Annotated in this window: 48 protein-coding genes, 3 rRNA genes and 1 pseudogene (2 of these 52 cut by a window edge); 12 read left to right on the top strand and 40 right to left on the bottom strand. The window is 63.3% G+C overall.

Annotated elements, in window-relative coordinates:
- Positions 1 to 149: the 3' end of a hypothetical protein gene (locus IWX88_RS09575; protein WP_196829730.1), read on the top strand. Its footprint begins 541 nt before the window's first position; the window shows 149 of its 690 coding nt (coding positions 542–690); its start codon lies off the left edge, out of view; its stop codon occupies positions 147 to 149.
- Here IWX88_RS09575 and IWX88_RS09580 read toward each other — a convergent pair.
- On the bottom strand, positions 68 to 2,032 hold the full coding sequence (locus tag IWX88_RS09580; protein WP_196829732.1) for a thioredoxin domain-containing protein: 1,965 nt from the start codon (positions 2,030 to 2,032) through the stop codon (positions 68 to 70). The genes IWX88_RS09575 and IWX88_RS09580 overlap by 82 nt on opposite strands.
- 22 nt (positions 2,033 to 2,054) lie before the next feature.
- Between IWX88_RS09580 and IWX88_RS09585 the strand changes: the two genes are divergently transcribed.
- Positions 2,055 to 2,810: an MBL fold metallo-hydrolase gene (locus IWX88_RS09585; RefSeq protein ID WP_196829734.1), complete on the top strand. Its 756-nt coding sequence runs from the start codon at positions 2,055 to 2,057 to the stop codon at positions 2,808 to 2,810.
- Here IWX88_RS09585 and recN read toward each other — a convergent pair.
- From recN to tyrS, 10 genes are all read right to left on the bottom strand, one after another.
- Positions 2,807 to 4,513, bottom strand: a complete 1,707-nt coding sequence (recN, locus tag IWX88_RS09590; protein ID WP_196829736.1) for a DNA repair protein RecN — start codon at positions 4,511 to 4,513, stop codon at positions 2,807 to 2,809. The genes IWX88_RS09585 and recN overlap by 4 nt on opposite strands.
- Complete coding sequence (locus IWX88_RS09595; protein ID WP_196830123.1) at positions 4,510 to 5,418, bottom strand: NAD kinase; 909 nt, start codon at positions 5,416 to 5,418, stop codon at positions 4,510 to 4,512. Before IWX88_RS09595 ends, recN begins: the two co-directional genes overlap by 4 nt.
- A gap of 26 nt (positions 5,419 to 5,444) precedes the next feature.
- Complete coding sequence (locus tag IWX88_RS09600; RefSeq protein WP_196829738.1) at positions 5,445 to 6,254, bottom strand: TlyA family RNA methyltransferase; 810 nt, start codon at positions 6,252 to 6,254, stop codon at positions 5,445 to 5,447.
- Positions 6,247 to 6,519: a hypothetical protein gene (locus IWX88_RS09605; protein WP_196830177.1), complete on the bottom strand. Its 273-nt coding sequence runs from the start codon at positions 6,517 to 6,519 to the stop codon at positions 6,247 to 6,249. The genes IWX88_RS09600 and IWX88_RS09605 overlap by 8 nt, the downstream gene beginning before the upstream one ends.
- A gap of 15 nt (positions 6,520 to 6,534) precedes the next feature.
- Complete coding sequence (locus IWX88_RS09610; protein WP_370568289.1) at positions 6,535 to 7,542, bottom strand: HAD-IIA family hydrolase; 1,008 nt, start codon at positions 7,540 to 7,542, stop codon at positions 6,535 to 6,537.
- A gap of 4 nt (positions 7,543 to 7,546) precedes the next feature.
- On the bottom strand, positions 7,547 to 8,305 hold the full coding sequence (locus tag IWX88_RS09615; protein WP_370568290.1) for a hypothetical protein: 759 nt from the start codon (positions 8,303 to 8,305) through the stop codon (positions 7,547 to 7,549).
- A gap of 463 nt (positions 8,306 to 8,768) precedes the next feature.
- Positions 8,769 to 8,885: ribosomal RNA gene (gene rrf / locus IWX88_RS09620) — 5S ribosomal RNA — on the bottom strand.
- Between the two features lie 173 nt (positions 8,886 to 9,058).
- Positions 9,059 to 12,179 (bottom strand): 23S ribosomal RNA (locus IWX88_RS09625).
- A gap of 581 nt (positions 12,180 to 12,760) precedes the next feature.
- Positions 12,761 to 14,279: ribosomal RNA gene (locus IWX88_RS09630) — 16S ribosomal RNA — on the bottom strand.
- Together the 16S, 23S and 5S rRNA genes form the textbook arrangement of a ribosomal RNA operon.
- 739 nt (positions 14,280 to 15,018) lie before the next feature.
- Positions 15,019 to 16,341: a tyrosine--tRNA ligase gene (tyrS, locus tag IWX88_RS09635; protein ID WP_370568291.1), complete on the bottom strand. Its 1,323-nt coding sequence runs from the start codon at positions 16,339 to 16,341 to the stop codon at positions 15,019 to 15,021.
- Positions 16,342 to 16,477: 136 nt separating this feature from the next.
- Here tyrS and IWX88_RS09640 point away from each other — a divergent pair, with 136 nt between their 5' ends.
- Together IWX88_RS09640 and IWX88_RS09645 are read left to right on the top strand one after the other, a co-directional pair.
- On the top strand, positions 16,478 to 17,122 hold the full coding sequence (locus IWX88_RS09640; protein ID WP_196829745.1) for a DNA-binding protein: 645 nt from the start codon (positions 16,478 to 16,480) through the stop codon (positions 17,120 to 17,122).
- Positions 17,119 to 17,688 carry a hypothetical protein gene (locus IWX88_RS09645; protein WP_231369136.1) on the top strand — a complete coding sequence of 190 codons (570 nt, stop codon included), beginning with the start codon at positions 17,119 to 17,121 and terminating at the stop codon, positions 17,686 to 17,688. The genes IWX88_RS09640 and IWX88_RS09645 overlap by 4 nt, the downstream gene beginning before the upstream one ends.
- Positions 17,689 to 17,837: 149 nt before the next feature.
- On the opposite strand, the gene IWX88_RS09650 is transcribed toward IWX88_RS09645, so the two are convergent.
- The 19 genes and pseudogenes from IWX88_RS09650 to infC form a co-directional block, all read right to left on the bottom strand.
- Complete coding sequence (locus tag IWX88_RS09650) at positions 17,838 to 18,455, bottom strand: DNA-3-methyladenine glycosylase (RefSeq protein WP_196830127.1); 618 nt, start codon at positions 18,453 to 18,455, stop codon at positions 17,838 to 17,840.
- A gap of 11 nt (positions 18,456 to 18,466) precedes the next feature.
- Positions 18,467 to 18,613 carry a hypothetical protein gene (locus IWX88_RS09655; protein WP_196830179.1) on the bottom strand — a complete coding sequence of 49 codons (147 nt, stop codon included), beginning with the start codon at positions 18,611 to 18,613 and terminating at the stop codon, positions 18,467 to 18,469.
- Positions 18,610 to 20,052 (bottom strand): argininosuccinate lyase, encoded by a 1,443-nt coding sequence (argH, locus tag IWX88_RS09660; protein WP_196829747.1) that lies wholly within the window; start codon positions 20,050 to 20,052, stop codon positions 18,610 to 18,612. The genes IWX88_RS09655 and argH overlap by 4 nt, the downstream gene beginning before the upstream one ends.
- A gap of 2 nt (positions 20,053 to 20,054) precedes the next feature.
- On the bottom strand, positions 20,055 to 21,254 hold the full coding sequence (locus IWX88_RS09665; protein ID WP_196829749.1) for an argininosuccinate synthase: 1,200 nt from the start codon (positions 21,252 to 21,254) through the stop codon (positions 20,055 to 20,057).
- Between the two features lie 111 nt (positions 21,255 to 21,365).
- Entirely contained in the window at positions 21,366 to 22,286 is a 921-nt protein-coding gene (gene argF / locus IWX88_RS09670; RefSeq protein ID WP_196829751.1) for an ornithine carbamoyltransferase, read from the bottom strand.
- Positions 22,283 to 23,482 (bottom strand): acetylornithine transaminase, encoded by a 1,200-nt coding sequence (locus IWX88_RS09675; protein WP_196829753.1) that lies wholly within the window; start codon positions 23,480 to 23,482, stop codon positions 22,283 to 22,285. The genes argF and IWX88_RS09675 overlap by 4 nt, the downstream gene beginning before the upstream one ends.
- On the bottom strand, positions 23,482 to 24,381 hold the full coding sequence (argB, locus tag IWX88_RS09680; RefSeq protein ID WP_196829755.1) for an acetylglutamate kinase: 900 nt from the start codon (positions 24,379 to 24,381) through the stop codon (positions 23,482 to 23,484). Before argB ends, IWX88_RS09675 begins: the two co-directional genes overlap by 1 nt.
- Complete coding sequence (argJ, locus tag IWX88_RS09685) at positions 24,378 to 25,529, bottom strand: bifunctional glutamate N-acetyltransferase/amino-acid acetyltransferase ArgJ (RefSeq protein WP_196829757.1); 1,152 nt, start codon at positions 25,527 to 25,529, stop codon at positions 24,378 to 24,380. The genes argB and argJ overlap by 4 nt, the downstream gene beginning before the upstream one ends.
- Positions 25,526 to 26,569, bottom strand: coding sequence for an N-acetyl-gamma-glutamyl-phosphate reductase (gene argC / locus IWX88_RS09690; RefSeq protein ID WP_196829759.1), 1,044 nt, complete (start codon positions 26,567 to 26,569; stop codon positions 25,526 to 25,528). The genes argJ and argC overlap by 4 nt, the downstream gene beginning before the upstream one ends.
- Positions 26,570 to 26,800: 231 nt before the next feature.
- A complete protein-coding gene (gene pheT, locus IWX88_RS09695; RefSeq protein WP_196829761.1) occupies positions 26,801 to 29,332 on the bottom strand; it encodes a phenylalanine--tRNA ligase subunit beta in 2,532 nt (843 codons plus the stop codon).
- Positions 29,332 to 30,327, bottom strand: coding sequence for a phenylalanine--tRNA ligase subunit alpha (gene pheS, locus IWX88_RS09700; protein WP_196830129.1), 996 nt, complete (start codon positions 30,325 to 30,327; stop codon positions 29,332 to 29,334). The genes pheT and pheS overlap by 1 nt, the downstream gene beginning before the upstream one ends.
- A 118-nt stretch (positions 30,328 to 30,445) precedes the next feature.
- The gene (locus IWX88_RS09705) at positions 30,446 to 31,264 is read right to left on the bottom strand and encodes an ABC transporter permease subunit (RefSeq protein ID WP_196829763.1); all 819 of its coding nucleotides are present in this window, start codon (positions 31,262 to 31,264) and stop codon (positions 30,446 to 30,448) included.
- Entirely contained in the window at positions 31,261 to 31,908 is a 648-nt protein-coding gene (locus tag IWX88_RS09710) for an amino acid ABC transporter permease (protein ID WP_196829765.1), read from the bottom strand. The genes IWX88_RS09705 and IWX88_RS09710 overlap by 4 nt, the downstream gene beginning before the upstream one ends.
- Positions 31,909 to 31,988: 80 nt before the next feature.
- Complete coding sequence (locus IWX88_RS09715; protein ID WP_196829767.1) at positions 31,989 to 32,849, bottom strand: glutamate ABC transporter substrate-binding protein; 861 nt, start codon at positions 32,847 to 32,849, stop codon at positions 31,989 to 31,991.
- 58 nt (positions 32,850 to 32,907) lie between these two features.
- Positions 32,908 to 33,696, bottom strand: a complete 789-nt coding sequence (locus tag IWX88_RS09720) for an amino acid ABC transporter ATP-binding protein (protein WP_196829770.1) — start codon at positions 33,694 to 33,696, stop codon at positions 32,908 to 32,910.
- Positions 33,697 to 33,883: 187 nt separating this feature from the next.
- Complete coding sequence (locus tag IWX88_RS09725) at positions 33,884 to 34,690, bottom strand: RNA methyltransferase (RefSeq protein ID WP_196829772.1); 807 nt, start codon at positions 34,688 to 34,690, stop codon at positions 33,884 to 33,886.
- A gap of 166 nt (positions 34,691 to 34,856) precedes the next feature.
- Positions 34,857 to 35,243 carry a 50S ribosomal protein L20 gene (rplT, locus tag IWX88_RS09730; protein WP_185201498.1) on the bottom strand — a complete coding sequence of 129 codons (387 nt, stop codon included), beginning with the start codon at positions 35,241 to 35,243 and terminating at the stop codon, positions 34,857 to 34,859.
- A gap of 31 nt (positions 35,244 to 35,274) precedes the next feature.
- Positions 35,275 to 35,469: a 50S ribosomal protein L35 gene (gene rpmI, locus IWX88_RS09735; protein ID WP_196829774.1), complete on the bottom strand. Its 195-nt coding sequence runs from the start codon at positions 35,467 to 35,469 to the stop codon at positions 35,275 to 35,277.
- Positions 35,470 to 35,916: 447 nt separating this feature from the next.
- A pseudogene (gene infC, locus IWX88_RS13915) lies at positions 35,917 to 36,486 on the bottom strand (translation initiation factor IF-3); the annotation flags it as partial.
- A gap of 303 nt (positions 36,487 to 36,789) precedes the next feature.
- On the opposite strand from infC, the gene IWX88_RS09745 reads away from it, so the two are divergent.
- Positions 36,790 to 37,152 (top strand): DUF1844 domain-containing protein, encoded by a 363-nt coding sequence (locus IWX88_RS09745; protein ID WP_196829776.1) that lies wholly within the window; start codon positions 36,790 to 36,792, stop codon positions 37,150 to 37,152.
- 40 nt (positions 37,153 to 37,192) lie between these two features.
- On the opposite strand, the gene IWX88_RS09750 is transcribed toward IWX88_RS09745, so the two are convergent.
- From IWX88_RS09750 to IWX88_RS09775, 6 genes are all read right to left on the bottom strand, one after another.
- Positions 37,193 to 37,435, bottom strand: coding sequence for a hypothetical protein (locus tag IWX88_RS09750; RefSeq protein ID WP_196829778.1), 243 nt, complete (start codon positions 37,433 to 37,435; stop codon positions 37,193 to 37,195).
- A 10-nt stretch (positions 37,436 to 37,445) separates the two neighbouring features.
- Positions 37,446 to 38,273, bottom strand: a complete 828-nt coding sequence (locus IWX88_RS09755) for an aldo/keto reductase (protein ID WP_196829780.1) — start codon at positions 38,271 to 38,273, stop codon at positions 37,446 to 37,448.
- A gap of 76 nt (positions 38,274 to 38,349) precedes the next feature.
- Positions 38,350 to 39,483: a bifunctional 2-methylcitrate synthase/citrate synthase gene (locus IWX88_RS09760; RefSeq protein WP_196829782.1), complete on the bottom strand. Its 1,134-nt coding sequence runs from the start codon at positions 39,481 to 39,483 to the stop codon at positions 38,350 to 38,352.
- Positions 39,484 to 39,507: 24 nt separating this feature from the next.
- Entirely contained in the window at positions 39,508 to 40,404 is an 897-nt protein-coding gene (gene prpB, locus IWX88_RS09765; protein ID WP_196829784.1) for a methylisocitrate lyase, read from the bottom strand.
- Positions 40,404 to 41,906 carry an MmgE/PrpD family protein gene (locus tag IWX88_RS09770; RefSeq protein ID WP_196829786.1) on the bottom strand — a complete coding sequence of 501 codons (1,503 nt, stop codon included), beginning with the start codon at positions 41,904 to 41,906 and terminating at the stop codon, positions 40,404 to 40,406. Before IWX88_RS09770 ends, prpB begins: the two co-directional genes overlap by 1 nt.
- Positions 41,907 to 42,611 (bottom strand): GntR family transcriptional regulator, encoded by a 705-nt coding sequence (locus tag IWX88_RS09775; RefSeq protein ID WP_196829788.1) that lies wholly within the window; start codon positions 42,609 to 42,611, stop codon positions 41,907 to 41,909. It lies immediately after the preceding gene.
- Positions 42,612 to 42,751: 140 nt separating this feature from the next.
- Here IWX88_RS09775 and IWX88_RS09780 point away from each other — a divergent pair, with 140 nt between their 5' ends.
- Positions 42,752 to 44,674, top strand: a complete 1,923-nt coding sequence (locus IWX88_RS09780) for a propionyl-CoA synthetase (RefSeq protein WP_370568292.1) — start codon at positions 42,752 to 42,754, stop codon at positions 44,672 to 44,674.
- A gap of 154 nt (positions 44,675 to 44,828) precedes the next feature.
- On the opposite strand, the gene IWX88_RS09785 is transcribed toward IWX88_RS09780, so the two are convergent.
- Both IWX88_RS09785 and IWX88_RS09790 read right to left on the bottom strand, forming a co-directional pair.
- Entirely contained in the window at positions 44,829 to 45,884 is a 1,056-nt protein-coding gene (locus tag IWX88_RS09785; RefSeq protein WP_196829790.1) for a 2,3-butanediol dehydrogenase, read from the bottom strand.
- A gap of 166 nt (positions 45,885 to 46,050) precedes the next feature.
- Positions 46,051 to 46,533, bottom strand: coding sequence for an Lrp/AsnC family transcriptional regulator (locus IWX88_RS09790; RefSeq protein ID WP_196829792.1), 483 nt, complete (start codon positions 46,531 to 46,533; stop codon positions 46,051 to 46,053).
- A gap of 227 nt (positions 46,534 to 46,760) precedes the next feature.
- Here IWX88_RS09790 and pdhA point away from each other — a divergent pair, with 227 nt between their 5' ends.
- From pdhA to IWX88_RS09815, 5 genes are read left to right on the top strand one after another with little or no spacing between them, the layout of a single operon-like run.
- The gene (gene pdhA, locus IWX88_RS09795; protein ID WP_196829794.1) at positions 46,761 to 47,921 is read left to right on the top strand and encodes a pyruvate dehydrogenase (acetyl-transferring) E1 component subunit alpha; all 1,161 of its coding nucleotides are present in this window, start codon (positions 46,761 to 46,763) and stop codon (positions 47,919 to 47,921) included.
- Positions 47,918 to 48,898 carry an alpha-ketoacid dehydrogenase subunit beta gene (locus tag IWX88_RS09800; protein WP_196829796.1) on the top strand — a complete coding sequence of 327 codons (981 nt, stop codon included), beginning with the start codon at positions 47,918 to 47,920 and terminating at the stop codon, positions 48,896 to 48,898. The genes pdhA and IWX88_RS09800 overlap by 4 nt, the downstream gene beginning before the upstream one ends.
- Complete coding sequence (locus IWX88_RS09805) at positions 48,898 to 50,310, top strand: dihydrolipoamide acetyltransferase family protein (protein WP_196829798.1); 1,413 nt, start codon at positions 48,898 to 48,900, stop codon at positions 50,308 to 50,310. Before IWX88_RS09800 ends, IWX88_RS09805 begins: the two co-directional genes overlap by 1 nt.
- A gap of 7 nt (positions 50,311 to 50,317) precedes the next feature.
- Positions 50,318 to 51,061 (top strand): SDR family NAD(P)-dependent oxidoreductase, encoded by a 744-nt coding sequence (locus IWX88_RS09810; protein ID WP_196829800.1) that lies wholly within the window; start codon positions 50,318 to 50,320, stop codon positions 51,059 to 51,061.
- The gene (locus IWX88_RS09815) at positions 51,058 to 52,323 is read left to right on the top strand and encodes an acyl-CoA dehydrogenase family protein (protein WP_196829802.1); all 1,266 of its coding nucleotides are present in this window, start codon (positions 51,058 to 51,060) and stop codon (positions 52,321 to 52,323) included. Before IWX88_RS09810 ends, IWX88_RS09815 begins: the two co-directional genes overlap by 4 nt.
- Before the next feature lie 322 nt (positions 52,324 to 52,645).
- On the opposite strand, the gene IWX88_RS14265 is transcribed toward IWX88_RS09815, so the two are convergent.
- Entirely contained in the window at positions 52,646 to 53,089 is a 444-nt protein-coding gene (locus tag IWX88_RS14265; RefSeq protein WP_196829804.1) for a metalloregulator ArsR/SmtB family transcription factor, read from the bottom strand.
- A 110-nt stretch (positions 53,090 to 53,199) separates the two neighbouring features.
- Between IWX88_RS14265 and hrpA the strand changes: the two genes are divergently transcribed.
- On the top strand, positions 53,200 to 57,060 hold the full coding sequence (gene hrpA / locus IWX88_RS09825) for an ATP-dependent RNA helicase HrpA (protein ID WP_196829806.1): 3,861 nt from the start codon (positions 53,200 to 53,202) through the stop codon (positions 57,058 to 57,060).
- A gap of 57 nt (positions 57,061 to 57,117) precedes the next feature.
- Here hrpA and IWX88_RS09830 read toward each other — a convergent pair whose 3' ends face one another.
- A protein-coding gene (locus tag IWX88_RS09830; RefSeq protein WP_370568293.1) for an ABC transporter ATP-binding protein crosses the window boundary here: on the bottom strand, positions 57,118 to 57,671 show its 3' portion. The gene runs 523 nt beyond the window's last position; only the last 554 of its 1,077 coding nucleotides appear in the window; the start codon falls outside the window, past its right edge; the stop codon is at positions 57,118 to 57,120.

Raw genomic sequence — 57,671 nt, forward strand, 5'->3', positions numbered from 1 at the left:
ACTTCGTTGTCGAACAATCGGGATCGGCCCGCGCCATCCTCGTTGCGCCGGTCAACGGCGCCGCGGTTCAGACCGACCAACCGATGACCTCAGCCAGAGCGCGTGGCTCGTCGATGGGCAGTCGGCAGACGAAATCCCGGCAGAAGTAGGCTGCTTCGCGATCTCGGCCAACAAACAGCTCGAACCCTCCCTCGGCGAAAGCCGCGGCCTGGGCGCGGGTCACAACGGCGACGACCAGTCCGCTGCGGTACGAGGTCCTGGCAATGGTGGCCAGCTGGGAATGGGGGTCGTCACTCACCACAACCAGTTGCTCGACCGGCCGGGAGGCAGCGGATGCCACCGCGAGTGTCGCCCCGAATGATATCGGTCGCGGCGCGGCGAGAGGCAACAGTCGCCGGATCACCCCGTCTGCAGCCTCCCTGTAGCGCACATCCCCCGTGAGCAGATGGAGCGAAACGCAGGCCCGCGCCATGGCACTCAACCCCGAGGGGTACGCCCCCTCAGATGGGTCGTGCTCGATGGCGCTCCCGTGGGCGACGAGCACCGGATCCGCCCCTCCCGGTACACCGAAAATACCGGCTCCGGCCGCATCACGGGTCTGATCCACCAGCGATCGGGCGACCGCGGCATACTGGGCGTCACCGCTGGCTGCCGCGAGCTCCAGCAGGCCGGTCGCGAGCATGCCGTAGTCCTCGAGGGTGGCACACGCCGTCGACATCCGGCCGCCGATGGATGCCCGCACGAGCGTTCCGTCGCTGCGCAGATGGCTGCCGATCACCGCGTCAGCCGCGCGCCGGGCGGCCGTGATCCACGGTGCGCGGTCGAGGGCGAATCCCGCGGTCGCGAGAGCCCCGATGGCAAGGCCGTTCCACCCGGTGAGGATTTTGGCATCGATCGCAGGAGGCGTCTGCGGCTGGCGCTCGGCGGCACTGAGTGCAAAGTACGCGCCCTCCAACCGCACCCCATCGACGGTGCTTTCGCTGTCTTGTGCGGAGGCGAAACCGCCATCCGGCTGCTGCATCACCTCGATGAGGAACCCGGCAATGCCCTCCGCGATTTCGATGGCACTATTCCGCGCCTCGGCATCGAGCTGGGCGAGCCGGGTGAACGCGGTGAGCAGCTGGGCATTGTCGTACAGCATTCGCTCGAAGTGCGGATCATGCCAGTCCCGTTTCGTCGCATAGCGAAAGAACCCGCCCTCCACGCGGTCTCGCAGCGCAGCGATGGGCTGGCTCTCTGTCACACCCTGGCCCTCTGCGACGCCCTGCCCCGAGACCGCCGCAAGGCAGCGTGAGGCAAGCCCCAAGGCAGACGAGCGCAGGTCCGACGAGTCTCTCGACGACACATCACTCGCGGCCGCGTATTCGAGCAGAAAGAGCAGCACCGGAGCGACCGGGAATTTCGGGGCACCGCCGAATCCGCCGAATCCGGCATCCTCGTAAGCGAGTAGTTCTTCGACCGCGGCGGCGAGTAGGTCCCCGACAGGCCTCTCCCCCGTGGCTTTCTCGGCTGGAGCTACGGCCAGTCGATCGGCCGACTGTCGCAGCGCGTCGGCGACCGCGGCCGCACTCGTCTCGACCTGCGGGCGGCGAGTGGTCCAGGCATCCGCAACCGCGTCGAGCACCTGCGCGAACGACGGCAGCTCCCCCACTGCGACCGGCGGCCAGTAGGTGCCTGCGTAAAATGCCTTCCCCTCCGGAGTGACGAAGACATTCAGCGGCCACCCCAGGTTGCCGGTGAAGGCTCCCGCGGCGGCGAGATAGCTGGCGTCAACATCGGGATGCTCCTCCCGGTCTACTTTGATCGCCACGAAATCCGCACCGAGGCGAGCGGCGATCACGGGATCGCTGAAGCTTTCCCGAGACATCACATGACACCAGTGACAGGTCGAATAGCCGATCGAGACCAGAACCGGCACATCGCGTCGACGCGCCTCGGCGAAGGCCTCATCACCCCATTCGAACCAGTCAACGGGATTCGACGCGTGCGAGCGCAAGTAGGGGCTCACAGCATCCGTTAGTCGATCAGCCATGCCTCCAGCGTAGGCTCGCTGTGTGTCAACGACAGCCATCACTTTTATCGGCGGCCCCACCGCCCTGCTCGAATACGCGGGTCTGCGGATCGTCACCGATCCCACCTTCGACGGCCCCCAGGTCTACGAAAGTGCTGCCGAAACCACTCTGGTGAAGACCGCCGGACCGGCCATCGCCCGGCAGGATCTCGGGCCGGTCGACCTGGTACTGCTGTCGCACCACGGCCACAAGGACAACGTCGACTGGGAGGGTCTCGAACTCATCGCGCAGGGTGTGCCGACGCTGAGCACCCGGCAGGCCGCCAATGACCTCTTCGGAGGAAGCGTCATCGGACTCGACAACTGGGAGAGCTACGACTTGGGAGCGGTCACCATCACCGCGATGCCCGCGCTGCACGGTCCACCCGGCTCGGAACCCCACGTCGGTCCCGTCATCGGGTTCATGCTCGAAGCCGCCGATGAACCGACGATCTACGTGAGTGGCGACAATGCGTCTCTTCCTCTGGTGCGGCAGATCGCCGGCCGCTTCGCCCCCGTCGACATCGCCCTTCTCTTCGCCGGGGCGGCCCGGATCGAGGCAATCGATGCCGACCTCACCCTGAATTCGACCGATGCTGCGACCGCGGCCGTGGCACTCGGCGCGCGGCTCGTGGTCGGCCTCCACACCGAGGACTGGGCGCACTTCAGCCACACACGCGCGCAACTGGAGGCGGCCTTCGATAGCACCGGCGTCCTCGTCAGCACTCCTCGTGGCGTTCGCGTCGACCTGGGCAGCTAGCGCGATTCGCTGTCGAGTGCCCGCGCGGTTTCGATGAGTTCACGGGCGTGTTGCAGCCCGCTCTCCGACCCGCTCAGGCCCGAGAGCAGCCGGGCCATCTCCTCGATCCGTTCTTCGCCCTGCAGCTGTTGCACGCTCGAGGCGGTCACCGCGCCGGCGCTGTCTTTCACCACGCGAAGGTGATTGGTGGAAAACGCTGCCACCTGGGCGAGATGGGTCACCACGATCACCTGTGCGGTGCGCGCGAGCCGGGCGAGCCGACGGCCAATCTCGATCGCCGATGCCCCGCCAACACCGGCATCCACCTCGTCGAAAATGAAAGTGGGCACCGGGTCATTCCCGGCGATAACTACCTCGATCGCCAGCATCACCCGTGAAAGTTCGCCGCCGGATGCCCCGCGACCGAGCGGGCGGGGCTCTGCGCCGGGATGCGGGGCGAGCTGGATCGCCACGGCATCCCGTCCGCTCAGGCCGTAGTCCTGCCGATCGGTGACCTCGACCGTCAACCGTGCGTTCGGCATCGCGAGGGCCACAAGCTCCTCGCTCACCCTCTCGCCGAGTTGAGCAGCGAAGTCGCGGCGCACCCGGCCGAGCTCGTCGGCGAGCTCGATAACCCTCGCACGATCGGTATCGACTTCGGCGCGCAGGCTGTCGATCCGATCGGAGTCTTGGTCGAGCTCGAGCAGCCTCGTGCTTCCACTGTCGAGGTAGCGAATCGCCTCGTCGAGGGTCGGCCCAAACTTGCGACTGATCTCCCCGAGCTCCGACCGCCGATCCTGCACGGCCTCCAGCTCCCGCGCGCTGTCGGAATCAAGACCACCGAGGTAGCTCGAGAGCTGCGCCGACACATCGGCGACGAGATAACTCGCACTGGCCAGAGCCTCGACAATCGGGGCGAGAGTCGAATCGTGGCTCGCGACGCGTTCGAGTTGGCGGCGGGCGGAATCCAATAGCCCGAGAGCATCCCGCGGCTCTATCAGATCATCGGATGACACCAGCTCATGAGCCTCGGAGGCCGCGAGCCGCAAATCCTCGAGATTGGTCAACCGGTCTGCTCGCTCGGCCAGCTCCGCATCCTCGCCGGTCTGCGGCGACACGGATTCGATCTCCGCCATCGCCTGGCGCAACTCGACAGCTTCGCTCTGCCGAGCCTCTTGCTCGGCCACGATCACGTCGAGCTCACCCTGGTTTGCCTGCCAACGTCGGTAGGTTGTCTGATAGTCATCGAGCACGCTCGATAGGGCTGCCCCGGCGAAGCGGTCGAGCGCCTCACGCTGGGCTGTCGCCGATCGCAGGCGAACCTGGTCGGACTGTCCGTGCACGACCACCAGTTGCTCCCCGAGCTCCGCGAGCACGCTGACCGGCGCCGTGCGTCCTCCGACAGTCGCACGACTGCGTCCCTCTTGCGACACTGACCGCGCGAGAATGAGCTCGCCATCGTCCAGGTCGCCGCCGGCATCCCGCACACGCTCCGCAACCGCGCCATCCGAGGCGACGAGCCAACGTCCCTCCACCACGGCAGCTCCACTCCCCCGGCGAAGCACGGAACTGTCCGACCGCTCCCCGAGAAGCAGGCCGAGCGCGGTGACCACCATGGTCTTGCCAGCTCCGGTTTCCCCGGTGATGGCCGTGAATCCCGGCCCGAGCGGAAGTCTCGCTTCACCGATGACGCCGAGATCGCGAATGAAGATCTCTTCGATCACGCGCTGCCGCCTTCGCCGTCGGCTGGACCCCGCCATCCGCTCGTCGGCAGGTTGAATTTGTTGACCAACCGGTCAGTAAACGGGCCGCGGTGCAAACGCGCAAGGCGTACAGGCACCGGTGAACGGCGCACGATTACCCGCGCCCCCGGTGGGAGGGCGTGGGTGCGGCGGCCGTCACACCAGAGCACTCCGGTGCCCTGTGTGCGCGCAAGCACCTCGACGGCAAACACGGAGTCCCGACCAACGACGAGCGGGCGGGCGAAGAGCGCGTGCGGGCTCAGGGGCACAAGCAGCATTGCTTCAAGCTCCGGCCAGACGACCGGTCCGCCGGCTGAGAACGAATACGCTGTCGACCCGGTGGGTGTCGACATCACCACTCCATCGCAGCCGAAGGACGAGAGTGGGCGTCCATCCACCTCGATCACCACTTCGAGCATCCTCTCTCGGCTGGCTTTTTCGACGGTCGCCTCGTTGAGCGCCCAGGTCTCGTAGATCACCTCGGCATCGACCTTCACTCGCACGGCAAGAGTCATTCTCTCCTCGACCTCGTAGTCGCGGGCAAGAGCGCGACGTACGGTATCGGTGAGATTGTCACGCTCGCTCTCGGCGAGAAAGCCGACGTGTCCAAGGTTCACGCCAAGCAGAGGGGCAGTACAGCCGCGGGTGATTTCCGCCGAACGCAGGATGGTGCCATCCCCGCCCAGAACAATGGCCAGTTCGACATCCGCAACCGTCACACCGTCGCCGAGCACCGCGATCGCACTGAGCTCTGGCGCATGGACAAGCACGTCGTCGTGCTCATCCGCTTTCATCACGGGCGTCACCCCGGCGGCGAGAAGCTGCCGGCAGACCGTCACAGCCGCGTCGAGGGAGTCTTGTCGCCCGGTGTGGGCGACCACGAGCATCAGGCGTTTGGACACCGATTCTCCTTTCAGGTTGCCGAGAGTCGGGAGAGAGTGTTAACCCGCTCTCTCCATTCTGTCGGATTGCTGCCCGAGAGCGTGCTGAACCAGACCAGATACTCGTGGTTCCCGGCGGCACCGAGGATTGGTGAGGAAATGAGGCCCGCCGTCGGTAGACCGAGATCCCAGGCAGCCCAGAGAACATCGCTGATCGCATCGGCCCGCAGGCCTGGGTCATGCACGATGCCCTCCTTCACGCCGGTACGTCCGACCTCGAATTGGGGCTTGATCAGCAGGATGAAGTCCACCGCGATCCCGACGGTGGCCACGAGGGCGGGCAGAACAGTGGTCAGGGATATAAAGGAGAGATCGGCGACGACGACGCTTACCCGCACCGCGTGCCCGGCAGCGGCATCCAACGCCGGCACGGTGAGTGCACGGGCGTTAAATCCCTCGATCACGGTGACGAGAGGATTGTTACCGATGAACGGATCGAGTTGGCCGTGTCCGACGTCGAGGGCGACGACCGAGGCCGCACCGCGTTCGAGCAGCACCTGGGTGAATCCACCGGTGGACGCGCCGATATCCAGGGCGCTGCGGCCGGTCACCGGAACCTGGAAAGCATCGAGGGCGGCGAGAAGTTTGTGAGCGGCACGACTCACATAGTGGTCGATCGCGGTGAGCGCGAGCACCTGGTCAGGTCCGACTCGCATGGACGGTTTGATCACGCTGCGGCCATCGACGGTGACCGATCCATCCGTGATCAATCGCGCGGCGTGGGTGCGGGAACGCGCGATGCCGCGCTCCGCAAGGGCGGCGTCCAGACGCGCGTCAGTCATGCGTGCGCGACGGTTCGCCGCCACCGTTTCGATTCCCCTCCCGAACCGATCCATCGAGGGTTGCCTGCAACCGATCGTGAATCTGCACGAATGCTGAAGCTCGTGCCTCGAGCGGCTGGTCCTCGATCACCCGCAACCGGGGCAGCAGGGCGCTCAGATCATCAGCCGCGACGAATGTCGCACCGGCAGCAGGTGCGGTGGCGGATTCGGTGGAGTTCGCGGTGGTAGCAGCGGCCGATGGCCCGTCGAACGACTCAGGAGGCATAGGCCAACGCTACTCTCACGAGTACAGCTCGGGTGCGACGTCGAGACCGTAGATGGGTAAGCCGCAGCCCCAGATCAGGGATGTTGCGGCGCGCAGCAGATCAATCGGCCGGTCGCCGGCACGATCAACGGTCACGACCGTCTTGGCCAGACGCACCGATGCGTTGCCAACGGTGACCACGGTATCCCCGCTGTTGGCGTCGACAGTGTGTACGGCGGAGGGATACGGTTCAGCTAATTCGCGGAGGTCGCCCAGAATAAAGGTGGGTCGCGACATGGCATTGGCGGCGAGCACCTGCTTGCGTCCGTCGATACCGGTGAGCACGAGCACCGACTGCATACCGGCGCGATTCGCACCGAGGATGTCGGTGTCAAGTCGGTCACCGATAAACAGTGGCGTGTCTCCACCAAACCGGCGAACGGCCTCCTCGAAGATGGCAACCTCCGGCTTGCCGGCAACGACAGGTAGGCGCCCGACCGCGTTATGCACCGCTCCGACGAGCGTGCCATTGCCGGGAGCGATACCTCGCGCTACCGGGATCGTCCAGTCCGTGTTCGTGGCCACCCACGGTCGTGCCGGGTCGTCGTTGAGAGCGAATGAGGCCTCGGCCAGATCGTTCCAGCCCACATCGGGGGCGAATCCCTGGATCACGGCAGCGGGCTGATCCAGAGCAGACCGAGTCACCACGAAGCCTGCGCCTTCGACCACCGTCGTGAGTCCTTCGCCCCCCACCACAAGCACCGTTGCTCCGGCAGGAATCAGATCGGCAAGCAAGCGAATGGCGGCCTGCGGGGAGGTGACCACATCGTCTTCAGCCGTCGCCAACCCCAGGCTCGTCAGGTGTTCTGCAACGGATGCCGCGGTGCGGGATGCATTATTCGTCAGGTACCCGATACGCCGGGTTTGCCCCGCAGCGGTGAGGCTCATCACCGCATGTTCGATCGCTGCGTCACCGGTGTAGACGACCCCGTCGAGATCAGCGAGCACAAGGTCGACACCATCGAGCGGCGTCCGCTCGCTCACTGGTTCATTCGGCCGGTCTTCCGCCTGTGCCATCAACGGATTGTTCGCTGGATGATCCTGCTTCGTCTTCTTCCTCTTCGAAAACAACACCGTCTTGGTCCTCTTCCACGATTTCAATCACGTCATCTTCTGGTTCACGGTCTCCGGCCGCAATAGCGTCCGAGGCGCGGTCGGACCGTTGCCACCACTGCTCCGCCTCCACCTCGCGACCCAGGTCCTCGAGCACGGATGCATAGGCATCGAAGAGTGCCGGGCTCCACGAAAACGCCGTGTGCGGGTCGAGCTGCGGAATTTGCAGCTCATCGAGCGCAGCATCCGTCTGCCCAAGGTCAAGACGGGCACCGGACATGGCAATTGAGAGCAACACCTGCACCTCGACCGCAAGCGAGCTCCGTACAACTGAACGACCGAGCTCAAGCGCACGGTCGGGCCGCCCGAGACCGCGCTCGCTATCCACCATGAGCGGAAGCTGATCGTCACGGCCCGATATCCGGCGGTAGGTGCGCAGCTCGCGCAGCGCAAGGGCGAAATCTCCAATCGAGTACGCCGTGATTGCCAGGGTCTCGCGTACCACCGCAATGCGCCCGGCGCGCCGCGCTGCGGACACCGCGTGCGCATGAGCGAGTGCAGGATCGGATTCAATCAACCGAGCCACCATCACAAGGTGCTGCGCCACACCGTCAGCATTCTCCTTACTCAGCGTCTTCAGCTGTGCACGGGCGATCCGATCAAGATCCTTCGGCTGAACATCATCCGGCACCACCGGGTCATCGTGACGCGAGCGAATCGACTTAGTGCCGAAGGGGTCGCGATCCTCAATCTCCTGAGCGGATCTACCCTGGTAGCCGGCACCTGCTCGATGCTCACGGGGATTTCTGGACAGGTCTGCGTCCGGACGCCCGCGCTGAGACCGGTCGCCAGTCGCGCCAACGGGTCGTGGAGCCCGCCCGGAGGCAGGTGCTCCTCGTTGCGGCCGACCGTCGTCTGAACGAGCATTGGCCGGCTTTGCACCTGGTCGCTTTGAGCGATCTTCGAAGTTGGACACAATTTACCTCTGGATCTGGTCACTGATGAAATTATGGGCACGCATACGCAGGGATGATTATTCGCGGACGTGCGGTTGGTTGTTTGCGTGCTGCACCACGCGTTGTCTCCCGCGGATGTTAAAGCAAAATGGCCACCCAACCGCGTCTATTAAACGCGATGGGTGGCCATCTTACAAAGAAGTCCGGCGGTGTCCTACTCTCCCACAAGGTCCCCCTTGCAGTACCATCGGCGCAGAGAGTCTTAGCTTCCGGGTTCGGAATGTGACCGGGCGTTTCCCTCTCGCTATGGCCGCCGAAACACTATGGATATAGGTTTCGAATTAGCCAACAGCACAGCAGATCTGGTCTCCCGAAAGAAACCATCACAACTGGTGTTGTGCTGATTCCCGACCGTACATCGGGAACCACTCAGTGGACGCAGAGCATCTCATTCCCACCGGTGCCCGAAGGCCCATGATGGGAAGAAAAGTGTTATCAAGTTATCGGCTTATTAGTACGGGTCAGCTCCATGGGTCTTTAGTCCCCACTTCCACATCCCGCCTATCAACGCAGTAGTCTAGCTGCGAGCCTCTCCCCCTAAGGGATGGAAATCTCATCTTGAAGCTGGCTTCCCGCTTAGATGCTTTCAGCGGTTATCCATTCCGAACGTAGCTAATCAGCGGTGCTCCTGGCGGAACAACTGACACACCAGAGGTTCGTCCATCCCGGTCCTCTCGTACTAGGGATAGATCTTCTCAAATTTCCTGCGCGCGCAGAGGATAGGGACCGAACTGTCTCACGACGTTCTAAACCCAGCTCGCGTACCGCTTTAATGGGCGAACAGCCCAACCCTTGGGACCTACTCCAGCCCCAGGATGCGACGAGCCGACATCGAGGTGCCAAACCATGCCGTCGATATGGACTCTTGGGCAAGATCAGCCTGTTATCCCCGAGGTACCTTTTATCCGTTGAGCGACAGCGCTTCCACAAGCCACTGCCGGATCACTAGTCCCGACTTTCGTCCCTGCTCGACTTGTCAGTCTTACAGTCAAGCTCCCTTGTGCACTTACACTCGACATCTGATTGCCAACCAGATTGAGGGAACCTTTGGGCGCCTCCGTTACTTTTTAGGAGGCAACCGCCCCAGTTAAACTACCCACCAGGCACTGTCCCAGAACCGGATTACGGTTCGTAGTTAGATATCCAAAGTGACCAGAGTGGTATTTCAACAATGACTCCACCTGAACTAGCGTCCAAGCTTCAAAGTCTCCCACCTATCCTACACAAGCCACTCCGAACACCAATACCAAGCTGTAGTAAAGGTCACGGGGTCTTTCCGTCCTTCTGCGCGTAACGAGCATCTTTACTCGTAGTGCAATTTCGCCGAGTTCGCGGTTGAGACAGCTGGGAAGTCGTTACGCCATTCGTGCAGGTCGGAACTTACCCGACAAGGAATTTCGCTACCTTAGGATGGTTATAGTTACCACCGCCGTTTACTGGGGCTTAAATTCTCAGCTTCGCCTTGCGGCTAACCGTTCCTCTTAACCTTCCAGCACCGGGCAGGCGTCAGTCCGTATACATCGTCTTGCGACTTGGCACGGACCTGTGTTTTTAGTAAACAGTCGCTTCCCACTGGTCTCTGCGGCCGTATGGTGCTCCAGGAGCAAGTCCTTTCACACCGCGGGCCCCCCTTCTCCCGAAGTTACGGGGGCATTTTGCCGAGTTCCTTAACCACGATTCTCTCGATCTCCTTGGTATTCTCTACCTGAACACCTGAGTCGGTTTGGGGTACGGGTGACTTGAACCTCGCGTCGATGCTTTTCTTGGCAGCATAGGATCACTGATTTCGTCCGTAAGGACTACCCATCGGGTCTCAGGCTATGTGAACGACGGATTTGCCTATCGTTCGCCCTACATCCTTAGACCGGGTCAACCATCGCCCGGCTCAGCTACCTTCCTGCGTCACACCTGTTAATACGCTAAACGCACCAGCATAGGGTCGCACGCTAGGCCCCACGCTTCACCCCGAAGGGATCCATCTAGGGGATTCAGATGCTTAGCATTACTGGATTATCTTGGGCGGTTCTTCGTCAGTACGGGAATATCAACCCGTTGTCCATCGACTACGCCTGTCGGCCTCGCCTTAGGTCCCGACTTACCCAGGGCGGATTAGCCTGGCCCTGGAACCCTTGTTCTTTCGGAGGACGGGTTTCTCACCCGTCTTTCGCTACTCATGCCTGCATTCTCACTCGTGTGGCGTCCACGGCTGGTTTACACCGCCGCTTCACTCGCCACACGACGCTCTCCTACCACTCCGTACGCCTGGACCCACAAGTGGGCCGGGCTACTATACGAAATCTACAACTTCGGTGGTGTGCTTGAGCCCCGTTACATTGTCGGCGCGGAATCACTTGACCAGTGAGCTATTACGCACTCTTTCAAGGGTGGCTGCTTCTAAGCCAACCTCCTGGTTGTCTATGCAACTCCACATCCTTTCCCACTTAGCACACGCTTTGGGACCTTAGTTGGTAGTCTGGGTTGTTTCCCTCTCGACGATGAAGCTTATCCCCCACCGTCTCACTGCTGCGCTCTCACTTACCGGCATTCGGAGTTTGGCTAACGTCAGTAACCTTTTGGGGCCCATCAGCTATCCAGTAGCTCTACCTCCGGCAAGAAACACGCAACGCTGCACCTAAATGCATTTCGGAGAGAACCAGCTATCACGAAGTTTGATTGGCCTTTCACCCCTATCCACAGCTCATCCCCTCCATTTTCAACTGAAGTGGGTTCGGTCCTCCACGACGTCTTACCGTCGCTTCAACCTGGCCATGGATAGATCACTTCGCTTCGGGTCTAGACCCAGCGACTATTTCGCCCTATTCAGACTCGCTTTCGCTACGGCTACCCCACTCGGGTTAACCTCGCCACTGAGCACTAACTCGCAGGCTCATTCTTCAAAAGGCACGCTGTCACCCCTACTAAGGAGGCTCCAACGGTTTGTATGCAAACGGTTTCAGGTACTATTTCACTCCCCTCCCGGGGTACTTTTCACCTTTCCCTCACGGTACTTGTCCGCTATCGGTCTTCTGGGAGTATTTAGGCTTATCAGGTGGTCCTGACAGATTCACACGGGATTTCTCGGGCCCCGTGATACTTGGGATACTTCTTCAGCCATTGCGACATTTCGACTACAGGGCTGGCACCATCTATGGCTGGGCTTTCAATCCCATTCGTCTATATCGCGTTGTAACTGTTGCAGTACGGCAGTAACTGCTAAAAAGTCCCGCAACCCCGACCATGCAACGCCTGCCGGCTATCACACATGATCGGTTTGGCCTCTTCCGGTTTCGCTCGCCACTACTTACGGAATCGCTTTTGCTTTCTCTTCCTGTGGGTACTGAGATGTTTCACTTCCCCACGTTCCCTCTATCCGCCCTATATATTCAGGCGGAAGTCACCAGGTCGTATTACTACGCCTGGCGGGGTTTCCCCATTCGGAAATCCTCGGATCAAAGCTCTATTATCAGCTCCCCGAGGCTTATCGCAGATTTATACGTCCTTCTTCGGCTCCAGAAGCCAAGGCATTCACCGTTTGCACTTAGAAACTTGATGACAAAATTACACAAAGAACAGCAACGCATTGAATGAACAATACTCTTTGCTAGATCTTTATTGAAGAGATCAACCCATCATCACGAGAGGCGACCAAGGTCACCAAACATATTGACAGGCAGTCTCTAAGATGCTCGCGTCCACTGTGTAGTTCTCAAAATACGGGCAGTACTGCGTCTTACCTGTGCTTGCCGCTTCATAACCACGTCTATTCAACGCGGCGATGGGCCGGTAGTTCGCCAGGGATCGAAGTCCGCGGGCCGTGATAACTGACATCCGAAGATGCAGTTACCAGTGGGTCCGTGAGGTCGGTATCCGAACATCCCCGAAAGGAGAGCCGGCCCGGTCCCTCAGGACCCAACAGCGTGCAAAAGACCAGACTCAAGATTTGAAACGTTCCGTGCCTGCTGCAAGCAACAGGCTGTACTGGTTTGACAAATTTCTTATCTGGTCACAATGTCAATGTTCCACCCATGAGCGCCACCAGGTACCTGTCGACCCGAATGGGCCGTTGGTGATCTGTAATGGCTTGGCATCTCTGATCTCCCTGTATACAGAGGAGAGATGCACGTGCTCCTTAGAAAGGAGGTGATCCAGCCGCACCTTCCGGTACGGCTACCTTGTTACGACTTAGTCCTAATTACCGATCCCACCTTCGACAGCTCCTTCCTTGCGGTTAGGCCACTGGCTTCGGGTGTTACCGACTTTCATGACTTGACGGGCGGTGTGTACAAGGCCCGGGAACGTATTCACCGCAGCGTTGCTGATCTGCGATTACTAGCGACTCCGACTTCATGGGGTCGAGTTGCAGACCCCAATCCGAACTGAGACCGGCTTTTTGGGATTCGCTCCACCTTGCGGTATTGCAGCCCTTTGTACCGGCCATTGTAGCATGCGTGAAGCCCAAGACATAAGGGGCATGATGATTTGACGTCATCCCCACCTTCCTCCGAGTTGACCCCGGCAGTCTCCTATGAGTTCCCACCATTACGTGCTGGCAACATAGAACGAGGGTTGCGCTCGTTGCGGGACTTAACCCAACATCTCACGACACGAGCTGACGACAACCATGCACCACCTGTATACCGACCTTGCGGGGCGACTGTTTCCAGCCGTTTCCGGTATATGTCAAGCCTTGGTAAGGTTCTTCGCGTTGCATCGAATTAATCCGCATGCTCCGCCGCTTGTGCGGGCCCCCGTCAATTCCTTTGAGTTTTAGCCTTGCGGCCGTACTCCCCAGGCGGGGAACTTAATGCGTTAGCTGCGACACAGAATCCGTGGAATGGACCCTACATCTAGTTCCCAACGTTTACGGCATGGACTACCAGGGTATCTAATCCTGTTCGCTCCCCATGCTTTCGCTCCTCAGCGTCAGTTACGGCCCAGAGATCTGCCTTCGCCATTGGTGTTCCTCCTGATATCTGCGCATTCCACCGCTACACCAGGAATTCCAATCTCCCCTACCGCACTCTAGTCTGCCCGTACCCACTGCAGGCTGGGGGTTGAGCCCCCAGATTTCACAGCAGACGCGACAAACCGCCTACGAGCTCTTTACGCCCAATAATTCCGGATAACGCTTGCACCCTACGTATTACCGCGGCTGCTGGCACGTAGTTAGCCGGTGCTTTTTCTGCAGGTACCGTCACTTTCGCTTCTTCCCTACTAAAAGAGGTTTACAACCCGAAGGCCGTCGTCCCTCACGCGGCGTTGCTGCATCAGGCTTGCGCCCATTGTGCAATATTCCCCACTGCTGCCTCCCGTAGGAGTCTGGGCCGTGTCTCAGTCCCAGTGTGGCCGGTCACCCTCTCAGGCCGGCTACCCGTCGTCGCCTTGGTGGGCCATTACCTCACCAACTAGCTGATAGGCCGCGAGTCCATCCTTGACCGAAATTCTTTCCAACTCCTAGCCATGCGGCTGAAGCTCGTATCCGGTATTAGACACCGTTTCCAGTGCTTATCCCAGAGTCAAGGGCAGGTTACTCACGTGTTACTCACCCGTTCGCCACTAATCCAGGGAGCAAGCTCCCTCTCATCGTTCGACTTGCATGTGTTAAGCACGCCGCCAGCGTTCATCCTGAGCCAGGATCAAACTCTCCGTAAATGTTTGATTGCACGACATCTCAAGGATGCCGGCACATCTAGTGTGTCAAGCCACCGGAATAGGCGGACAAGACACAAGTTTGAAACTGACAAGAACAAACCAAACCGAATAAATTCGGACTGACTTGCTTGTTTTGTTTATATCTTTTTCCAAAGGAATCTCCTCTGCGGCTCCTGCCTAGAAAAGGCAGCACCTACAGACGAGGTTTTTGGCATTTGACATTGTGCACGCTGTTGAGTTCTCAAGGATCGGATGCTCCTGGTTTTCACGCTGCCGCTTCTACCCAGGGCCATACCAGTGCGGTGGACCATACCTAAGATATGGAAACAGACCGCGATAAAACTTGTGTCAGTCACCTTCGCTCTCGCGCCGGGCAACCAGTAAAACTTACCATCTTCGCGATTTTTGTCAAATCAACATTCACAGCGGTGAAGGCCTGTGAGACTGATCCGACATCATCTCGAGGTGGGTCTCCCATTCTAGGATTTGAAGGTGGATTCCTGCAAGAGGATCTTCACTGTGTGACCTAGATTTGGTCCCGCTTGAGGCCCTAAGCGCTTGGCGCTTTTGGAACCTTTGGGGTGACAAGTAAGAAGATTACGTGTCCTGTAGGGGACGGTCAAATTACGCCTGCAACCCGGGCGTGTCGCCCATGTCCACCAGGTTTTGCAGGCGTGAATGCCATGCACATCCACGCGCCAAGCAGTGCACTGCAGCAGCAATGCACTGCAGCGGTGATTCAGCGAAGCGGCGTCATGGGCGTCTCGACGAAGATACCGGCGAGAGTTTTCTTGCCCCGACGAAGAACTGCCATACCGCCCGCAAGCGTGTTGCCCTCGAGGGTGAGCACCGCATCCCCGACCTTGGTGTTGTTGAGATAGACCCCACCCTGTTCAACAGCCCGCCGCGATTCACTGAGACTGGCGGCCAGACCAGTGTCGACAAGCAGTTGCATAACCGAGGTGTCAGCGGTCGTTGTGGTGTTCGGGAGCTCGCGAAGCGCGGCCTCGAGCGTGTGCGGATCTAGATCGTGCAGCTCACCCTGGCCGAAGAGCGCCGCGGATGCCGCGATGGCCGCACTAGTCGCATCCATCCCGTGCACCAAGCTGGTCACTTCGAGGGCAAGGGCCCGCTGTGCGTGCCTGCGGAACGGTTCGCTCTCGACCACCCCCCCGAGTCTGTCGATTTCGACGCGGCTGAGGAAAGTGAAAATCTTCAACCGCTCGATCACGTCAGCATCGTCAGTGTTGAGCCAGAACTGGTAAAACGCATAGGGACTCGTCAGTGCGGGATCAAGCCACACCGCATTGCCCTCGCTCTTGCCGAACTTCGTACCGTCGGTATTGGTGATAAGAGGTGTGCCGATAGCGTGCACCGAGACCCCCTCGGCTTTACGGATGAGGTCAGTACCACTGACGAGATTGCCCCACTGGTCGCTCCCCCCGGTCTGGAGCACGCAGCCGAAGCTGCGGTAAAGCTCCAGGAAGTCCATCCCCTGCAGCACCTGATAGCTGAACTCGGCATAGCTGATTCCCGCGTCGCTGTTGAGTCGCGCGGTAACGGCATCCTTCTTGAGCATTGTGCCGACCCGGAAGTATTTGCCGACATCCCTCAGGAAGTCGATCGCGCTGAGGGGAGCAGTCCAGTCAAGATTATTGACCAGGCGAGCGGCATTGCTCCCCTCGAAACTCAAGAACTTCGATACCTGCGCCTGAAGGTAGCCGACGAACTCAGCCACCGTCTCCTTCGAATTGAGAGTGCGCTCTGCAGTCGGCTTCGGATCGCCGATGAGGCCAGTGGATCCACCGACCAGTGCAAGGGGCCGATGTCCGGCGAGTTGGAATCGCCGCATCAGGAGCAACTGCACCAGGTTTCCGAGGTGAAGGCTGGCGGCTGTCGGGTCGAATCCGCAGTAGTAGGTGACCGGCGCGCCTGCCAAGAGCGACCGCAACTCGGCGCGATCAGTAGAAACATGGACAAGCCCACGCCAGAGGACCTCATCCCAGACCGTCTCGAACGACTCATCATTGCGCTGGGTGGACAGGGCTTCAGATACTGGCACGACCCAAGAATACCAATGGAGCATTTGATCAGTATGTCGCCGCCGACTAAAATCAGGCCTCTGGGGTTGATTTTGCAAAATCAATTACCTAGGGTTGATTTGTTCGGATCAATCCCCCAAGGGGTCGGAGGCATCGGTGTTCGCGATCACCGCGGATCAGGTCGACAGTCGACACCGGCCGGATATCGCCGCGGAGACGATGCTTGCGCTCGAGACACTGCTCAGCACTGGACTGGTGTTGCCGGTTGATCGCACGGCGGGCGACGAGATTCAGCTGCTTCTCTCAACATCCGACACCGCCCTGAGTGCAATTCTCGCACTCACCAGGCACGGCCGGTGGAGCGTGGGATGCGGAATCGGCGGGGTGACTCTGCCCTTGGCGCGCAGCGCACGAGAAACCGGCGGTGCTGCATTCGTCGCCGCGCGCGAGGCAGTGAACGAGGCGAAGAAACGGGATAGCCGATTCGCGCTGCGCAGCCCGGCGAAGACCGAGGCTGCGGATGCCGAGGCATTTGTGGACCTCCTGTTGCAACTGCGGGCACGACGCAGCGCTGAAGGCTGGGAGATGTGCGACCTGCTTATCGCCGGTACAAGCCAGGCCGAGGCGGCGAAGCTGCTCGGGATCACACCCCAGGCTGCGAGCAAACGTGCACGGGCTGCGGCGCTCCGCATCGAATTCGCCGCGAGGTCGCCCCTCGAACGTAGGCTTTCTGCCGTAGATGCGTCCGCTGGCGAGGTGGCTGGGGATGAAAGGCGTGCCAACGAGAGGCAGATACCGTGATCGTGCAGGTCGTGCTCTGGGTCGTGGCGATCGTCGTGATCGCCTCAGCCGTGGCGATCTGCATCACTGCAATCCGATTTGACAGGCCATCCCTCGCGCTGCTTTCTACGCCACCCGTAATCGTGGGACTTGTCGGGGTTGCCTTGGGGTCGGGTGTTCCCGCTCCCAGCACTGTGGTCGCCGTGATCGCCGGCATCCTCCTCGCGCTGCTCGGCATCATCGGCGGGAGCCCGATTACCAGCGCGGTGCTCAGCTTCTCCTGTCGCGGGAACGTGCCGTCAGTGGATGGTGCGCACGGCGGAATCGTCGTAACCGAGGGGACCGCACCGGGGATCCGTCGCGCTGAGGTGCTGCGCGGTGGCACGATCATCGGCTTTCTCGAGCGGCTCGCGCTGATCGCGGCGATTGTGCTCGGCCGCCTCGAGATCGTGGTGGTGTTGATCGCTGTGAAGGGACTCGGCCGGTTCTCCGAGCTGGACAGCCCCGAGATCCGCGAGCGATTCATCATCGGTACCCTGGTCAGCCTGATCTGGGCGGGCGCGTGCGCGTTGCTCATCGTGCTCTAACGCATGACTCGGCCCTAAAGGGTCACCTTCGCATGTTCCGAGGCTTCTCGAGCGTGTGAAATTGACACCTCGCCTCAGGGTTCGGGGAGAAGATGCAGGGTTCGGGGAGAAGATGCAGCTTTCGGGGAGCAGTTGGAGCATGGAATGACTCACGCCGGGTGAGCCGGACCGCGCTTGGGCAGGTGGGCCCGGTATGGCGAGACGCTGCGCTCGCCTGGAAGCCAGAAACGCCACGGATAGTCGTGGGAACCTCCCGCACCGGACACTCCCGTTCGCGGCCCGGTCTCGAAAGGTAGTGGATGAGGCGCCAGGGTCAACTCGAACGGCGACGCAGCCAGATCCGCTCCCCCGTCGTCGAGCGTGATGCCGAGCGCTACGACGAGGCGGGCTGGCCCGCGGGCCAGATCGGCATGCGTCTTCGAGGTCTGCCGCCGATCGCGGGCGAGCTCGATGCCGTCGATCACCTCGGCTCCGCGCAACAGCACCGCAGATGCTGTTCCCGCGGGGGAGCAGGTCACGTTGGCGCAGACATGCATGCCATAGGTGAAGTAGGTATACAGACGAGCGGGCTCGCCGTACATCACCGCGTTGCGCTTGCCCGGTCCGCGATAGGCGTGGGAGCCGGGATCCGCCTCCCCCAGATAAGCCTCAACCTCGGTGACCCGCACGGCGACCGAGCCAGCAGCAGTGCCGTGGCGTAACACCGCCCCGAGCAGCAGTGGCGCGACTTCGACCGCCGACGCATCGAAGAACCGCCGGTCGAATATGCGGGGGTTGGTCAGAAGAGTCTCGCACCGCTGGTGACAAACAGGACCGCGGCGATGACTGCGAGCACCGTCGCCACTGAAAAAATGCTCCACATCACAATCTTCTGGATGCGACTCTGTTCCGGCCTCGGCGAACGGTTGTCTTTGCTGAGGGTCATTGCCAGACCTCCCTGAGGGATCGAACGCGACGGGTGAGCGCCGCGAGTTGTTCGGCCACCCGCTGAGGTGCGGTGCCGCCAGCCCCGGTTCGGCTGCCGATCGACCCGCTGACGGTGAGCACACTGCGCACACCGGGGGTGAGGTGCGGTGAGATCGACAGGTAATCGGCATCCGTCGGCTGGTCGAGTTCGAGCCCGCGCTGCTCACAGAAACTCACCAGGGAGCCACTGATTTCGTGTGCCTCACGAAACGGAACACGCTGGGTGACGAGCCACTCGGCCACGTCCGTCGCGAGAGAAAAGCCCTGCGGAGCGAGTTCTGCCATCCGGTCGGTGTCGAAATTGAGAGTTGCAACCATGCCGGTGAAAGCGGGGAGCAGCACTTCGAGGGTCTCCACCGAGTCGAAGACCGGCTCTTTATCTTCCTGGAGGTCGCGGTTGTAGGCGAGCGGAAGACCCTTGAGCGTGGCCAGCAATCCGGCGAGATTGCCGATCAGCCGGCCCGATTTGCCGCGGGCGAGCTCAGCGATGTCGGGATTCTTCTTCTGCGGCATGATCGATGACCCGGTCGAATACGAGTCGTGAAGGCTGACGAAGCCGAACTCGCGGGTGTTCCAGAGGATGATCTCCTCGGCGAAACGGGAGAGGTTGATGCCGACAAGCGAGAGGACGAAGGTGAACTCGGCCACGATATCGCGGCTTGCAGTCGCATCGATCGAATTCTCCATCGGGCCGACAAGACCGAGCTCGGTTGCGACCAGTTGGCCATCGAGGCCGAGGGAACTACCGGCGAGCGCGCCGGATCCATAGGGCGAGAAGGAGGCCCGCGCTGCCCAGTCCCGCAGGCGTTCGAGGTCACGCACGAGCGGCCACGCGTGAGCGAGAAGGTGATGGGCGAGCAGCACCGGCTGCGCATGCTGCAGGTGCGTGCGGCCCGGCATCGCGGCATCCGGATGCGCCTCGGCCTGGGATGCGATCGCGTCGATCAGGTGGGTGAGAAGCTCAGCGATCGACTGCGCGTGATCGAGCAGGTACAGGCGCACCAGGGTGGCGATCTGATCATTGCGGCTGCGTCCGGCGCGCAGCTTGCCGCCGAGTTCGGGACCGGCGATGTCGATCAGGCCGCGTTCGAGCGCTCCGTGCACGTCTTCGTCGGACTCGCGCGCGGCGAACGAACCATCGGACCAGGCCTGGCGCAAGGTTTCGAGAGCGAGATCCATCGCCACGTGCTCATCGACCGTGAGGTATCCGGCCGCCGCGAGCGCCTTGGCATGGGCCCGCGAACCGCGGATATCGTAGCCGCCGAGTTGCCAGTCGAACTGTGTCGACTTGCTCAGCCGGGCGAGCTCAGGCGATGGTCCGGAGGCGAAACGAGCGCCCCACAGTGCGCCCTCGGTGGTGACACCAAGATCATGGTCGCGGTCCGTCTCGCCGGTCACGACTACTTGCCCGACAACTCGCGTCGCGCAGAGATCTTGCTCGGCAACGACCAGATCTCGATGAAGCCCTTGGAGAGCGACTGGTCAAAGGTGTCCCCGGTGTCATAGGTGGCGAGGTTGAAGTCGTACAGACTCTGCTCGCTTCGCTGGCCGGTGACGGTGGCGCGACCGCCGTGCAGCTTCAGGCGGATGTCACCGCTCACGTAGCGCTGCGTGTCGTCGATGAACACGTCGAGCGACCGCTTGAGGCTGGAGAACCAGAGGCCGTCGTACACGAGGTTGGACCATTCCGCCTCGACACCGCGCTTGTACCGATTGAGATCCCGCTCGAGAGTCAGGCTTTCCAGTGCCTCATGCGCCTCGATCAGCGCCATCGCCGCCGGAGCCTCATAGACCTCACGGCTCTTGATGCCGACAAGGCGATCTTCGACAACATCTATGCGACCGACACCGTGCTTACCGGCGAGCACGTTGAGCTTCTCGATTATCTGCAAGGCGCTGTACGACACCCCATCGAGGGCAACGGGGATACCGGAGGCAAAGGTGATGATGACCTCGTCGGCATCCTTCGCCACCGTGGGGTCCATTGTGTACTCGTAGAGTTCCTCGATCGGCGCATTCCACGGATCCTCGAGGAACCCGGTCTCGACCGCGCGCCCCCAGACGTTCTTGTCGATCGAATACGGGCTCGCCGCGCTCTGCCGGATCGGCAGGTCGTGCTCGTTGGCGTAGATGATGGCCTTATCGCGGGTCAGAGCGAGGTCGCGAACCGGGGCGATGCTCGTGAGTTCGGGGGCGAGCGCGGCGACGGCCGCCTCAAAACGTACCTGGTCATTGCCTTTGCCGGTACAGCCGTGCGCGACGCTGTCGGCGCCGAGCTGTTTCGCAACGATTGCCAGGTGCTTAGCGATGACCGGACGGCTGAGCGCAGAAACGAGGGGATACCGCTTCTGGTAGAGCGCGTTCGCCTTGAGAGCTGGCATCAGGAAGTCCTCGGCGAACTCGTCTTTCGCATCAACGACAATCGCCTCGACAGCACCGCAGTCCAGTGCGCGCTGGCGGATGTCCTCCATGTCTTCGCCGCCCTGGCCGACGTCGACCGCGAGAGCCACGACCTCCTTGCCGGTGGCATCCTTCAGCCAGCCGATCCCCACCGAGGTGTCGAGACCGCCGGAGTAGGCGAGGACAACGCGTTCTGCCATGTGTGGTGCTCCTTGTTTTCAGTGCTTAAGTTTATGGGACTGCGTGGGTCTCGATGCGTTCGCCAGCGCGGACTACTCGACCACCGGCGACGCACGAGCTGACCGGTCGAGCTACTGCTGCAGCAACCAGGTCAGCAGGGCTTTTTGGGCATGCAGCCGATTCTCCGCCTGATCCCAGACCACGCTCTGCGGTCCATCGATAACCTCAGCCGTCACCTCGTAGCCGCGGTCAGCGGGAAGACAGTGCAGGAAAAGGGCATCACTCTTCGCGTGGCGCATGAGCTCGGTGTCGACCCGGTAGGCGCCAAGAGTGGTGATGCGCTCTGCCTTTTCCCCCTCCTTGCCCATCGAAACCCAGGTATCGGTGACCACCACATCCGCACCGGCAACGGCTTCGACCGGATCCGTGAAACGGGTGACCGATCCTCCCGTGTTCGCCGCCACGATTTCGGCAGCAGCGACCGCGGGACCGCTGGGGGCGTACTCCACCGGCGAAGCAACGCGCACATGCATGCCCGCCGTCGCGCCGGCCAGAAGGTAGGACTGGGCCATGTTGCAGGCCCCGTCCCCGAGGAAGGTGACGGTGAGACCCGCGAGATTTCCGCGGTGCTCGCGGATGGTGAGAAGATCCGCGAGCAACTGGCAGGGATGGAAATCATCGGACAGCCCGTTGATCACCGGGACCGTTGTGCCGAACGCCATCTCCTCGAGCCCCGACTGGGCGAAGGTGCGCCAGACGATTGCTGCAACCTGGCGCTCGAGCACGCGCGCGGTGTCGGCGGCGGTCTCCTTGCCACCGAGCTGACTATTGGCCGTCGAAATGATGAGTGGGATGCCGCCGAGCTCGGCGATGCCGACCGCGAACGAGACGCGGGTGCGGGTCGAGGACTTATCGAAGATCACCGCGACAGTCTGCGGGCCGGTTAGTGGGCGGGTACCGAAGCGGTCCTTCTTCAGCTCGACCGCAAGATCGAGAATCGTGGTCTGCTCGGACTGGCTGAGATCGTCGTCGCGCAGGAAGTGTCGGGTCATTTCGCATCCGATGTGATTGTCTGAAGGGCACGGGTGAACTTATCGCGAAACTCCTCGAACTCGGCGTCACCGATGATGAGCGGCGGTGCGATGCGGATGCTCGAGTCATTCGGTGCGTTGATGATGAGGCCGTGCGCGAACGCTGCAGCGGAGAGGGCTCCTGCGACAGGCTGGGTCAGGCCAAGCCCGAGGAGCGCACCCTGCCCGCGCACCTCGGAGATGAGAGGTGAGTCGATTGCTTCGACGATGGCGTGCAACTTTGCCCCGATGCGCCAGGCGTTCTCGATCAGTCCGGCCCGCTCAATTTCACCGAGCACGGCATTGCCAGCCGCTGTCGCGAGCGGATTTCCACCAAACGTGCTGCCATGCTGGCCCGGCTGGAACAGGTCGGATGCCGCACCGAAGGTGATGAGCGCCCCGATCGGCACGCCGCCGGCGATACCCTTTGCGAGCGTAAGGGCATCCGGAAGGACACCGGTCTGCTGGAACGCGAACCAGGTGCCGGTGCGGCCAACACCGGTCTGGATTTCGTCGAGGATCAGCAGCGCACCGTTCTCGGTAGCAAGCTCTCTCGCTCGCTGGAGGAAACCCTCCGGCAGATCGAGAACTCCGGCCTCTCCCTTGATCGGCTCGATGAAGATCGCCGCAACGGTGTCATCCATTGCCGCTTCGAGAGCCGCGATGGTCGTGTCGATGTGCTCGATACCGGGCAGCAACGGCTCGAAGTCCCGGCGCAGCGCGATCTTGCCGGTGAGCGAGAGCGAGCCCATCGTGCGCCCGTGGAAGGAGTTAATGAGCGAGAGGATGCGCGTGCGACGACCGTCGCCGCGGTTGAGCCTGGCCAGCTTGATGGCTGCCTCGATCGCCTCGGCGCCCGAGTTGGCGAAGAACACCCGACCGGCATCGCCCGCGCCAGTAATGCGACGCAGACGTTCGGCGAGTTCGAGCTGTGGCGGGGAGGCGAAGTAGTTGGAGACATGCGCGAGGGTCGCGACTTGGCGAGACACCGCCTCAACGAGTACCGGATGCGCGTGGCCGAGCGCGTTGACCGCGATCCCGGCGAGGAAGTCGAGGTAACGATTGCCGTCGACATCCCACACATGGGCACCCTCCCCGCGTTCGAGCATCACCAGTGGTGAGCCGAGCGAGCCCATCATCGCTTTGCTGTAGCGTTCGCGCCAATTTTCGGTGTCCATCACAGGTCCTTTCCGCAAATTACTTCAGTACCAATTCCCTCGGCGGTGAACGCCTCGAGCAAAATCGAATGCAGCACGCGACCATCGATGATCGCGGCCTTGGGGACTCCGCCGTCGACCGCATCAAGACACGCGGTCATCTTGGGGATCATTCCGGATTCCAGGGATGGCAGCAGCGCTCGCAACTCGTCTGCCTCGATGGTGGAGATGAGGGTGTCGCGGTTCGGCCAATCTCGATAGAGGCCGGCAACATCCGTCAAGATCACGAGCTTTTCGGCTTCGAGGGCGATCGCGAGGGATGCCGCAGCCGAGTCGGCGTTGACATTCAGGCACTCGCCGTGCGTTTGCGAATCCGGAGCGATAGACGAGATCACCGGGATCTGGCCCGCGTCGAGTATGGCGAGCACGATCGCCGGATCAACGGCCGTCACGTCACCAACGAAACCGAGGTCCACCTCCTCGCCATCGACCACGGTGCCTCGGCGGGTGCCAGTGAACAGTCCGTCGGTCTCCCCCGACAGCGCCTGCGCGTCGATACCGTGAGCATTGATAAGGGCCGCTATCTCCGGACCGACCCTCACGGTGAGCACCTCGCGCACTACCGAGAGCGCCTCCGCGGAGGTGACCCGGAGCCCACCGCGGAACTCACTCGGGATACCGCGAGCAGCAAGCTCAGCCGAGATCTGGGGTCCGCCGCCGTGCACGACAACCGGGCGTACGCCGACCTGCCGCAGGAAGACCATGTCTTCGGCGAAGGCGTGTTTGAGTTCGTCATTCACCATTGCGTTGCCGCCGAACTTGACGACGATGGTCTTGCCATGGAACCGCTGAAGCCACGGCAGTGATTCGATGAGGGCGGAAGCCTTCGCCGAGGCGTCCCTCGAATGCGCGCCGATCAACTCGAGTACGCGCTGTTCTCGTGCACATAATCGTGGGTGAGGTCGTTGGTCCAAATCGTGGCAGTGGATGACCCGACGTGCAGGTCGATCAGCAGGTGCATGGCGCGCCCGGTGAGGTCGACGCTGTCGCGGGGCTGGTCGGACTCTCCCCGATGGGCGACCCGCACGCCGTTCATCGATACATCGATGTCGTAGGGATCGAAGGCGGCCTGCGTTGTGCCAACTGCCGCGAGCACCCGGCCCCAGTTGGGGTCGTTGCCGAAGACTGCGGCCTTGAAGAGATTGTTGCGGGCCACAGCGCGGCCGACCTCCACCGCCTCGTCTTCGGAGGCCGCGTTGATGACCTCGATCGTGATGTCGTGGGCCGCGCCCTCCGCATCCTGTTGCAGCTGAGTGGCGAGATCTTCGCAGAGCCCGGTGAGGGCCGCAGTGAACTCTTCGATCGTCGGCGTGATTCCGGATGCCGCGGAGGCGAGGAGTGCCACCGTGTCATTGGTGGACATCGCGCCGTCGGAGTCGAGGCGATCAAAGGTCACCCGCGTGGCGCGCCGGAGCGCGGCATCCAACTGGACGGCATCGAGGTCGGCATCGGTCGTGATGACGACGAGCATCGTGGCAAGCCCCGGCGCAAGCATGCCTGCCCCCTTGGCCATTCCGCCGATCGACCAGCCAGTGCCACTGGCAACCGCCTGTTTGGGGCGCGTGTCGGTGGTCATGATCGCGGTCGCGGCATCCAATCCCCCGCCGTTGTGCAGCAGAGCGTGTGCTGCCCCCACGCCGACGCTCACCTTCTGAAGATCGAGCTGGTCGCCGATGAGGCCGGTGGAGCAGACCAGAACATCGCTCGCCGAAGCGCCGAGCAGCGATGCCACCTGCTCTGCAGTGGCGTGGGTCACCTGGAATCCGCGGGCACCGGTGTAGCAGTTGGCCCCGCCAGAGTTGAGGACGATGGCGGTGACGATACCGTCGGCGATCACCTGCTGCGACCAGATCACCGGATTTGCTTTGGCACGGTTGCTCGTAAAGACGGCGGCCGCGGCCTGGCTCGGGCCTCGATTGACGACGAGGGCCAGATCCTTGCCGCCCCTGCCTTTGAGTCCGGACTCGACGCCGGCCGCAACAAAGCCCTGCGGATGGGTGACGCTCATGGTGCAACTCCGTCGATGGAAAGGCCGCTGGTCTCATCGAGAGCCAGGGCGATGTTCGCTGATTGGATGGCGGCGCCCGCCGTGCCTTTGACCAGGTTGTCGAGCGCGGTGATGGTGACGACACGACCGGCCGCCTCATCGACGGCGAGGCCGATGAGTGCCGTGTTGGAGCCGAGCACGTCGCCCGTCCTTGGCATCTTTCCCTCGGGAAGAACGTGCACGAATGGCTCGTCGGCATATGCCGACTCCCAGGCGGAGCGGATGTCAGCGGCTGACACCCCCGGCGCGATGCGGGCCGTCGAGGTGGCGAGAATGCCCCGCGCCATCGGCACGATCACTGGGGTGAACGAAATAGTGGGTGCCGTGGCCCCCGCCAGCCGCAGCGCCTGCTGAATCTCCGGGATGTGGCGGTGGCTGCCACCCACCGCGTACGGGTTGGCCGAGCCCAGAATCTCACTCGCTAAATTCTCGACCTTGAGGGACTTGCCCGCCCCGGAGGGACCGACCGCAAGAACGGCGACGAGATCGCGCTCGTCGATCACTCCGGCCGCAATTCCCGGCGCGAGGGCTAATGACACGGTGCTCGCGTTGCAGCCGGGTGCCGCGATGCGAGTGGCTCCGACGAGGGCAGACCGCTGCTTACCCCCGGCGCTCGGGAGCTCGGGCACACCATAGGCCCAGGCTCCGAAATACTCTCCGCCATAAAACGCAGCCCAGTCCGCGGCATCCGATAGGCGGTGATCCGCACCGCAATCGACCACGAGGCTGTCGTCGCCGAGGTGAGCGGTGAGCTCCCCCGACGTGCCGTGCGGCAGAGCGAGAAAGACGAGGTCGTGGCCGGAGAGCACCTCTGGCGTCGTCGGCTGCAGGACGAGCTGCCCGTAGGAGCGCAGGTGGGGCTGCACTTCGTGAAGGAAGTGCCCCGCGTTCTGGAATGCAGTCACCGTGGTCACCCGGAACTCCGGATGTTGGGACAGCAGCCGAAGCAGCTCGCCGCCCGCATAGCCGCTGGCACCGGCCACGGCAACGGAATAGGACATGGTTACACCTTATGGACAGGGGATCGACGGGGCCTGGTGCGGCGGCGCTGGTGTCGGATCATGATGCCGGATTCGGCAGCCGATCAGACGGGGAGCGTCGCCTGCAGTCGCTGTCCGCGACGGTCCGAGCGCACGCGGAGACCACGGCGCACAGACGTGCGACGCTCGGTCGAACCGGTGATGCTGAGGATGTCCACCCCTGAAGACTAGCGGACATCCGGCGGGCACCCGTTATTCGCGGATGGCGGCGCCGAATCTCTCGGAGGCACGCGCCGCGCCGGCGAGCTTCGCCTCGGTAGCCTCCCGCGCAGTGAGGGTGCGATCGTTAGCGCGGAACCGCAGCGCGAAGGTCAGTGACTTCGAGCCATCGAGGATGCCCTGGCCGCGGTAGTCGTCCACGAGGTGCGCTAACTCCAGCAATGGCCCTGCCCCCTCGACGATCGCTGAGAGCACCTCGCCGGCTGGCACGTCTGCGCCGACGACAACGGAGAGATCCTGGGTCGCCGCCGGATAGGCGGCGATCGCGCTGGGCGACACCGCTCTGTCAGCCAACTCGATGAGCAGGCCGAGCTCGAGTTCGAGCACCGCCGTGACCCGCGGGAGGTCACGCTCGTCGGCAAGGGCTGGCAGCAGCTCGCCGGCAAATCCGATGTTGTGATCGCCGAAAAACAGCTCGGCGGTACGGCCAGGGTGGAACGAGTGATGCGAGCCCCCCGCGACCGTGACCGTGACGCCGAGGGCGTGACCGACCTGTCGGGCCGCGTCGATCGCATCCGCAATCCCGCGAGGCACGCTGGGCTGACCGGGCTGCTTGGCGATGGCCGCACCGGTGAACAGCGCGGCAACGCGGAGGGGCTGCGGCGGAATGCTGCCGAGCAGGTCGGCGAGTTCGCTCGACGTGGGGCGGATGATTCCGGACGGGAGATCACCGCTGCCATACCGGGTATCTGCCTCCGGCCGGAAGACCGAACCGATCTCGTAGATAGCGAGATCGTTTAGTCCACGGGAGAGGTTGCGGCGGGCGGTCTCGATGAGTCCCGGCAACAGGGAAGTGCGCAGGAACGGTGCCTCGCCATCGAGCGGATTCGCCAGCCGGATGGCCGGGACGGCACCCGCGAGCGGCCCGCCGAAGGTGTCGTTGGCGCCCTGTGACACGAACGGATAGGACAGCACCTCGGTGTGTCCGGTGGAGGCCAGAAGCCCGGCCGCAGAACGTCGAAGCCTCTGCTCGCGCGTGAGGCCACGTCCGGGCGGCGCCGTCGGCAGCACCGCAGGGATACGGTCGTAGCCCACGATGCGGGCCACCTCTTCCGCGAGTGTCGCCTTGTCGGTGAGGTCGGGACGCCAGCTGGGGGCAGTCACCGACAGGGCGTGGTTAATCGGCTCAATCGATCCGCCGATGTCCGTGAGCGAACGCAGGATCTCGACATCCGAGTAGTCAGCGCCCATCAGGCCGGCGATATAGCCGTCCGGCAGCACGATCGGCTCGCGCGGGACGACGTCGAACAGGCGGGAGCCCTCGGTATCAGCCGTTCCGTCGGCGAGCTGCACGAGCAGTTCGACGACGCGGGCGGCAGCGGCATCCGCAACCTCGGGATCGACGCCACGCTCGAAGCGGCGAGAGGCCTCACTCGGCAGCTTGTGCCGGCGCGCTGTGCGGGCGATCGACACCGGGTCAAAATTAGCCGCTTCGACGAGCACATTCGCTGTGGTCGCGGCGATCTCGGTCGAGGCGCCGCCCATGACGCCGGCGAGCCCGATCGGTCCCGAGTCGTCGGTGATCAGCAGGTCCTGCGGATGCAGCGTGCGCCGGTGCCCATCGAGGGTCTCGAGCGTCGCACCCGGTTCTGCACGGCGCACGACCAGGCCGCCGCTGAGCCGGTCAAGGTCGTAGCCGTGAATCGGCTGGCCGAGCTCGAGCATCACGTAATTGGTGATATCGACGACGAGCGAGATCGAGCGGATTCCGGCCAGGCTCAGTCGCGCGACCATCCAGGCCGGGCTCGGTCGGGCGGCATCGATACCGCGCACCACGCGGGTGACGAAGACGGATGCTCCGGTACGGCCGCGAATGGGCGCACGGTCGTCGATGGAGGGGGCGGGCCTCGCGACTAGACCAGCGGACTCGGCACTCGCGACTCGAGAAGCGACCTGCGTGAGCTCGGGTCGCTCGGCGGGGTCGCGGAAGGCGGCACCGGTGGCGTGCGCGTACTCGCGGGCCACACCGCGAATAGAGAAGGCGTAGCCACGGTCGGGGGTGACATTGATCTCGACGGCCCAATCGTCGAGCCCGAGGAGTGCCGTGGCATCTGCTCCGACCGCGGGATCGAGACCGAGCGAGGCCAAGCGCAGGATGCCATCGTGCTCCTCGCCGAGGCCGAGTTCGCGCGCCGAGGCGATCATGCCGTCGGAGACATGCCCATAGGTGGTGCGGGCGGCAATCGGGAATGGCCCGGGCAGGATCGCTCCGGGCAAGGAGACGACGACCTTATCGCCGACAATGAAATTGTGGGCGCCGCAGACGATGCCGCGTGGTGCGGACTCGCCCACATCTACCTGGCACCAGTTGATCGTCTTGCCGTTGGACTGTGGCTCCGGAGTGAACTCGAGAACCTGTCCGACGACGATCGGTCCGCTGAGGCCGAAGGTGTGAATGGCCTCTTCCTCAAAGCCGACGCTCACGAGAGCGGCGTGCACGTCGTCCGGGGTGACGTCGAGGGGCACGTCGACGAACTCCCGAAGCCACGAGATGGGAATGCGCATCAGAGAACCATTCCGAACTGCTGGGAGAAGCGGATGTCGCCCTCGACCATGTCGCGCATATCGTTGAGATCGTTGCGGAACTGCAGGGTGCGCTCGATCCCCATGCCGAAGGCGAAACCCTGATAGACCTCCGGATCGATGCCGGCCGCGCGGAGCACATTGCGGTTGACCATTCCACAGCCTCCCCATTCCACCCAGCGCGCACCGCCCTTGGCATTGGGCTGCCAGACATCCATTTCGGCGCTCGGCTCGGTGAAGGGGAAGTAGTTGGGGCGAAGGCGGATCTTCGCGCCGTCACCGAACATGATCTGCGCGAAATGCTCCAGCGTGCCGCGCAGATTCGCCATGGTGAGACCCCTGTCGATCGCGATTCCCTCGACCTGGTGGAACACCGGGGTGTGCGTCGCGTCCAGCTCATCGGTGCGGAAGACCTTACCGGGGGAGATCACGTAAATCGGGAGTTCCCGAGTGAGCAGGGAGCGAATCTGCACCGGGCTGGTCTGGGTACGCAGCACCAGGTGGTTCTCGACCGGGTCGACGAAGAAAGTGTCCTGCATCTCGCGGGCGGGATGGTCCTCGTCGAAGTTGAGCGCGTCGAAGTTGAACCACTCGTTCTCGAGCTCCGGTCCCTCGCCAACCTCCCAGCCCATACCGACGAAGATATCGGCGATGTACTCCTGCAGCAGGTTGAGCGGATGCCGCGCGCCCGGAGTCCACCGGGAGGCCACGGCCGTGACATCCATCGCTTCGTCCGCAAGGCGCCTGGTCTCCTCAGCCGCAAATAACTCGACCTCACGCGCGGCGAAGGCCTGGTTCACGCATGCGCGGGCCTGGCCGACGAGCTTGCCGAAGGCGGCCTTGTCAGCCGAGGCCACATCCCGCAGCGTCGCGTTGAGCTTCGCGAGCGGGGAGGATTCGCCGAGGTGTCCGGTCTTCACTCGCACGAGGCCGGCGATGGTCGACGCGGCCGAAATTGCTGCGAGAGCAATATCCATGGCTGCGGACACCGTTGCTTCGGAAATCACGGGAGTGGGCGGTGCGGTGGGTTCTGACACGGGTCACAAGCTTATCGGCTGGGCGGGCGACGCAGCGCTGGATCCGCGCAGCGCTGCACTACCGGGCCGGCCGCCGCCGAGCGAGTCGACGAGCAAAGGCAGACACCGAGAGGTTGACACCCAAGTAGATGACAAGGGTGATGACGTAGAGCGAGAATTTGTAGCGATCCCCGTGGAAGGACAGCATCTCCGTCATCGTGGTGCGAATGATCTCGCTGTAGCCAACGATGTAGCCAAGGCTGGTGTCCTTGAGAAGCACGACGAGCTGGGCGACGATCACGGGCAACATCTGTCGAAACGCTTGCGGATACTCGATGAACGACTTGGTCTGCAGCCGAGTGAGGCCGAGGCTCAGTCCCGCTTCCCGCTGTCCGCGAGGCAGGGAGGCGACGCCCGCGCGCAGAATCTCACCGATGATCGCTCCGTTATAGACGGCGAGCCCGAGGACAACGGCCCAGAAGGTGCCAAAGGAACTCACCAGCAGAATGAACAGCATGAGCAGCAGCACCGGCATGCCACGGAAGAACTCGAGCACGACGGTGGCCGGGATCCGCACCCAGGGGAAGACGGATGTGCGCAGCAGGGAGAAGGCGACACCGATAGCGAGCGCCAGGACGGATGCCACTGCGGCAGCCTCGAGGGTGGCAAGCACTCCAAGGCCGATATCACGCCAGACCCGAGGATCCGAGAAGATGTCCCAGCGACTGGGATCGAACGACCCGGGGAGCTTGATCCCCGACGACAGCCGCGGTGCGGCGAGAGTGAGGATCGCCCAGAGCACGATTGCCGCCACGACCACCAGGGCGATGATCGAGAAAATCAGGGATCGGCGCCGAGCCTTCGGCCCGGGAGAATCGAAGAGCACGTTGGAGCTCACCGGGCCACCACCCATCGCTTTTCCAGTCGCGACGAAACGATTCCGAGGGGGATCGTGATCACCAAATAAAAGAAGGCGACACCGAACAGAATCGGGATAACACTATTTCCGTTCGTGTTGGCGAGACCCTTACCGATCTGGAAGAGTTCGGCAACGAAGAATCCGCCCGCCACAGAGGTGTTCTTAGCGAGTGCGACGAACACGTTCACGAGGGGTGGGATGACCATGCGGAAGGCCTGGGGAAAGATGACGAGCGTCAGTGCCTGACCGAAGCCCATTCCTAGGCTTCGTGCAGCCTCCGCCTGCCCGATGGGCACGCCGTTCACCCCGGAGCGGAGGGCCTCTGCGACGAAGGGTGCCGTGTAGAGAGCGAGCGCGACACAGGCGCTCGCAAAATAGGGAAGCCGCGGGGCGAGTTGGGGAAGCACGAAGACGAAGAAGACAAAAACGAGGGTGAGCGGGGTGTTGCGCAGCGCCTCGGTGTACACCACTGCCGCGCCCCGGAACCCAGCAACCGGAGAAATGCGCATCGCGGCAACGACGGTGCCGAGGATCATCGCCGAGATGCCCCCGATGAGAAACAGTGACAGAGTGACGCCGAATCCCTGCAGGTACAGCGGCAGGTTATCGATCACCACATTCATGGTTCGTTCCCCTCGGGTGTGGTGCGAACACGGGTGACGAGCCGCGCACGCGGCCCGTCACCCGTCTACTCAGGAAAGACTTACAGCGCGTAGTTGTCTACGGTCGGCGGTGTCACGTAGGGGAGCACCTTACCTGCGGTATCTTCCCACGCCTTTTTATAGCTGCCGTCCTTGTAGGACTTGGTCAACACCTCATTGATGAAGGTGCGGAACTCGGTGTCATCGCGCTTGAGACCGATGCCGTAAGGCTCTTTCGTGAATGGCTTGCCGGCGATCTTGAACTCGCCCTCGTTCTGCGCCGCGAGGCCGGCCAGGATCACATTGTCCGTGCTCATCGCCACTACCGCACCCGAGCGCAGCGGCTCGAGGCAGTTGGAGTAGATGTCGGTGAGGAGCGGCTTGGCACCGATCTCGGCGAGCTTCGCCGCGGGCGTCGAACCGGTAACGGAACACACCGGCTGCCCGACCAGGTCTTTCTCGGACGTGATGGTCTTGTTGTCCGCCTTCACGAGGATTGACTGGCCGGCTTCGTAGTACGGCCCGGCGAAGGAGACCACCGTTTTGCGCTTATCGCTGATCGTGTAAGTCGCGATTACCAGGTCGACCTGTCCGGCCTCGATAAACGGCTCACGGTTTGCCGAAGCTGTCTCGACAAACTTGATCTTCGAGGCCGGGATGCCGAGGCTGGCCGCGATGATCGTACCGATCTGCACATCGAAACCGACCGGTCCGTCCGGTCCCTTGAGGCCGAACAACGGCTGATCGAACTTGGTGCCGATGGTGATCGTGCCGGCCTTGGAGAGCTTCTCCATTGTGCTGCCGGCGGCAAAGCTCGCTACCGGTGTGGGGTCCGCGGCCGGCGCATCCGCTCCGGCGCATCCGGCCAGGATGAGCATGGATGCCGCGGCCAGTCCGATGACGGACAACATTCGCTTCTTCATTGATTCGTACCTCTCTCGTGCTGTGCTGGGGTGGTGGCCAATGGTCAATATTCAGTGATTAGTGCTCGAGGATCTTGGACAGAAAGTCCTGCGCACGCGCGGTGCGCGGAGTCGTGAAGAACTCCTCGGGGGTTGCCTCTTCCTCGATGCGGCCGTCGGCCATGAAGAGCACGCGGTCGGCCGCCCTGCGGGCAAAGCCCATTTCGTGGGTGACCACGACCATGGTCATGCCGTCTGCCGCGAGGCTGACCATCACGTCGAGCACCTCGTTGATCATCTCCGGGTCGAGCGCACTCGTCGGCTCGTCCATGAGAATGAGTTTCGGCGTCATGGCGAGCGAGCGAGCGATTGCCACCCGTTGCTGCTGCCCACCGGAGAGCTGCGCGGGCATCTTGCTTGCCTGGTCTGCGATGCCGACCCGGTCGAGCATCTCCATGCCGCGAATGTCGGCATCCGCCTTCGAGAGTTTGCGAACCTTGATCGGCGCGAGGGTTACGTTCTCGAGGATCGTCTTGTGAGCGAAGAGGTTGAACGACTGGAACACCATCCCCACGTCCGCGCGCAACTGGGCGAGTTCGGGTCCTTCCTCGGGAAGGAGCTCGCCATCGATGGTGATGGTTCCGCTGTCAATCGTCTCGAGCCGATTGATCGCGCGACACAGGGTGGATTTGCCAGACCCGCTCGGTCCGATGACGACTACGACCTCACCGCGGTTCACAACGGTGTTGATGCCGTTGAGCACATGAAGGTCACCGAAGTGCTTATTGACGCCATCCATGATCACCAGCGGCTGCCCGCGAACAACGCTGATATTCGAGGTCGGGGGCTCGCCAGCGCTTGTCTCCATGCCCCCAATATAGGGTAGACCAATCGATTCATGCGCCCCGGGCATGAAACGAGTAGACGATCGTTAGCGTTGTGAGCGCACTACCGCTGGCTGAGTGGACCGCGGATCCGACTCGGTGAGGAGTCTGCTCGCGTCGCACCAGCGAGTGCGGATGTGGCGCGCTGGCAGCCGGAATGACCGCCTCTGGCTACTGCGCACTTCGCTGGGCGAACGCGCTCTCATAGAGGCATACGGATGCTGCGGTGGCAAGATTCATCGACTCAGCATGGCCGTAGATCGGCACGGTGATCGCTCGATCCGCGAGGGCGAAGTGCTCGTCTGAGAGCCCCCGCGCTTCATTGCCGAACAGCCAGGCAGTCGGCTTGACGAGGAGTCCGTCGACTCGGGCGGTGAGGAGGTCATCCCCCTTGATATCGGCCGCGAGCACAGTAAGACCGGCCGCGTGCACTTTCTGCAGCACGTTCTCGAGCTCCACCCCGACTGCGACCGGCAGGTGGAAGATCGAGCCGGTCGAGGCACGCACGACCTTGGGGTTATAAAGGTCGACGCTGCGGCCGGTGAGGATGACGGCATCCGCTCCCGCAGCATCCGCGGCTCGGATGATCGTGCCGGCGTTGCCGGGGTCGCGCACCTCTTCGAGGATGGCGATGAGCGTCGGCCCGGACGCCAGGATCTCCTTGAGCGAGGTGGGAAATTGGCTGCAGACCGCGATGATGCCCTGGGGGGTGACGGTATCGGCCATCGCGTCGAGAACGTGCTCGGTGACAAATTGCACGTCGACACCGGCATCAGCGGCCCTCTGGGCGATCTCGGTGTACCGATCAAGTGCCGTCGGCGTCGCGAACAGTTCGACGACCAGTTCGGGACGGAAGGCAAGCGCCTCGGAAACAGACTGGGGACCTTCCAGCAGGAACTGCCCGCTGGACGCTCTGCCCTCGCGCTTAGCGAGCTTGGCCACACCTCTGACGCGTGGCGAACGGGGATTATCTAGCACGAGCCGATTCTATTCTTGCGCGCGGTGTTCACCGCGGAGGTTGGGTTCCTCGGCGCGTGACCGGGAATGCGTCGGCCAAGCAGGAGAGCTGCGGGCGGGCGCAAACGACGACGGGCCCGGCCGCCCTGAGGTGGCCGGGCCCGTCGCGGGAACGGGAAACTGCGGGCTACGCGAGCACCTTCGGTGCCGAGGTATCGGCCGGAAGCGCGGCCTTCGCCGTGGCGACGAGTGCCGCGAACGTTGCCGGCTCGGTGACCGCGAGGTCGGCGAGGATGCGACGGTCGACACCGACTCCGGCCAGGTTCAATCCCTGGATGAGGCGGTTGTAGGTGAGGCCGTTCGCACGCGAGGCCGCGTTGATGCGCTGAATCCACAGGCGACGGAAATCGCCCTTGCGGGCGCGACGGTCACGGTATGCGTAGACGAGGGAGTGGGTGACCTGCTCCTTGGCCTTGCGGTACAGGCGCGAACGCTGGCCGCGGTACCCCTTGGCGCGCTCGAGGATTACCCGTCGCTTCTTATGGGCGTTGACGGCCCTCTTTACTCTTGCCATTTGTCGTTTTCCTTAGTTCTAGTGCTCGGCGTTAGATGCCGAGAAGCTTCTTGATGGCTTTGACGTTTGCCGGGGCAATGACCTGGTCCTGGTTGAGGCGGCGTTTACGCTGCCCCGACTTCGATTCCAGGTTGTGTCGCATGCCAGCCTGCTGCTTCATGATCTTTCCGCTGCCGGTGACCTTGAATCGCTTCTTGGTGCCGGAGTGCGTCTTCTGCTTGGGCATATCTCTCCTTAGTGGTGCTACTCGTCGGAACTAGTCCGACGTCACATCTGCTGGTGCAGTCTTGGGTGGAACAGCGCGCGGCTTCGGCGCGTTTCCCGGGGTGGGAGCCGGTCGCGGGACCGGCTTGGATGCCGTCGCCGGCGTCGGCTTGGACGCCGCCGGGGTGGGCTTGGATTCAGCGGCTGCAGCGGGCGTTGCTTTCGCGGCAGCGGACTTCGCAGCGGCAGCAGCGGGGACTACCTTCGGTGCTACAGCGGTCTTCGGCGCAGTAGCCGCAGGAGCAGTGGCCGCAGGAGCCGGTGCGGCTGTCGGTGCATCGACAGCCGTGGCCGCCGGGGCGACCGGAGCCTCAGTACGCACCGGAGCCTCAGTACGCACCGGGGCCTCAGTACGCACGGGAGCCGCAGTGCGCACCGGAGCCACCATCGGCTCGAAGGGAGCCTCGGGGCGCTCAGCGCGCGGCTTCGATGCTGGCTTCTTGGCGTCGTGTTCCGCCTTGACTTCGGCCTTGGTCTTGAGCGGTCCGATGACCATGACCATGTTGCGGCCGTCGATCATCGGTGTCGACTCGACACTTCCGAATTCGGAAACATCTTCGGCGAAGCGCTGCAGGAGCCGAACGCCCTGTTCGGGGCGTGACTGCTCGCGGCCGCGGAACAGGATCATGGCCTTGACCTTGTCGCCACCCTGAAGAAATCCCTCGGCGCGCTTGCGCTTGGTCTCGTAGTCGTGCACGTCGATCTTCAGCCGAAAACGCACCTCTTTGAGGATGGTGTTGGACTGGTTGCGCTTGGCTTCTTTCACCTTCTGCGCGGTTTCGTACTTGAACTTGCCGAAGTCCATGATCTTGGCAACAGGGGGCTTGGAATTGGGAGCTACCTCGACCAAATCCAGGTCTGCCTCTTGGGCAAGACGAATGGCGTCTTCAATGCGCACTACACCGACCTGCTCGCCGTTGGGGCCAACAAGTCGGACCTCCGGAACGCGGATTCGGTCATTGGTACGGGGATCGCTGATGCGTAACTCCTTAGTCGGTCGTGATGGCCAGAGTGATCGGCGACGTGCCGGACTCAAGACGACAGGAGAGATTCACGCACCCAGATTTTCGATCTTCATCGAATTCTTCGGCACTGCGACCTGGCAACCCGCACCCCGGTGAAGGGGAACAGGCGGACCGCATCGACCCGGTAACCTCGTCATTAGCAATGTCGAGTAATCACATAGCTAAGCGGTCAAGCGCGGGTGGGAGAATCTCCACTTTCGTTCCGGGACCTTTGCGGGAGCCGGAGCCAGCGATCAGTGTAACAGAGGAAACATTCGATGAGCGAGCAGGATCATTCAGAACCCGGCCACACCCATGAGAACGACGCAGCCCGGGATATCGCGGATGTGCCGGCGATCGAGGTCATCAACACTGTCGCGGTGCATCTGCTCAGTGCCGCGGCCGTCAAGTGCGGTCTTGCGGATGACGCAGACACCCAACTGGACCTTGACGAAGCCCGGAAACTGATCAACGCTCTCGCCGGTCTGATCACTGCGAGCGCCCCCGACCTCGGTGACCAGCACGCGAGAGCGTTGCGGGATGGCCTGCGTTCTGTTCAACTGGCGTTTCGCGAGGCATCCCTGATTCCGGATGCCCCCGGCCTTGGTGCCGGCGAGAAGTGGACCGGCGCGGTCAATTGACCGGCCCCATCCTCTGACCGCCCCTACCCTCCGGCGGGGGCTAGCGCGATTCGTCGTCGAATAGGTTGGGCGGAGCTGGGCGAGAGCGGCGATTCTTGTGCAGGAAGTATCCCCCTACCGCCATCCACACAATCGCGACAACCAGGAACCAGGGCTGTGATGAGGCTCCCGCCAGTATCCCGATGAGCACCACCACGAAGGCCACGTTGAGAAACACGGCGATTGCTCGCGTCGGTCCTCGCTCGCTCGGTGGATCCACTCTGCCCTGATCGTCCGACATCACCACACCACCCTCACTTGGAGTCGTTGGGGTCTCCCCCGACGCGACCGGCGCGCTCCAGCGCCGTGATCGAGGACTGCTCCTCGTCGGTCAGCTCGAAGTCGAACAGGTCGAAATTTTCCGCGATACGGGCACGGGAGTTGGACTTGGGAAACACGATGTGGCCCTGCTGGATGTGCCAGCGCAGCACGACCTGTGCCGACGACTTCTCGTGCGCCGCGGCAACAGAAACGATGAGCGGCATTTCCAGCAGGGGATATTTGCCCTGCCCGAGTGGACCCCAGGCCTCCGTCGCGATCTGGTGAGACGCACCAAACGCCGTGACCTCGGGCTGCTGGTGATAGGGGTGCAGCTCGATCTGGTTGACCACTGGCACCACCTCGGTCTCAGCGAGCAGTCGCGTGAGATGCGGCACAAGAAAGTTTGAAACTCCGATACTCGTGGCCTGTCCGGCACGCTGAATTGCCTCGAGCGCCCTCCACGACTGCACATAGAGATCGCGCGAGGGGGCAGGCCAATGAATGAGATAGAGGTCCACATGATCGAGCCCGAGCTTCTCGAGACTCGTGGCGATAGCGGCGTGAGCTAACTCCGTGCCCTGGTCGGTGTTGTACAGCTTTGTGGTGATGAACAGCTCGTCCCGCGGGATCCCGGATGCCGCGATTGCGCGCCCCACACCCTCTTCATTGCCATAGATGGCCGCCGCGTCGATGTGCCGGTAGCCGATTTCGAGGGCGTCGGTCACGATCCGCTCGGTCTCAGCCGGATCGACTTTGAATACCCCCAGCCCCAGTTGAGGGATGCTGTGGCCATCAGAGAGCGTGATTGCGGGGGTCGTCATGCTTCCATCGTTTCACACCGGGAGAGGCGGAGTCCCCCTGAACGGCACCGTTCGTCTTACCCAGCCCAGTTCGTCGTCAGGAAACCGGAACGTGACGCTCATCCGGACCGTTGTAGAGGCTCAGTGGCCGGATGAGCGCGTTCGAGGCGAGCTGCTCCATGATGTGAGCGGTCCAGCCGGTGATCCGGCTCGCCACGAATAGCGGGGTGAACATCTCTGTGTCGTAGCCGATGAGGCTATAGGCCGGTCCAGAGGGATAGTCGAGGTTGGGCTTGATGTTCTTCGCCTCGCCCATTGCCGCTTCAAGGGTGTCGTAGAGCTCGGCGAGGGGCTGGGCGTCGTACTCCACGATGAGGGTATCGAGGGCCGCCTTCATCGTCGGCACCCGCGAGTCTCCGTTCTTGTAGACCCGGTGGCCGAAGCCCATGATCTTGCGCTTTTCGGCGAGCGCCGTCTGCAGCCAGCCCTCTGCCCGGTCCGCGGTCTTGATCTCGTCGAAGACGTGCATCACGGCCTCATTGGCGCCACCATGAAGCGGACCCTTGAGCGCTCCGATCGCCCCGACGACCGCCGAGTACAGGTCGGCGAGGGTCGATGTGATCACGCGGGCGGTGAACGTGGAGGCGTTGAAGGAGTGCTCGGCATAGAGCACCATCGACACGTCGAAGGCGTTCACGACCACAAGATCCGGCAGTTCACCGAAGGTCATGTGCAGGAAGTTGGCCGAGTAACCGAGATCGTCACGCGGCTCGACCAGCTCCTGGCCGCGCCGACGGCGCTGGTCGTAGGAGACGATCGCGGGGAGCTTGGCCAGCAGGGCAATGGACTTGGCAAGATTCGACTGCGGTGACGCATCCGCCGCACTCGGATCATTCGCACCGATCACGCTCACTGCCGTGCGCACGACATCCATCGGATGCGCGGTGAGCGGCAGATCGTCGATCACCCGCTTCACGGTGTCGTCGAGGGATCGCAGCGACCGCTCGAGTGTCTCGAAGTCGGCGAGCTGGCGCTCATCCGGAAGCTCTCCGTGCCAGAGCAGATAGGCCACCTCTTCGAAGGAACAGTTGGCGGCGAGCTCCTGCACGGGATACCCGCGGTAAAGCAGCGAGTTCGTGTCGGGATTGACCTTGGAAACGGCAGTGAAGTCGACGACGACACCAGCGAGCCCCTTCCGCGGCGCCTCTACCGTGGTGACAGGATCGGTCATTGATTGCTCCTAGCTCGGGGTGGTTCAGTTCAGAGTGAAATTGAAGACGCTGGTGTCGAAGGCGTTGTACGCCTCGTAGTCGAGTAGCTCATAGAGGCGGGCGCGCGTTTGCATGTTCGGCACCTCGGATGTCAGTGAGCCCTCTCGTTTAATCGTATCGAGACCACGCTCCGCCGCACCCATCGCAAGCCGGAGCAGGCTGACCGGGTAGATCACCAGGTTGATGCCCACACCGGCGAGCTGATCATTCGTGAAGAGCTCACTCTTGCCGAACTCGGTCATGTTGGCCAGGATCGGCACATCGACAGCCGCTCGGATCGCCTCGAACTCCGCCAAGTCCGTCATCGCCTCGGGGAAGATCGCGTCGGCACCGGCATCCACCAGGGCCTTGGCGCGGTCGATGGCCACGGCGAGACCATCGATGGCACGGATGTCCGTGCGCGCCATGATCAGCAGGTTCGGGTCGCGGCGGGCATCGACGGCCGCCCGGATGCGCTTGGTTGCCGTGTTCTCGTCGACGATGGCCTTGCCGTCGAGGTGGCCACAGCGCTTCGGATTGACCTGGTCTTCGATGTGGAGACCGGCCACACCGGCATCCTCGAGCTCCTGCACCGTGCGCGCCACATTCATCGGCTCACCGAAACCGGTGTCCGCGTCGACCAGCGACGGCAGATCGGTCGCGCGGCTGATCTGCTTCGAGCGATTGGCTACCTCGGTAAGCGTGGTGAGTCCGATATCCGGCAGCCCAAGGTCGGCGGCGATGACGGCTCCGGAGATATAGACCCCGTCGAATCCCCGGTCCTGGATGAGTTTCGCGCTCAGCGGGTTGAAGGCGCCAGGCACGAGTTGGAGCCGACCGCTGGTGAGGGATGCCCGGAAGGTCGCCCGCTTCTCAGCGGGGGTGACGGTGGAGTACAGCATCAGAAGAGTCCCTTCGGTCCGGCGGCAAGAATACCCGGCTTCGCGGTCACGGTGAGGCCGCCGAGTTCCTCGGCAGTCAGTTCGGGGAGGCGCTGCACGAGACCCAAGAAGCGGTCGATCTCGCCAGGCTCGAGGATCCCGTCGGAGAGCGCCCGGAACTTCGCGATGTACTGCTCGCGGGCAAACGGCCGGGCACCGAGCGGGTGGGCATCCGCCACCGCGATCTCGTCGATGATCGTCGTGCCGTCGGTGAGAGTGATAGCAACGCTGCCACCGAATGCTTTCTCGGCCGGGTCGGTGGAGTGATAGCGGCGCGTCCACTCCGGATCCTCCTCGGTGACCACCCGGTTCCAGAGCGCGACGGTGTCGGCGCGACCCGCACGCTCCGGTGCGTAGGAACGTTCGTGGTGCCATTCGCCGTCCTGCAGCGCAACGGTGAAGATGTACGGGATCGAGTGGTCGAGCGTCTCGCGGCTCGCAGTGGGATCATATTTCTGCGGATCGTTCGCGCCCGATCCGATCACATAGTGGGTGTGGTGTGAGGTGCGGATGATGACACGGTCGATGTTTCCCCCGACGCCGAGGTCCGGGTACTCGCTGTGCAGTTTGCGAGCGAGATCGATCCAGGCCTGCGCCTGATATTCGGCCGAGTGTTCCTTGGTATAGGTGTCGAGGATGCCGCGCTTGGTCTCTCCCGCCTCGGGCAGCGACACCTCGTACTGGGCATCCGGGCCGTCGAGCAGCCAAGCGATCACGCCGTCCTCGCCCTCGTAGATCGGGGTCGGGCTGGTCTGGCCGCGCATCGCCCGGTCGACGGCTTCGACCGCCATCTTGCCGGCAAATGCCGGAGCGTAGGCCTTCCAGGTCGAGATCTCCCCCTTGCGCGACTGGCGGGTGGCGGTGGTGGTGTGCAGTGCCTGCCCGATGGCCTGGAAGATAATCTCGGGAGCGAGCTGGAGCATCGTGCCGATGCCCGCAGCGGCCGACGGGCCGAGGTGGGCGACGTGGTCGATCTTGTGGGCGTGCAGGCTGATCGCCTTGACCAAGTCGACCTGGATCTCATAGCCCGTGGCGATTCCGCGCAGCAGGTCGGCGCCGGTACAGCCCGCATGCTGGGCCACCGCGAGGATGGGCGGGATGTTGTCGCCCGGGTGCGAGTACTCTGCCGCGAGGAAGGTGTCGTGATAGTCGAGCTCGCGAACGGCCACACCGTTCGCCCAGGCCGCCCATTCGGGCCCGAAGCGCCCGGGGATGCCGAAGACAGTCGATCCGGGCTCGTACGGGTGGTCCTCGGCCTGGGCGCGCGCGGCGACGGCCGGTCCGCGGACCAGGGAGGCGGTGGCGACCGCCGCGTTGTCGATCAGCCGGTTGATCACCATCTCCGTCACTTCGGTGGTCACCGCCACCGGGTCTGCTGCGACTTGCGCAATCTTCCAGGCCAGTTGGTCTTCGCGAGCGAGGTTCTCGGAACTCGGGTGGACGCGTACGGAGTGCAGTTTCACTTATGATCCTTTCGGTGCGGGGCCTATCGGGCTCACCGCGGTGTGGAGATTGGTCGGCAGGCTCGCCATCTTCTGGATGTTTCGCAGGGCCTGGTGCAGGTGAACCTGCGTCGCGTGTGCGGCGAGTTCGGCATCCCGGGCGGCAATCGCCTGCACGATGAGTAAGTGTTCAGCGGCAGCCGCGGCCAGTCGCGCCGGATCATCCACCGCCAGGCGACGAACCCGCACGAGGTGGGTGCGCAAGTTTGCCAGTGCTGCAGCGAGATAGGAGTTGCCTACGGCCTCGTCGATAGCCGTATCGAGTCGGGCCACGAGCCCGTAGTAGGCATGCCGGGCCGGGTCATCGCGGTCGAGAAGCTCGTTCACCGCGTCAAACTCGCGTTCGAGCTGTTCGAATACCGCGGTGTCCCCTCGCAGCGCGGCGAGACGCGCGGCCTGCTCTTCGAGCGCCTGTCGCACCTCGAAGATCTCCTGAATGCTCTCGATCGACAGGTCGGTGACGACGAGGCCGCGACCGGACTGGGATGACACGAGTCCGTCGGCCATCAGACGTGCGAGCGCCTCGCGCACCGGGGTGCGTGAGACTCCGAGCCGGGTGGACTGTTCGACCTCTCCGAGCACACTGCCCGGTTGAAGCTCCCACTCCACGATTTCGTCGCGGAGCCTCTGGTACGCCCGGTCGCTTGCGCGTTGCGTGACCGCCATTGCTCCCCTTTATTGCGACAGCATTTCACTGTTCTGTACACATTATGACCCATAACAGCACATATTGACCGCTTCGTGTCATACTTCACCCACCTTCTGTATACAGAATTGGTGTGATGGCTTCAATGGAGAGGTATCCCGTGAGTGCAATAAGCGAGTCGGAATCACGCGTCGGCGGCTATCGGCAGGCCTTCGATCAGAGCGTGAATGATCGCGAAGGCTTTTGGCTCGACGCGGCGAAGCTCATCGATTGGACGACCGAGCCAACCGATGCCCTCGACAGCACCGCCGCGCCGCTCTACCGGTGGTTCGCCGGGGCGGAACTCAATACCTGCTTCAACGCGCTTGATCGTCACGTGCTCGCCGGGCGGGGGGACACCACCGCGCTGATCTACGACTCCCCGGTTGTCGGTAAGAAGAAGCGCTACAGCTATGCCACGCTGCTGGATAAGGTCGCCCGCTTCGCGGGTGTGCTCGCGGATGCCGGTGTCACCAAGGGTGACAGGGTGATCATCTACATGCCGATGATGCCGCAGGCGATCGTGGCCATGCTGGCCTGCGCGCGGCTCGGTGCGGTGCACTCCGTCGTGTTCGGGGGGTTCGCGGCCAAGGAGCTCGCTGCCCGCATCGATGACGCTGAGCCGGTCGCAATCGTGACCGCCACCGGAGGAATCGAGCCGAACCGCGTGGTCGAGTACCTCCCGACGATTGCGACCGCCCTCGAGATTGCCCGTCATCGGGTCGGCACCGTGATCGTGAAGGATCGACCAGAGGTTCCGGGCCGGGCTGTGGATCATGCGTCGGCGGGCACCGCGTGGTGGGACTGGGATGAGCAGTCGCTGACCGCAACGCCACGCGCGGCCGTTGCGGTGGCCGCCACCGATCCGCTCTATATTCTGTACACCTCTGGCACAACGGGCACCCCCAAGGGAATTGTGCGCGACAATGGCGGCCATGCCGTGGCGATGGCCTGGTCGATGAAGAATATCTACGGCGTCGGACCCGGGGATGTCATGTGGACGGCGAGCGACGTCGGCTGGGTCGTCGGCCACTCCTACATCGTCTACGGCCCACTGATCGCCGGAGCGACCACGGTGCTCTACGAGGGCAAGCCGGTCGGCACACCGGATGCCGGCGCATTCTGGCGCGTGGTGTCGGACTACCGGGTGAAGACACTGTTCACCGCGCCGACGGCACTGCGTGCCATCCGCAAAGCCGATCCGCACGCCGCCCTGTCACGCCAGTACGACCTCAGCTGCCTGGACGCCCTTTTCGTCGCCGGCGAGCGCCTCGATCCCGATACCTGGACCTGGGCGACCGCACTGCTCGAGAAGCCGGTGATCGACCACTGGTGGCAGACCGAGACCGGCTGGGCGATCTGTGCGAGCCCGCGCGGGCTGGAGGAGCTACCGCTGCGAGCCGGATCGCCGTCTTTCCCGGTGCCGGGCTTCAACGTAGATATCGTCGACGAGCACGGCCAGACCGTACCGCACCTCGACGAGGGCAATATCGTGATCTCACTCCCACTGCCCCCCGGCACTCTCGCCACGCTGTGGAACGGTGACGAGCGCTATGTGCAGCAGTACCTCTCCGCGTTTCCGGGCCGCTACCTCACAGGCGACTCCGGATACATCGACCGCGATGGATACCTCTATGTGATGGGGCGCACCGATGACATCATCAACGTGGCCGGCCACCGGCTCTCCACCGGGTCGATGGAGCAGGTTCTCGCGCAGCATCCCGCGGTTGCCGAATGCGCGGTGATCGGTGTGCACGATGAGATCAAGGGCCAGAAGCCGATGGGCTATGTCGTTCTCAAGAGCGGCACCGACATCACCGACGACGCCCTCACTGCCGACCTGGTGGCGATGGTACGCGAACAGATCGGGGCGGTCGCCGCCTTCCGTGACGTGGTGGTGGTGTGCGGTCTACCGAAGACCAGGTCGGGCAAGATCCTGCGCAAGACGATGCGGCAGATCGTGAACGGCGAGGACTACGTGGTTCCTCCAACGATCGAAGACACTCAGTCGATCGCCGTGATCGAGGCGACGGTTGAGCGGTAACGACCGCTGCTGATGCCTTCTCTGCCCCGCCCCACGTCATTAGAGTAGGAAGATGCAGGGCAGCCGAGAAATATTCAGCTGGAGGGTCGCACACCTCAAAGCCCTGATAGCGTGCCGCACGGGCGGGTGCCGCGGTGACGTCAACAGCAATCAATCACGGGTGGACGAGGATCTTCACCTGGGTCTCGTTGTGATTGATCAGGGCATCGAAACCCTCGGTGATCAGGTCGTCCAGCGCGATCCGGGCCGTGATGAACGGTTCGAGGTTCACCTTGCCCTGCTGCACCAGTGCAATGGTGGCCGGGTGGTCGTTCGCATAGGCGATAGTGCCGCGCAGGTCGATCTCCTTGAGCACGAGCTTCTGCATATCGACAGTGGCCGGGTGTCCCCAGATCGAGACATTGACGACGACGCCAGCGGGCCGAACTGCATCAAGCAAAGTGTCGAGCACCGCGTTCACACTGGTGCATTCGAAGGCCACATCCACGCCGCGACCTGCAGTGAGCTCACGCACCTTGTCGGCAACGTCGACCTCGCTCGGGTCGAGCACGACGTCGGCGACGCCAGTGCTGATCGCCTTGTCTTTGCGGGCCTGACTGAGCTCTGAGATAAAGACGGTCAGCCCCTCGGCCTTGAGCACGGCAGCCAGCAGCAGGCCAATCGGACCAGCGCCACCGATGAGGGCCACGTCGCCGGCTTTGGCGCCGCTGCGCACGAACGCATGATGTCCCACCGCGAGCGGCTCGATTAGCGCGGCCACATCAAGCGGGATATCACCGATCGGGTGCACCCACCGACGCTCGACCACGATCTTTTCGCTCAGCCCTCCGCCATAGCCGCCCAGACCAATGAAATTCATATCCTTCGAAAGCTGATATTCCTCGCCATCCCCAATCGCCGCATCCGCGCCGATGATGTACGGCTCCACGACCACGTTCTGCCCCACCATCAGGTCGGTCACACCATCGCCAAGAGCGCTGATGGTGCCCGAGAACTCGTGCCCCATGATGACCGGTGCTTCTTCGCCGGAGATGGGATGCGGATGCCCGGGGGCCGGCACAAATATCGGCCCATCAAGATATTCGTGCAGGTCTGTGCCACAGATCCCGCACCAGGCAATGTCGATTGCCACAGTTCCTGGACGCACGACGGGTGCAGGAACATCTTCGATGCGGATGTCTTTTCTGGCGTAGTAGCGAGCGGCTTTCATGCTGATCTCATTCCTGTCCACGGTCGCCATTTTGAGGAGACCTGCCTTCAGGCTACGCCCGAAGGTCGGCGACCTCTCGGGTCGATCCGGTGCCTACTCGTCAGGTGACGCTGCCGCGAGCATGTTGCTTGCGGGCGGTCACGCACTCGCGATCCCACACCGGCGATCACACGCTCGCGATACCACCCACGCGCTGGCGCAGGATCGGCGCGGTGCGATAGGGCACCATCTCCCTCATCGAGAGCGAGACCTCGGTGCGCTGGATGCCGGGTGACGCGAGGATGGCGCCGGCGATGCGGTAGAGATCGTCGGTGTCTTGCGCCACCACCCGGATCATGATGTCGGCGCCCCCCGCGATGCCGTGCACCTCGACCACTTCGGTGATACCGGTGAGGGCCGACTCGATTTCCTGGAGGCGATGCTGGTCGACTCTGGCCGAGACGAAGGCGGTGAGCGGATACCCGAGCGCGCGATGAAGAACCCTCCGGTCCATGCTCCCGAGCATCGAACCGGACTCGAGTCGCGCAAGTCTGGACTGCACGGTGTTGCGCGACAGGCCGAGACGCTGGGCGAGCTCGACACCGGAAAGTCGGGCATCCTCGCTGAGCGCCAGGAGGATGCGGGCGTCGGTACCGTCGAGGTCTTGCATGTATCCCAGTCTGGCACGGTTTGAGCGGTCTGCACTGTGCAATATGCGCAATACACACTGCATAGGTTGTGCAGTCACGCGACAGGGCGCACGATTCAAGGACAACTCGTCAATACTCGCGAGTTGGATTGCACGCGTCAGATTCACACTGGCACCGATTTACGTCACACCCACACACGTCACACTCACACACGTCACACTCACACACGTCAACGAGGACGGTCGTCATGAGCATCGCATCGATTGAAATCACCGGGCACGCCGAGGCGGTTGCGCTCCTGCCAACCACGGGCGGCGATCTGATCCCCCATCCCATCTTCTCCACCTATGTCAGTGACGTCGGAGACATCGAACTGGTGCAGATGTACACCGATCTCGTGGTCGCGCGCCGCATCGATACCGAAGCAACCGCACTCCAGCGCCAGGGCGAGCTCGGCCTCTGGGCGCCGATGCAGGGCCAGGAGGCGGCGCAGGTGGGGTCGGCCCGCGCGCTGCGCGCCAGCGACTTCGTGTTCGGCAGTTACCGCGAGCATGCCGTCGCCTATTTGCGCGGCGTCGATCCCACGATGATCCTGAAGTTATGGCGCGGATCGACCCACTCGGGCTGGAATCCCTACGAGGTCAATATGACCACGCCGGCGATTGTGGTCGGCTCGCAAATGCTGCAGGCGGTCGGCTACGGCATGGGGATCCTCCGCGACCGCTCCGATGACATCGCCATCACGTATTTCGGTGACGGCGCCACGAGCCAGGGAGACTTCTCCGAGGCTCTCGGATTCGCCGCAAGCTTCGCCGCCCCCGTCGTCTTCTTCTGCCAGAACAACCAGTTCGCGATCTCTGCGTCCGTCGCGGTGCAAACCACCGTGCCGATCGTGCAACGCGCCGCCGGTTTCGGCATCGAAGGGGTGCAGGTCGACGGCAACGACGTGCTCGCCGTGCTCGCCGTGACCCGGTACGCGGCCGAGCGTGCGCGCAACGGCGACGGGCCAACCTTCATCGAGGCGGTGACCTATCGCATGGGGCCGCACACCACATCCGACGACCCGACGCGCTACCGTGACGCCGAGGAGGTCGCCCGCTGGAAGGAGCGGGATCCGATCGACCGCCTGCTGCGCACGCTCGAGCATCGCGGGCTCGCAACACCGCAGATGCTCGCTGACACAGAGGCGACCGCACGCGACTTCGCCGCCTCCCTGCGCGCGGGATGCATCGGCACTGTCGAGCCAGCACCAGAGTCGATCTTCCAAAACGTCTACGCGGAACCGCACTCGCTGATCGACGAGGAGCGGGCAGAGTTCGTGGCGTACCACGGCATTCTCGAGCCAGGCAGCCCCGAAATAGGCAGCCGCGAAATTGGCAGCCCCGAGACGACAGCGGGTGCCCGATGACCACACTCTCACTTGCCAAGGCGATCAACGCCGGGCTCCGGCGATCCCTCGGCTCCGACGACCGGGTCATGCTGATGGGCGAAGACGTGGGGGCGCTCGGTGGAGTCTTTCGCGTGACCGACAAGCTGCAGGCCGAATTCGGTCGGGAGCGGGTCTTCGACACCCCCCTCGCCGAGTCGGGAATCATCGGCACCGCGATCGGTCTTGCGATGCGCGGCTACCGACCGGTCTGCGAGATCCAGTTCGACGGCTTCATCTACCCGGCATTCGACCAGATTGTTTCGCAGCTCGCGAAGATCCACAAGCGCACCGACGGAGCCGTCACTGTACCCCTCACGATCCGGGTGCCCTATGGCGGTGGAATCGGTGCCGTCGAGCATCATTCCGAGTCACCGGAGGCATACTTCGCGCATACCGCAGGCTTGCGCGTCGTCTCCTGTTCATCGGCGGTCGACGCGTACGGCATGATCCAGCAGGCAATCGCCTCCGATGACCCGGTGATGTTCTTCGAGCCGAAGCGCCGCTACTGGGACAAACAGGATGTCGACCTCGATGGCATCCCGACGCTGGGCCTGGATGACGCTCGGGTGGTGACCGAGGGCACCGATCTCACCGTGGTCGCCTATGGACCGATGGTGGCAACCGCGGTTGCTGCGGCACGTGAAGCGGCGACCGAGGGCACCTCCGTTGAGGTCATCGACCTGCGGTCGCTCTCCCCCATCGACTTCGACACCATCGAACGCTCGGTCGCGAAGACCGGGCGGCTTGTCGTTGTGCACGAAGCACCCGTGTTCCTCGGCCTCGGCGCAGAGATCGCCGCACGCATCTCGGAGCGTTGCTTCTGGATGCTCGAATCCCCGGTTATCCGGGTGGGGGGCTATTCCACGCCGTATCCACCATCCAAGGTCGAGCAGTACTACCTTCCCGACATCGACCGGGTGCTCGACGCAATCGACCGAAGCCTGGCGGTGCAGTGATGGCCACCGATTTTCTGCTTCCCGACCTCGGCGAAGGACTCACCGATGCCGAGATCGTGCGCTGGCTGGTCAAAGCGGGTGACGAAGTTATCTTGAACCAGGTGATCTGCGAGGTGGAGACGGCCAAGGCGCTGGTCGAACTGCCGTCGCCGATCGTGGGGATCGTCGCGTCGCTGCGCGTCGCTGAAGGCGAGACGGTCACGGTGGGATCGCCCATCATCAGCTTTGGAGTCGCGGGAACTGGTGCTCCCGGTGCCGATGCGGATGGGGCCGCCCCCGAGGCCTCAGAGGTGCTCGAAGCAGGCGCCGAGCCCGAAGAAGACGGCCGGTCGAACATGCTCGTCGGGTACGGTCCCGGCGAGCATGACCAGCGGTCAGGGCGCCGTCGCCGACGCGCCACACAGGCCGCTGCTCCGGCCGTTGCTCCGGCCACTTCTCCGGCTGCTGCCTCCGCTCCTGCGGCCGCGCCCGCACCTCTCGCACCTGCATCTCTTGCGCCTGCGGCTGTCGGGCCACCTGCGACAGGTCATTCGGCTGCCCACACCCGCGTGCTCGCCAAGCCGCCGGTCCGAGACCTAGCCAGGCGTCTCGGACTCGACCTCGCCACCGTGGTCGGCACCGGATCGAACGGCGCGGTAATCCGTGCGGATATCGAAGCTGCCAGTGCTTCCGGGGCATTGCCCGCTGTCACAGCCAACACAGCCACCACAGCCGATGAAACCCGCGTGGCAATCAGCGGGGTGCGCAAACGCACGGCGGCCGCAATGGTGTCCAGTGCGTTCACCGCACCGCACGTCACTGAGTTCGTCACCGTGGATGTCACCCCAACGGTCGAGCTGGTGGAGCGCCTGCGCGCGCATCCGGCGTTCGAGGGGGCGAGGGTGACAGCGCTGGTGCTGATCGCCAAGGCGCTTGCGATCGCGACGGTGCGGCATCCGGAACTCAATACGCGCTGGGATGAGGCCGCCCAGGAAATCGTGACCTACCGCCGGGTCAATCTCGGCATCGCCGTTGCGACTCCGCGGGGACTCATGGTGCCGAACATCCGGGATGTCAATTCGCTTACACTCCGAGAGCTCGCCGATGCCCTGTCCGGTCTGGCCTCCCGAGCCCGCGACGGGAAGACGGGTGTGGCTGAGCTCTCAGGCGGCACGATCAGCATCACCAACATCGGAAGTTTCGGCATCGACACGGGCTCTCCCATCATCAACCCCGGCGAGGCGGCGATACTGTGCACCGGCGCCATCAGGCGCCAACCCTGGGAATTCCAAGGAAAAATCGCGCTGCGCTCGGTGATGACACTCAGCCTCTCGTTCGATCATCGGCTCGTCGATGGCGCCGAAGGGTCTGCCTTCCTCGCTGAAATCGGCCGCATCCTGGCCGATCCCCTCGAACTCATCGCCCTCGGATAGGAACAGCATGCACATCACGGACACGGTAGCCATCGTCACCGGCGGAGCCTCCGGCCTCGGACTGGCCACGACACGCGCGCTCACCGCGGCAGGGGCACACGTGGTAATTCTCGATCTTGTCGCCCCGACCGAACCACTGGAAGACACCACCTCCCTCACCGCGGACGTCACCAGCGAGGCGGATGTCGCGGCTGCGGTGGCCCGTGCCACGCAACTCGGCACACTGCGCATCCTCATCAACTGCGCCGGCATCGCCCCCGCGAATCGCGTCGTCGGACGAGACGGCCCGGTCGCTCTCGAACTGTTCGAGCGAGCCATCCGGATCAATCTCATCGGCAGTTTCAATGTGCTGCGACTGGCCGCTGCTGCCATGCAGCAGAACGAGCCGATCGACGGCGAGCGCGGCGTCATCGTGAACACCGCCTCCGTCGCCGCGTTCGACGGGCAGATCGGACAGGCCGCGTACTCAGCGTCCAAGGGCGCAATCGCGGCGATGACCCTGCCGATCGCGCGGGAGTTCGCCGCGACCCTCATTCGCGTCATGACCATCGCGCCGGGAATCTTCGAGACTCCGATGATGGCGGCGATGAGCGAGGAAACAAGACTCTCCCTCGGAAGCCAAGTGCCCCATCCGGCTCGTCTCGGACTGCCAGCCGAATATGCGGCACTCGTGCGGCACATCGTGGAGAATCCCTACCTGAACGGTGAGACGATCCGTCTCGACGGTGCCATCCGGATGATGCCCCGATGAGCGTCGATACCGCGGCCCGCGACGTCGCACGGGTTGAGACCACGGCGACTGTCGATACCGAGACCGATACCGAGACCACCGGCACAGCGAGCGAGCACGCCCGCCGACCGCGCCCCTCCGACGACTTCCTCGATTACCGCGGCTTGCTCACACCGTCGGAGCAGCGGCGCCTCAGCTACGCAACCGAGATTTTCGACCGCGAGGTGCGCCCGGTGATCGGTGCACACTGGGATGCCGCGACCTTCCCCTTTGAGCTGCTGCCGACCCTTGCCGGGCTTGACCTCATCGGCATCCCCGCCTCCGGTGGCAGCCACCTTCTTCGGGGCTTCCTTCACTTGGAACTGTCGCGGGTCGATATGTCGGTGTCCACTTTTCTCGGGGTGCACTCCGAACTCGTCACCGCCGCTATCGACCGGCTTGGCTCAGACGAGCAGCGTGAACGACTGCTTCCCGGGCTGCGCGACCTTTCCCGCATCGGAGCCTTCGCCCTGACCGAGCCAGACCACGGGTCGGACATCTCGCGGTCGATGGCCACCAGCGCCACCCGCCGCGGCGATACCTGGAGTATCTCCGGCGCCAAACGCTGGATCGGCAACGGCACAATGGCCGACCACATCATCCTCTGGGCGCGGGATACTGCCGACGGCGAGATCAAAGCCTTCATCGTTGACCGGGACACCCCGGGGCTGCGCACAGAAAAGATCGAGAACAAGATTTCGCTGCGGATTGTGCAGAATGCGGACATCCTGCTCGATGACGTGCGCGTTGACGAATCGGCGCGACTGCCCGGAGCGAGCTCGTTTCGTGATGCGAGTGCGCTCCTGACCGACTCCCGGGTGTGGGTCGCGTGGCAGACCGTCGGCCTGCAGTTCGCCGCCTACGATCATGCGCTCGCCTACGCGCTGGAGCGGCGCCAGTTCGGCAAGCCGATCGCGTCATTCCAGCTCGTGCAGGAGAAGCTCGTGCGCATCCTGGAGAACACCACTACCTCGCTCGGCACAATGGTGCGCATCGCGCAGCTCCAGCAGAATGGTGCCCTGCGCTCCGAGCACGCGGCGATGGCCAAGGCTTCCGGCAGCGCACGCATGCGCGAGTCAGTGGCAATGGCCCGCGGCATCCTCGGGGGCAATGGCATCTCGACCGACTTCGGAATGGCGCGAATCTTTGCAGATGCCGAAGCGGTCTACAGCTACGAGGGAAGCTACGAGATCAACACCCTTCTGGTGGGTCGGGCGATCACCGGGATCTCCGCTTTCGAGTAGCACGGGCCTGCGAGCGGTGCTCCTCTGAATCCTCGGTACGTCGCGTTGTCACAGGCTTGTTTCGCCTCGACTTTCGGCCAGAAGCCGACTAGCGCTGCATCGAGCGCAGCGCGGGTACCGGGTGCGCAAGTTGGCCGCCGTGGCAACCGGGTGGCTCGTGCCAACACCCCGTTTGTACTGTGCGGTTCGTCCCCGGTGTGCGCACCGCCCTCGCGGCGAAAGTGGCGGCCGCCGCCGCAGAGATGCGTAGTGGTGACACAATCGCTCAGCCAACCAGGCGGGCACAGAGCGCCCTGCCCGGTGCTCGTGCTCGTGCTCGAGCTCAGGCTTGAGGGGGACTGAAGGGGGTGCTGCGCCCCGAGTATTTCTGGCCAGCTCTCGAAGCTGGAGAACGCCAGGGGTCGTCCGGATCGGTGCCATGGCCACGGTATCCGCGCGTGCTCGGCCGATACCGAGTCGGCAGCGACTCCGTTGGCTCGCGCCAGCCAATTCGCCGATTCCAGCGACGCTTCAGGCTTTTGACCTCCCGGGTAAGCAGCGCCACGAAGTCATCGTTGAGCCGATACCAGCGATTAGGCCAGTCGTCGTTTATCTCTACGAAATCGTGATCTCGGAGCAGGCGGAGATGGTGCTGAACCGCCGAGCGGCCGACTCCGAATTCGAGCATAACAATCGCTTCGAGATCACCAACGATATGTTCACCGCTGGCGAGGATCTCGACGATGCGCCGTCGAACCGGCTCGGCCATCACTTCGTAGACATGCATGCAACCAGTGTTGTCAGTTGCGACTGATGTCAGTGCCAACTGACAACACGAATAGCGAACTGCGTCGCTAGGAGCGATGGTGAAGGAGCGGTCGGTAGAATTAGACACCCATGACTGAATCGACTTCGGAGGCGACCACCGACTACCGAATCTCTTATCCGGAAGAGCTTCCGGTCAGCCAGCGCCGCGAGGACATTGCCGCCGCAATCCGCGACCGCCAGGTGGTGATCATCGCCGGAGAGACCGGGTCGGGTAAGACCACGCAACTGCCGAAGATCCTTCTCGAGCTGGGCAAGACGAGCATCGGCCACACCCAGCCGAGGCGCATCGCGGCACGCACGATCGCCGAGCGCATCTCCGAGGAACTGGGCACACCCCTCGGCGGGCTCGTCGGGTATCAGGTGAGGTTCACCGACACCGTTGGTCCCGACACCCGGATCAAGCTGATGACCGACGGAATACTGCTCAACGAAATCCACCGGGACCGGCTTCTGCGAAAGTACGACGCGATCATCATTGACGAGGCGCACGAACGCAGCCTCACCATCGACTTCCTGCTCGGCTACCTCAAGCAGCTCATGCCGCAGCGGCCCGACCTCAGCATCATCGTGACCTCTGCGACCATCGATCCGGAGAGCTTCTCGCGTCACTTCGCTGATGCCGCGGGCGTCGGTGCTCCCATCGTGGAGGTGAGCGGCAGAACTTTTCCGGTGGAGGTGCGGTATCGCCCGCTCGTGGCCGAGGCTGCGATTACCGACGAAGAGAATGCCGACGATGACGCTGAAGAGGAAGCAGATCTGGATCCGATGGAGGGCATCAACGCCGCCCTCGACGAACTCGCCCGCGAATCGAACGGTGATGTGCTGGTTTTCCTTAGCGGAGAGAACGAGATCCGGGATGCTGAGGAAGCGATCGGCGGCCGCAACCTGCCCTTCACCGAAGTGCTGCCTCTGTACGGTCGACTGAGCTCCGCCGACCAACACCGCGTTTTCGAGACCGGGCGAGCCCCCGGCATCCGGCGTCGAATCGTGCTTGCCACCAATGTGGCCGAGACGAGTCTTACCGTGCCAGGCATTAAATATGTGATCGATGCGGGGACAGCGCGCATCTCGCGCTACAGCGTGCGCTCCAAGGTGCAGCGACTGCCGATCGAGGCGATCAGCCAGGCCAGCGCCAACCAGCGATCGGGCCGAAGCGGCCGCACGAGCGACGGTATCGCAATCCGCCTGTACTCCGAGCAGGACTACATACGTCGGCCGGAATATACCGAGCCAGAGATACTGCGCACAAACCTCGCCGCTGTAATTCTGCAGATGATCTCCCTCGGGCTCGGCGACATCGCGAACTTCCCCTTCCTTCAGCCCCCGGACTCGCGCGGCATCAAGGACGGGCTCGACCTGTTGCGTGAGCTTGGTGCCGTATCAAGTACAAGCCCTAGCACCGGTACCGGCACCAGCACCAGCACCCCCACCATTACCCGCATTGGCAGCCAGCTCACCCAGTTGCCGATCGACCCTCGACTGGCCCGGATGGTGGTGGAGTCGAAGCAGCACTCAGTCACCCGCGAGGTGATGGCGATTGTTGCCGGCCTCAGCATTCAGGATCCCCGAGAGCGACCGCTCGAGAAGCGACCGCAGGCCGACCAGGCACACGCCCGCTTCGTGGATCCGACGAGCGACTTTCTCACACTTCTCAATCTCTGGAATTACCTGCGGGAGAAGGAGAAGGAGCTCAGTGGTAACCAGTTCCGTCGCCTCTGTCGCAGCGAATACCTCAACTATCTGCGGGTTCGGGAGTGGAAGGATGTCTTCCGCCAACTCGAGCGGATGGCGAAGCCGCTCGGGCTCGTAGTCGGCGGTGCGTCGACGAATCCGAACGGCATCCACCGCTCGATTCTTGCCGGATTGCTGAGCCAGCTCGGTATTCGGGATGCGGTGAAGAGAGATTACATCGGTGCCAGACAGGTGCGGTTCAGCGTGTTCCCCGGCTCCGCGCTGGCGAAGAAACAGCCAGCCGAGGTGATGAGCGCCGAGCTCGTGGAGACGAGCCGGCTGTTCGCCCGGACGAATGCGGCCATCGACCTCTCCTGGGCTGAGCCCATTGCCGGCGACCTGGTGAAGCGCAGCTACAGCGAGCCGCACTGGGAGAAGAAGCAGGGCTCTGCCGTCGCGTGGGAACGGGTGACCCTCTACGGCGTGCCGATCATTGCGCGCCGGCGGGCGCAGTTCTCGAAAGTCGATCCGGCGTATGCGCGCGAGCTGTTCATCCGTCACGCGCTGGTGGATGGCGACTGGGATATCGATCGCATCGACAGGCGGGTGAGTGCCTTCGACCGTGCCAACCGCACGTTGCGAAAAGAACTTGCGGAACTCGAAGAGCGCACGCGTCGACGCGATCTGCTCTACGACGACGAAGCCGTGTTCGACTTCTACCAGCGACGAATCCCCGCCGAGATCACCAGCCAGAAACTATTCGAGACCTGGTGGCGTAAAGCGCGCCTGACGACTCCCGAGTTGCTCACCATGACGGCCGAGAACCTGATCGATGAGGACGAGGCTGCCCCGGTGGCCGAACTCGTGGAGACCTCCTACCCGAAGATCTGGAGGCAGGGCGACCAGCAGCTGTCACTCAGTTACCGGTTCGAGCCGGGCAGTGACGACGACGGCGTAACGGTGCAGGTGCCGATCGCCCTGCTGGCTCGACTGACCCCGGAAGGCTTCGACTGGCAGGTACCCGGCTTTCGGGAGAAGCTCGTGACGGCGCTGCTCAAGTCGCTGCCGAAGGCGATCCGCCGCAGCGTGGTGCCGGCGAACGACTGGGCCAAGCGGCTGCTCGCCGAACTCCCCGACTCCAGCGAAGAACTTCCCGACTCCAGCGCCGGACGCTCCCTTCGCGCGGCTCTCGCCGCGACGATCACCCGCATCACCTATGTGCCGGTGGCCGTGGCCGATTTCGACGAGTCCCGCATCCCTCCGCACCTGCGCATGACCTTCGCGGTCATCGATGAGCGATCGCGCACGGTCGCGAGCGGCACCGACCTGCGTGCACTGCAACAGCAACTGGCCACCACGGTGCGAGAGAGTGTGGCGCGGGCATCCGTGACACCGCGCAGCAATCTGGAGCGAGCGGGACTCACTGCCTGGGACTTCGACGAACTGCCTCGCACGCTCGACACGAAGCAGGGCGGCAACACGATCCGGGCCTATCCAGCCCTCGTCGATGACGGGGCGAGCGTGTCCATCCGGCTCATGACGACACCCGGTGACCAAGCGAGAGAGCACCGGCGAGGAGTGCGGCGGATGCTTCTTCTCGCCATCCCCTCGCCCGTGTCGTACGCGCAGGATCACCTCACCCAGACCGAGAAACTCACCCTCGCGCAGAGTCCGTACCGCACGACCGCCGAGCTCTTCGCAGACTGCATGGCTGTATGCATCGACACCGTCGCGGAAGCCCGGGAGATCTGGACGCGCGCGCAGTTCGAAGCCGTCCGCGATGAGATTTCCGCCACCATCATGGACTCCCTGTTTCAGACGGTCTCACTGCTCACGAAAGTGATCGCCGCATCGCGTGATGCCGAGAAAGCGATTAAGGCGGCCTCGAATATCGCCATGCTCAGCCCGCTTGCGGATGCCCGCGAGCAGCTGTCAGCGCTCGTCTTTCCCGGTTTCGCCTCGCAAACGGGCCTCATACAGTTGCGCCGAATGCCGGTGTACCTCGCCGGAATCGTGCATCGGATCGGCAAGCTCGGCGATAATCTGGGCCGCGATCGAGTCTGGATGACGGAAGTGCAGACCGCAACAGCTCGCTACGAGCTCGCCGGTGGTCGTCTGCCACTCGCACCGGACTCGACGGTCCCTCTCGTTCGAGCACGCTGGCTGATCGAAGAGTTGCGACTCAGCCTGTTTGCGCAGCACCTCGGAACGGCCGAGCCGGTGTCGTTGCAGCGGATCGTCCGGGCGCTGTCGGCGTAGGGCGTCAGCACCACGTGTCAGCGCCGCGTGTCAGTACTACGAAGCAGTGGCGCCCGCTCAGCCCGCGGCGAAGACCACTGCGTCACCGAGCGAGCGAAGCACGACCTGGTCCCCCGGACGGTAGGTGGCCCCGCTGGCCACCGGCACATCGATCGGATGGGCGCCGGCAAGCTCGAGCGTGAGCAGCTGAGACGCCCCCTGGAACTCGATCGCCAACACGCGGGCGACGCAGCCCGCAGCCGTTGTTCCCGACTCGGCTGTCTCGACAACCAGTTGCTCCGGCCGGAACAGCGCTACGCAGGATCCAACGAGTGTGCTCGACTGCGCCACCAGACCGAGCGCGCACTGCACCCGGCCCCCCGATGCCTCAGCCGGGAAGACCACAACATCGCCGAGGAATCGCGCGGTCGCCAGATCCGTCGGGGCGGAATAAAGGGTGACCGGAGTACCGACCTGCGCGAGTCGTCCGTCGCGAAGCACCGCTACCTGGTCACCGAAAGTCAGCGCTTCCTCGCGATCGTGGGTGACGAGCAGCGTCGTGATCCCTGCCGAACTGAGCGCTGCCGCGACCAACTCACGGGTCGCCGCCCGCAGGCCGGTGTCAAGAGCGG

Origin of the sequence: Frigoribacterium sp. CG_9.8, from assembly GCF_015751965.1 — a bacterium.
Taxonomy (GTDB): domain Bacteria; phylum Actinomycetota; class Actinomycetes; order Actinomycetales; family Microbacteriaceae; genus Lacisediminihabitans.

Coding starts and splice junctions, on each gene's coding strand:
- IWX88_RS09580 (WP_196829732.1), bottom strand. CDS start 2,032: ATGGCTGATCGACTAACGGATGCTGTGAGCCCCTACTTGCGCTCGCAC.
- IWX88_RS09595 (WP_196830123.1), bottom strand. CDS start 5,418: ATGCTCGTGGTCGCCCACACCGGGCGACAAGACTCCCTCGACGCGGCT.
- IWX88_RS09600 (WP_196829738.1), bottom strand. CDS start 6,254: ATGACTGACGCGCGTCTGGACGCCGCCCTTGCGGAGCGCGGCATCGCG.
- IWX88_RS09605 (WP_196830177.1), bottom strand. CDS start 6,519: ATGCCTCCTGAGTCGTTCGACGGGCCATCGGCCGCTGCTACCACCGCG.
- IWX88_RS09655 (WP_196830179.1), bottom strand. CDS start 18,613: ATGACCCTCAGCAAAGACAACCGTTCGCCGAGGCCGGAACAGAGTCGC.
- IWX88_RS09665 (WP_196829749.1), bottom strand. CDS start 21,254: ATGGCAGAACGCGTTGTCCTCGCCTACTCCGGCGGTCTCGACACCTCG.
- argF (WP_196829751.1), bottom strand. CDS start 22,286: ATGACCCGACACTTCCTGCGCGACGACGATCTCAGCCAGTCCGAGCAG.
- IWX88_RS09675 (WP_196829753.1), bottom strand. CDS start 23,482: ATGGACACCGAAAATTGGCGCGAACGCTACAGCAAAGCGATGATGGGC.
- argJ (WP_196829757.1), bottom strand. CDS start 25,529: ATGAGCGTCACCCATCCGCAGGGCTTTGTTGCGGCCGGCGTCGAGTCC.
- argC (WP_196829759.1), bottom strand. CDS start 26,569: ATGTCCTATTCCGTTGCCGTGGCCGGTGCCAGCGGCTATGCGGGCGGC.
- pheT (WP_196829761.1), bottom strand. CDS start 29,332: ATGCGCATTCCCATCTCGTGGCTTCGGGAGTTCGTCGACGTGCCCCTC.
- pheS (WP_196830129.1), bottom strand. CDS start 30,327: ATGGATATTGCTCTCGCAGCAATTTCGGCCGCGTCGACCATCGCCGGC.
- IWX88_RS09710 (WP_196829765.1), bottom strand. CDS start 31,908: ATGAATGTGGTGATCGATAACCTGCCGCTGTACCTGCAGGGATTCGGC.
- IWX88_RS09715 (WP_196829767.1), bottom strand. CDS start 32,849: ATGAAGAAGCGAATGTTGTCCGTCATCGGACTGGCCGCGGCATCCATG.
- IWX88_RS09720 (WP_196829770.1), bottom strand. CDS start 33,696: ATGGAGACAAGCGCTGGCGAGCCCCCGACCTCGAATATCAGCGTTGTT.
- rplT (WP_185201498.1), bottom strand. CDS start 35,243: ATGGCAAGAGTAAAGAGGGCCGTCAACGCCCATAAGAAGCGACGGGTA.
- rpmI (WP_196829774.1), bottom strand. CDS start 35,469: ATGCCCAAGCAGAAGACGCACTCCGGCACCAAGAAGCGATTCAAGGTC.
- IWX88_RS09745 (WP_196829776.1), top strand. CDS start 36,790: ATGAGCGAGCAGGATCATTCAGAACCCGGCCACACCCATGAGAACGAC.
- IWX88_RS09755 (WP_196829780.1), bottom strand. CDS start 38,273: ATGACGACCCCCGCAATCACGCTCTCTGATGGCCACAGCATCCCTCAA.
- IWX88_RS09760 (WP_196829782.1), bottom strand. CDS start 39,483: ATGACCGATCCTGTCACCACGGTAGAGGCGCCGCGGAAGGGGCTCGCT.
- prpB (WP_196829784.1), bottom strand. CDS start 40,404: ATGCTGTACTCCACCGTCACCCCCGCTGAGAAGCGGGCGACCTTCCGG.
- IWX88_RS09775 (WP_196829788.1), bottom strand. CDS start 42,611: ATGGCGGTCACGCAACGCGCAAGCGACCGGGCGTACCAGAGGCTCCGC.
- IWX88_RS09785 (WP_196829790.1), bottom strand. CDS start 45,884: ATGAAAGCCGCTCGCTACTACGCCAGAAAAGACATCCGCATCGAAGAT.
- IWX88_RS09790 (WP_196829792.1), bottom strand. CDS start 46,533: ATGCAAGACCTCGACGGTACCGACGCCCGCATCCTCCTGGCGCTCAGC.
- pdhA (WP_196829794.1), top strand. CDS start 46,761: ATGAGCATCGCATCGATTGAAATCACCGGGCACGCCGAGGCGGTTGCG.
- IWX88_RS09800 (WP_196829796.1), top strand. CDS start 47,918: ATGACCACACTCTCACTTGCCAAGGCGATCAACGCCGGGCTCCGGCGA.
- IWX88_RS09805 (WP_196829798.1), top strand. CDS start 48,898: ATGGCCACCGATTTTCTGCTTCCCGACCTCGGCGAAGGACTCACCGAT.
- IWX88_RS09810 (WP_196829800.1), top strand. CDS start 50,318: ATGCACATCACGGACACGGTAGCCATCGTCACCGGCGGAGCCTCCGGC.
- IWX88_RS09815 (WP_196829802.1), top strand. CDS start 51,058: ATGAGCGTCGATACCGCGGCCCGCGACGTCGCACGGGTTGAGACCACG.
- IWX88_RS14265 (WP_196829804.1), bottom strand. CDS start 53,089: ATGCATGTCTACGAAGTGATGGCCGAGCCGGTTCGACGGCGCATCGTC.
- hrpA (WP_196829806.1), top strand. CDS start 53,200: ATGACTGAATCGACTTCGGAGGCGACCACCGACTACCGAATCTCTTAT.